This window comes from Agromyces cerinus subsp. cerinus (assembly GCF_900142065.1).
In the GTDB taxonomy this organism is placed as follows: domain Bacteria; phylum Actinomycetota; class Actinomycetes; order Actinomycetales; family Microbacteriaceae; genus Agromyces; species Agromyces cerinus.
On sequence record NZ_FSRJ01000003.1, the window covers coordinates 682,097 to 738,276 of the forward strand.

The 56,180-nt window shown below is 71.2% G+C and carries 55 protein-coding genes and 1 tRNA gene (2 of these 56 running past the window's edge); 32 read left to right on the plus strand and 24 right to left on the minus strand.

Translation table 11 applies throughout. From position 1 onward, the window contains the following. On the plus strand, positions 1-218 hold the end of the coding sequence (locus BUR99_RS13640; RefSeq protein ID WP_074260871.1) for a bile acid:sodium symporter family protein. It extends 709 nt beyond the left edge of the window; only the last 218 of its 927 coding nucleotides appear in the window; the start codon falls outside the window, past its left edge; it ends in the stop codon at positions 216-218. An 80-nt stretch (positions 219-298) separates the two neighbouring features. Then, the gene (locus BUR99_RS13645; RefSeq protein WP_074260872.1) at positions 299-796 is read left to right on the plus strand and encodes an FBP domain-containing protein; all 498 of its coding nucleotides are present in this window, start codon (positions 299-301) and stop codon (positions 794-796) included. Positions 797-819: 23 nt separating this feature from the next. Here BUR99_RS13645 and BUR99_RS13650 read toward each other — a convergent pair whose 3' ends face one another. The 3 genes from BUR99_RS13650 to BUR99_RS13660 form a co-directional block, all read right to left on the minus strand. Further along, positions 820-1,581 (minus strand): SGNH/GDSL hydrolase family protein, encoded by a 762-nt coding sequence (locus BUR99_RS13650; RefSeq protein WP_074260873.1) that lies wholly within the window; start codon positions 1,579-1,581, stop codon positions 820-822. An 81-nt stretch (positions 1,582-1,662) separates the two neighbouring features. Further along, a complete protein-coding gene (locus BUR99_RS13655; RefSeq protein ID WP_074260874.1) occupies positions 1,663-1,857 on the minus strand; it encodes a DUF1918 domain-containing protein in 195 nt (64 codons plus the stop codon). Between the two features lie 79 nt (positions 1,858-1,936). Continuing rightward, positions 1,937-2,419 (minus strand): SgcJ/EcaC family oxidoreductase, encoded by a 483-nt coding sequence (locus BUR99_RS13660; RefSeq protein ID WP_074260875.1) that lies wholly within the window; start codon positions 2,417-2,419, stop codon positions 1,937-1,939. A 76-nt stretch (positions 2,420-2,495) separates the two neighbouring features. On the opposite strand from BUR99_RS13660, the gene BUR99_RS13665 reads away from it, so the two are divergent. Both BUR99_RS13665 and BUR99_RS13670 read left to right on the plus strand, forming a co-directional pair. Further along, entirely contained in the window at positions 2,496-3,101 is a 606-nt protein-coding gene (locus BUR99_RS13665; protein WP_074260876.1) for a PadR family transcriptional regulator, read from the plus strand. A 132-nt stretch (positions 3,102-3,233) separates the two neighbouring features. Continuing rightward, the gene (locus BUR99_RS13670; RefSeq protein WP_074260877.1) at positions 3,234-4,637 is read left to right on the plus strand and encodes a GH1 family beta-glucosidase; all 1,404 of its coding nucleotides are present in this window, start codon (positions 3,234-3,236) and stop codon (positions 4,635-4,637) included. A 108-nt stretch (positions 4,638-4,745) separates the two neighbouring features. On the opposite strand, the gene BUR99_RS13675 is transcribed toward BUR99_RS13670, so the two are convergent. Next, on the minus strand, positions 4,746-6,290 hold the full coding sequence (locus tag BUR99_RS13675; RefSeq protein ID WP_074260878.1) for a PucR family transcriptional regulator: 1,545 nt from the start codon (positions 6,288-6,290) through the stop codon (positions 4,746-4,748). A 145-nt stretch (positions 6,291-6,435) separates the two neighbouring features. Here BUR99_RS13675 and gabT point away from each other — a divergent pair, with 145 nt between their 5' ends. The 6 genes from gabT (at position 6,436) to BUR99_RS13705 (ending at position 14,582) form a co-directional block, all read left to right on the plus strand. After that, entirely contained in the window at positions 6,436-7,794 is a 1,359-nt protein-coding gene (gene gabT, locus BUR99_RS13680; RefSeq protein WP_074260879.1) for a 4-aminobutyrate--2-oxoglutarate transaminase, read from the plus strand. Continuing rightward, positions 7,791-9,122 carry a Glu/Leu/Phe/Val family dehydrogenase gene (locus BUR99_RS13685; RefSeq protein WP_084183992.1) on the plus strand — a complete coding sequence of 444 codons (1,332 nt, stop codon included), beginning with the start codon at positions 7,791-7,793 and terminating at the stop codon, positions 9,120-9,122. Before gabT ends, BUR99_RS13685 begins: the two co-directional genes overlap by 4 nt. Positions 9,123-9,183: 61 nt before the next feature. Continuing rightward, a complete protein-coding gene (locus BUR99_RS13690; RefSeq protein WP_074260880.1) occupies positions 9,184-10,653 on the plus strand; it encodes an NAD-dependent succinate-semialdehyde dehydrogenase in 1,470 nt (489 codons plus the stop codon). 112 nt (positions 10,654-10,765) lie between these two features. After that, a complete protein-coding gene (locus BUR99_RS13695; RefSeq protein WP_074260881.1) occupies positions 10,766-12,130 on the plus strand; it encodes a flavin monoamine oxidase family protein in 1,365 nt (454 codons plus the stop codon). After that, positions 12,130-12,999 (plus strand): universal stress protein, encoded by an 870-nt coding sequence (locus BUR99_RS13700; protein WP_074260882.1) that lies wholly within the window; start codon positions 12,130-12,132, stop codon positions 12,997-12,999. The genes BUR99_RS13695 and BUR99_RS13700 overlap by 1 nt, the downstream gene beginning before the upstream one ends. A gap of 11 nt (positions 13,000-13,010) precedes the next feature. Then, positions 13,011-14,582: an APC family permease gene (locus BUR99_RS13705; RefSeq protein ID WP_084183993.1), complete on the plus strand. Its 1,572-nt coding sequence runs from the start codon at positions 13,011-13,013 to the stop codon at positions 14,580-14,582. 405 nt (positions 14,583-14,987) lie between these two features. On the opposite strand, the gene BUR99_RS20060 is transcribed toward BUR99_RS13705, so the two are convergent. Beyond that, positions 14,988-16,607 (minus strand): amidohydrolase, encoded by a 1,620-nt coding sequence (locus BUR99_RS20060; RefSeq protein WP_074260883.1) that lies wholly within the window; start codon positions 16,605-16,607, stop codon positions 14,988-14,990. Then, on the minus strand, positions 16,604-17,890 hold the full coding sequence (locus tag BUR99_RS20065) for a hypothetical protein (RefSeq protein WP_074260884.1): 1,287 nt from the start codon (positions 17,888-17,890) through the stop codon (positions 16,604-16,606). The genes BUR99_RS20060 and BUR99_RS20065 overlap by 4 nt, the downstream gene beginning before the upstream one ends. Positions 17,891-18,066: 176 nt before the next feature. On the opposite strand from BUR99_RS20065, the gene BUR99_RS13720 reads away from it, so the two are divergent. From BUR99_RS13720 to BUR99_RS13740, 5 genes are all read left to right on the plus strand, one after another. Next, positions 18,067-18,681: a TetR/AcrR family transcriptional regulator gene (locus BUR99_RS13720; RefSeq protein WP_074260885.1), complete on the plus strand. Its 615-nt coding sequence runs from the start codon at positions 18,067-18,069 to the stop codon at positions 18,679-18,681. 85 nt (positions 18,682-18,766) lie between these two features. Beyond that, a complete protein-coding gene (locus BUR99_RS13725) occupies positions 18,767-19,384 on the plus strand; it encodes a DUF937 domain-containing protein (RefSeq protein ID WP_074260886.1) in 618 nt (205 codons plus the stop codon). 121 nt (positions 19,385-19,505) lie between these two features. Further along, complete coding sequence (locus BUR99_RS13730) at positions 19,506-19,952, plus strand: MaoC family dehydratase N-terminal domain-containing protein (RefSeq protein ID WP_084183995.1); 447 nt, start codon at positions 19,506-19,508, stop codon at positions 19,950-19,952. Beyond that, a complete protein-coding gene (locus tag BUR99_RS13735) occupies positions 19,952-20,377 on the plus strand; it encodes a MaoC family dehydratase (RefSeq protein ID WP_074260888.1) in 426 nt (141 codons plus the stop codon). Before BUR99_RS13730 ends, BUR99_RS13735 begins: the two co-directional genes overlap by 1 nt. A gap of 1 nt (position 20,378) precedes the next feature. Beyond that, the gene (locus BUR99_RS13740; protein WP_074260889.1) at positions 20,379-21,605 is read left to right on the plus strand and encodes a UDP-N-acetylmuramate dehydrogenase; all 1,227 of its coding nucleotides are present in this window, start codon (positions 20,379-20,381) and stop codon (positions 21,603-21,605) included. Between the two features lie 170 nt (positions 21,606-21,775). Here BUR99_RS13740 and BUR99_RS19685 read toward each other — a convergent pair whose 3' ends face one another. Further along, complete coding sequence (locus BUR99_RS19685) at positions 21,776-22,144, minus strand: hypothetical protein (RefSeq protein WP_084183996.1); 369 nt, start codon at positions 22,142-22,144, stop codon at positions 21,776-21,778. Positions 22,145-22,146: 2 nt separating this feature from the next. Continuing rightward, entirely contained in the window at positions 22,147-23,817 is a 1,671-nt protein-coding gene (locus BUR99_RS13750) for a PspC domain-containing protein (protein ID WP_074260890.1), read from the minus strand. A gap of 115 nt (positions 23,818-23,932) precedes the next feature. On the opposite strand from BUR99_RS13750, the gene BUR99_RS13755 reads away from it, so the two are divergent. Together BUR99_RS13755 and BUR99_RS13760 are read left to right on the plus strand one after the other, a co-directional pair. Then, positions 23,933-25,174, plus strand: coding sequence for an ATP-binding protein (locus BUR99_RS13755; RefSeq protein ID WP_084183998.1), 1,242 nt, complete (start codon positions 23,933-23,935; stop codon positions 25,172-25,174). Then, on the plus strand, positions 25,167-25,859 hold the full coding sequence (locus BUR99_RS13760) for a LuxR C-terminal-related transcriptional regulator (protein WP_074260891.1): 693 nt from the start codon (positions 25,167-25,169) through the stop codon (positions 25,857-25,859). Before BUR99_RS13755 ends, BUR99_RS13760 begins: the two co-directional genes overlap by 8 nt. Here the strand turns inward: BUR99_RS13760 and BUR99_RS13765 are convergent. Beyond that, the gene (locus tag BUR99_RS13765) at positions 25,825-27,441 is read right to left on the minus strand and encodes a bifunctional phosphatase PAP2/diacylglycerol kinase family protein (protein WP_234980850.1); all 1,617 of its coding nucleotides are present in this window, start codon (positions 27,439-27,441) and stop codon (positions 25,825-25,827) included. The two genes, BUR99_RS13760 and BUR99_RS13765, sit on opposite strands and share 35 nt — an antisense overlap. A 166-nt stretch (positions 27,442-27,607) precedes the next feature. On the opposite strand from BUR99_RS13765, the gene BUR99_RS13770 reads away from it, so the two are divergent. The 4 genes from BUR99_RS13770 to BUR99_RS13785 are packed head-to-tail and all read left to right on the plus strand — an operon-like array spanning position 27,608 to position 29,917. Beyond that, positions 27,608-27,961 (plus strand): PadR family transcriptional regulator, encoded by a 354-nt coding sequence (locus BUR99_RS13770; RefSeq protein WP_074260892.1) that lies wholly within the window; start codon positions 27,608-27,610, stop codon positions 27,959-27,961. Positions 27,962-27,963: 2 nt separating this feature from the next. Beyond that, the gene (locus BUR99_RS13775; RefSeq protein WP_074260893.1) at positions 27,964-28,338 is read left to right on the plus strand and encodes a DUF1048 domain-containing protein; all 375 of its coding nucleotides are present in this window, start codon (positions 27,964-27,966) and stop codon (positions 28,336-28,338) included. Further along, the gene (locus BUR99_RS13780; protein ID WP_074260894.1) at positions 28,335-29,156 is read left to right on the plus strand and encodes an ABC transporter ATP-binding protein; all 822 of its coding nucleotides are present in this window, start codon (positions 28,335-28,337) and stop codon (positions 29,154-29,156) included. Before BUR99_RS13775 ends, BUR99_RS13780 begins: the two co-directional genes overlap by 4 nt. After that, a complete protein-coding gene (locus BUR99_RS13785; protein WP_074260895.1) occupies positions 29,153-29,917 on the plus strand; it encodes an ABC transporter permease in 765 nt (254 codons plus the stop codon). The genes BUR99_RS13780 and BUR99_RS13785 overlap by 4 nt, the downstream gene beginning before the upstream one ends. 90 nt (positions 29,918-30,007) lie before the next feature. On the opposite strand, the gene BUR99_RS13790 is transcribed toward BUR99_RS13785, so the two are convergent. The 8 genes from BUR99_RS13790 to BUR99_RS13825 form a co-directional block, all read right to left on the minus strand. Beyond that, on the minus strand, positions 30,008-31,702 hold the full coding sequence (locus BUR99_RS13790; RefSeq protein WP_074260896.1) for a long-chain-fatty-acid--CoA ligase: 1,695 nt from the start codon (positions 31,700-31,702) through the stop codon (positions 30,008-30,010). 112 nt (positions 31,703-31,814) lie between these two features. Next, on the minus strand, positions 31,815-32,447 hold the full coding sequence (locus BUR99_RS13795) for a response regulator (protein WP_074260897.1): 633 nt from the start codon (positions 32,445-32,447) through the stop codon (positions 31,815-31,817). Next, positions 32,444-33,649 carry a sensor histidine kinase gene (locus BUR99_RS13800; protein WP_074260898.1) on the minus strand — a complete coding sequence of 402 codons (1,206 nt, stop codon included), beginning with the start codon at positions 33,647-33,649 and terminating at the stop codon, positions 32,444-32,446. Before BUR99_RS13800 ends, BUR99_RS13795 begins: the two co-directional genes overlap by 4 nt. A 21-nt stretch (positions 33,650-33,670) precedes the next feature. After that, positions 33,671-34,480 (minus strand): ABC transporter permease, encoded by an 810-nt coding sequence (locus tag BUR99_RS13805; RefSeq protein WP_074260899.1) that lies wholly within the window; start codon positions 34,478-34,480, stop codon positions 33,671-33,673. Beyond that, positions 34,477-35,382: an ABC transporter ATP-binding protein gene (locus tag BUR99_RS13810; RefSeq protein ID WP_074260900.1), complete on the minus strand. Its 906-nt coding sequence runs from the start codon at positions 35,380-35,382 to the stop codon at positions 34,477-34,479. The genes BUR99_RS13805 and BUR99_RS13810 overlap by 4 nt, the downstream gene beginning before the upstream one ends. 84 nt (positions 35,383-35,466) lie before the next feature. Continuing rightward, a complete protein-coding gene (locus BUR99_RS13815) occupies positions 35,467-36,804 on the minus strand; it encodes an RNA polymerase sigma factor (RefSeq protein ID WP_074260901.1) in 1,338 nt (445 codons plus the stop codon). 11 nt (positions 36,805-36,815) lie between these two features. Continuing rightward, complete coding sequence (locus tag BUR99_RS20650; RefSeq protein WP_074260902.1) at positions 36,816-37,685, minus strand: YciI family protein; 870 nt, start codon at positions 37,683-37,685, stop codon at positions 36,816-36,818. A 102-nt stretch (positions 37,686-37,787) separates the two neighbouring features. Next, on the minus strand, positions 37,788-38,513 hold the full coding sequence (locus tag BUR99_RS13825) for a LysE/ArgO family amino acid transporter (RefSeq protein WP_143231636.1): 726 nt from the start codon (positions 38,511-38,513) through the stop codon (positions 37,788-37,790). 71 nt (positions 38,514-38,584) lie between these two features. Between BUR99_RS13825 and BUR99_RS13830 the strand changes: the two genes are divergently transcribed. Beyond that, entirely contained in the window at positions 38,585-39,523 is a 939-nt protein-coding gene (locus BUR99_RS13830; RefSeq protein WP_074260903.1) for a LysR family transcriptional regulator ArgP, read from the plus strand. Positions 39,524-39,703: 180 nt separating this feature from the next. Here BUR99_RS13830 and BUR99_RS13835 read toward each other — a convergent pair whose 3' ends face one another. After that, on the minus strand, positions 39,704-40,921 hold the full coding sequence (locus BUR99_RS13835) for a pyridoxal phosphate-dependent aminotransferase (RefSeq protein ID WP_074260904.1): 1,218 nt from the start codon (positions 40,919-40,921) through the stop codon (positions 39,704-39,706). A gap of 132 nt (positions 40,922-41,053) precedes the next feature. Between BUR99_RS13835 and BUR99_RS13840 the strand changes: the two genes are divergently transcribed. Continuing rightward, positions 41,054-44,116, plus strand: a complete 3,063-nt coding sequence (locus BUR99_RS13840; protein WP_074260905.1) for a hypothetical protein — start codon at positions 41,054-41,056, stop codon at positions 44,114-44,116. On the opposite strand, the gene BUR99_RS13845 is transcribed toward BUR99_RS13840, so the two are convergent. Further along, positions 44,044-45,561, minus strand: a complete 1,518-nt coding sequence (locus BUR99_RS13845; protein ID WP_074260906.1) for a deoxyguanosinetriphosphate triphosphohydrolase family protein — start codon at positions 45,559-45,561, stop codon at positions 44,044-44,046. The genes BUR99_RS13840 and BUR99_RS13845 overlap by 73 nt on opposite strands. Before the next feature lie 273 nt (positions 45,562-45,834). On the opposite strand from BUR99_RS13845, the gene BUR99_RS13850 reads away from it, so the two are divergent. The 5 genes from BUR99_RS13850 to rplA all read left to right on the plus strand — a co-directional run bounded on the left by BUR99_RS13850 (position 45,835) and on the right by rplA (position 48,633). After that, positions 45,835-45,907: transfer RNA gene (locus tag BUR99_RS13850), tRNA-Trp, on the plus strand. Positions 45,908-45,947: 40 nt separating this feature from the next. Next, entirely contained in the window at positions 45,948-46,223 is a 276-nt protein-coding gene (secE, locus tag BUR99_RS13855) for a preprotein translocase subunit SecE (protein ID WP_074261058.1), read from the plus strand. A 64-nt stretch (positions 46,224-46,287) separates the two neighbouring features. Then, complete coding sequence (gene nusG, locus BUR99_RS13860; RefSeq protein ID WP_074260907.1) at positions 46,288-47,214, plus strand: transcription termination/antitermination protein NusG; 927 nt, start codon at positions 46,288-46,290, stop codon at positions 47,212-47,214. Between the two features lie 163 nt (positions 47,215-47,377). Further along, positions 47,378-47,806 (plus strand): 50S ribosomal protein L11, encoded by a 429-nt coding sequence (gene rplK, locus BUR99_RS13865; protein ID WP_022891467.1) that lies wholly within the window; start codon positions 47,378-47,380, stop codon positions 47,804-47,806. 137 nt (positions 47,807-47,943) lie between these two features. Then, complete coding sequence (gene rplA, locus BUR99_RS13870; RefSeq protein WP_074260908.1) at positions 47,944-48,633, plus strand: 50S ribosomal protein L1; 690 nt, start codon at positions 47,944-47,946, stop codon at positions 48,631-48,633. Positions 48,634-48,704: 71 nt separating this feature from the next. On the opposite strand, the gene BUR99_RS13875 is transcribed toward rplA, so the two are convergent. After that, entirely contained in the window at positions 48,705-48,974 is a 270-nt protein-coding gene (locus BUR99_RS13875; protein WP_074260909.1) for an acylphosphatase, read from the minus strand. Positions 48,975-49,057: 83 nt separating this feature from the next. On the opposite strand from BUR99_RS13875, the gene BUR99_RS13880 reads away from it, so the two are divergent. Both BUR99_RS13880 and BUR99_RS13885 read left to right on the plus strand, forming a co-directional pair. Beyond that, positions 49,058-49,285, plus strand: coding sequence for a hypothetical protein (locus tag BUR99_RS13880; RefSeq protein WP_074260910.1), 228 nt, complete (start codon positions 49,058-49,060; stop codon positions 49,283-49,285). A 176-nt stretch (positions 49,286-49,461) separates the two neighbouring features. Beyond that, on the plus strand, positions 49,462-49,773 hold the full coding sequence (locus tag BUR99_RS13885; RefSeq protein WP_074260911.1) for a hypothetical protein: 312 nt from the start codon (positions 49,462-49,464) through the stop codon (positions 49,771-49,773). 63 nt (positions 49,774-49,836) lie between these two features. Here BUR99_RS13885 and BUR99_RS13890 read toward each other — a convergent pair whose 3' ends face one another. Further along, the gene (locus BUR99_RS13890) at positions 49,837-51,357 is read right to left on the minus strand and encodes an APC family permease (protein ID WP_084184000.1); all 1,521 of its coding nucleotides are present in this window, start codon (positions 51,355-51,357) and stop codon (positions 49,837-49,839) included. Positions 51,358-51,538: 181 nt separating this feature from the next. Between BUR99_RS13890 and BUR99_RS13895 the strand changes: the two genes are divergently transcribed. Continuing rightward, positions 51,539-51,895, plus strand: a complete 357-nt coding sequence (locus BUR99_RS13895; RefSeq protein ID WP_074260912.1) for an iron chaperone — start codon at positions 51,539-51,541, stop codon at positions 51,893-51,895. 53 nt (positions 51,896-51,948) lie between these two features. Further along, positions 51,949-53,532, plus strand: coding sequence for an amidohydrolase (locus BUR99_RS13900; protein ID WP_074260913.1), 1,584 nt, complete (start codon positions 51,949-51,951; stop codon positions 53,530-53,532). 80 nt (positions 53,533-53,612) lie between these two features. On the opposite strand, the gene BUR99_RS13905 is transcribed toward BUR99_RS13900, so the two are convergent. The 3 genes from BUR99_RS13905 to BUR99_RS13915 form a co-directional block, all read right to left on the minus strand. Continuing rightward, a complete protein-coding gene (locus BUR99_RS13905) occupies positions 53,613-54,977 on the minus strand; it encodes an NAD-dependent succinate-semialdehyde dehydrogenase (RefSeq protein WP_074260914.1) in 1,365 nt (454 codons plus the stop codon). 96 nt (positions 54,978-55,073) lie between these two features. Then, positions 55,074-55,799, minus strand: a complete 726-nt coding sequence (locus BUR99_RS13910; RefSeq protein ID WP_074261060.1) for a cache domain-containing protein — start codon at positions 55,797-55,799, stop codon at positions 55,074-55,076. Continuing rightward, positions 55,780-56,180: the 3' portion of a FadR/GntR family transcriptional regulator gene (locus BUR99_RS13915; protein ID WP_074260915.1), read on the minus strand. It continues 370 nt past the right edge of the window; only the last 401 of its 771 coding nucleotides appear in the window; its start codon lies beyond the right edge, outside the window; the stop codon is at positions 55,780-55,782. Before BUR99_RS13915 ends, BUR99_RS13910 begins: the two co-directional genes overlap by 20 nt.

The following is a 56,180-nucleotide window of genomic DNA, read 5'->3' on the forward strand; positions in this document are numbered from 1 at the left end:
GCATCCACAACGCGACCCTCGCGATCGTCATCGCGCAGACGGTCATCGGCAGCGTCGAGATGAGCCTGCCGGCCGCGGTCTACGGCGTGCTGATGTTCTTCGTGGCGCTCGGCTTCGGCTTCCTGATCCGTCGCCGCGGCCCGGCACCCGAGCGAGCGGATGCCGCGGCCGACGGCGTTCCCGCTGCCGCCGCCGGTGCGGGGGAGCCCGTGAGCTGACCTCCCGGCATGCCGGTGCGCAGGTGCCGGTGACCCGTGCCGATTCGTAGACTGGGCGGGTCACGCACGGAGGGGGAGGCATGCAGCCGCTCGACGAGAAGGACGTTCGCTCGCTCTTCGGCAATGCGAACGCCGCCGAACTCGAGCAGCTCGCGCTCCCCGTGCGATTCTTCGTCACCGAGTGGGCGCCGCTCGACGCCTTCGGCTGGCGCGACCCCCGCCTCCCGTCGCGCGGGTACCTCGTCACCGAGCTCGAGGGGCTGCCCGTCGGCATCGTGCTCCGGGCCGCCGACCGCACCGGCTCGCACCATCGCGCGGCCATCTGCAACCTCTGCCACACGCATCAGCCGGGCGACCAGGTCGAGCTGTTCTCAGCCCGGCGGGCGGGCGCGGCCGGCGAGCGCGGCGACACGATCGGCACCTACATCTGCGCCGACCTCGCCTGCCAGGAGACGGTGCGGCTCGGCCGGCCGCCCGCGCCGTCGGAGGTGCTGCCGGGCGCGCACGAGCTCGAGCGCATCGAGGGGCTCGCACGTCGCACGAGGGCCTTCGTCGCCGACGTGCTCGGCGTCGTCTGACCGGTTCGGGCTAAGGCCGTGCCTCAGCTCGGTGCGAGCGCCTCGAGGGTCGCACGCTTCGCGACCCGCCCGTCGCCCGACGAGCGGCCGGTGATGCGGCGGCCGATCCACGGCAGCACGAACTCGCGGTAGTAGGCGGCGGTGTTGCGGCTCTTGGGGCCGGCGGGCGCGGCAGCGACCTCTTCGACGCCCCACTCGACGGGAACGGCGATGCCCAGCCCCGTCAGCACGTTGCTCGCGACGCGTGCGTGGCCGAGGGCGTTGAGGTGCAGCTTGTCGGGCGACCAGTAGCGGATGTCGCGGAGCCCCTGGTCGTTGAAGTTGTCGACGAAGGTGACGCCGGGGCGGTCGGCGAGGTCGACGAGCGCCGCGGTGAGCCGAGCGCCGCGCGCGTCGAACACCTTGCCCATGGGGATGTGGTCGGTCGGGTTCGCGCCGCTCAGCATGAGCACGTGGATGCCGGCGCCCCGGATGCGCTCGATCGCGTCGCGGAAGTGCGAGGCGGTGACCTGTTCGTCCATGCGGGGACGCAGCATGTCGTTGCCGCCGCCGTTGAAGCTCAAAAGCTCGGGACGCAGGGCGATCGCGGGGGCGAGCTGCTCGTCGATGATCGGGCCGAGCTTGCGGCCGCGGATCGCGAGGTTCGCGTACCCGATGGGCTCGCGCGCCGCGGCGGCGAGACCGAGCGCCACGAAGTCGGCCCACCCGCGCACCGATCCGTCGGGCAACTCGTCACCGACGCCCTCGGTGAAGCTGTCGCCGATCGCCGCGTAGGAATGGAACATGCCTCCACGCTATCGCGGGCCGCCGGCAGCGGGGCGGGGGAACCCATCGGCCGGTGGCCGGTCGAGCGCTCCGTCGCGGGTTCAGCCCGCGGGCTGCTCGTGCTCGAACACGCAATCGGCGCCGGGGAAGAGCAGCGTCTCGTGGCCGTCGTCGAACCGCACGAGGTAGGGCGGGCCGCCGTCTTCGCCGCGCACCTCGAGGATCTCGCCGCGGCGCGGCGCCTGGCCGACCAGCTTGCCGTGGATGGTGAGGTGTTCTCCGACGGTTGCGTGCATCGCGTCCTCCTCCGAGTGCTTCCAGCGTACGCCGGGCGCACGCGCGGCGGAAGGCGGATCCGTCGTTCAGCGAGGTCGTTCAGCGCGGGTGCGGGTCTGCCATGCGGTCGACGGCTCGCCGGTTCACGGCCATGAAGAGACGGTTCTTCTTCGTGTTCTGGAACGCCGTGCATCGCCAGGTCGTGCCATCGCGCACCATGACGAACGTCTGCACCTTGTCGTGCCGGATGCGTGCCCGCTTGCCGATGCCGCCGTCGGTGAGCACGACGGCGACGTCGGGTGCCACGAAGCGCAGGTCGAGCACCTGCATGGACATTCGGGAGCCCCGCTGCCACTTGGCGAAGACGGGCACGTGTGCGCGGCGGATGGCATCGCGCCCGAGGTCGTGCAGCCCCGCGAAGATCACGTAGCTGGCGTCGTCGGCGAACTCTGCGGCATAGGCATCGGCATCGCCTGCGTCCCACGCGGCACGCAGGCGATCGAGGGCGACGAGGATGCCGGCGCGGTCGGATTCGGATTCGGATTCGGTCGGGGTCGGGGTCGGGGTCGTGTGCTCGTTCATGCCTTCATCGTCGCATGCAAAATGCAGTAATGCAATCTGCACTAATGAAGCTCGCCGCGATCGTTAGGCTGGGGTCGTGACGACTCGAGACCACCTCCAGCGCGCAGATCGCGACCTGCCGGCGCTCACCGTGCTGGCGTTGCTCAGCCTCGGGCCACGGCACACCTACGACATGCACCGCTTCATGGTCGCCACTCGAAAGGACTTCGTCGTCGGGCTGCCCCGCAGCCTCTATCACGCGGTCGCCAAGCTCGAGAAGGCCGGTCTCATCGCCGAGGCGGGTGCCGAACAGGTGGCGGGCCGGCCCGAGCGGATGCTGTACCGCCTCACCGAGGCAGGTCGCGCCGAGCTCAGGCGACGAGTCTCGCTGCTGCTCGCGACGCCGGAACCCGATGCCACCCTCGCCTACGCCGCGCTCTCGTTCATCGGCGCGCTCGGCCCCGACGAGACCCTGGCTGCACTGCGTGCGCGCGTCGCTGCGATCGAGTTGAAGCTCGCCCGTCTCGCAGGCGATCTCACCGAAGCGACCGGGGTGCCCCGGCTCCTGCTGCTCGAGGCCGAGTTCGAGCAGGCCCGACTCGTGGCTGAACGCGAGTGGATGCAGGGGCTCGTCGGCGACCTCGAGTCCGGCGAGCTGCCATGGCCCGACCTCTCGGAGGTGCCGCCGCCACCCGGCTGGTGATTCCCGTACGGCTCTTCCCGATCGCGCTCGCGGCGGCTAGGGTAAGCGAGTGGGTCAAACGTCCCACTTCGAGCAGGGCGGATGCCGCGGCATCCGCTCACCGCCGCCAGTCGACGAACAGCGAGGTTCCCCATGGCCGATGCCGCCACCCCCGACCGCACGGCCGAGACGCTGACGTTCCCGCAGGGATTCCGCTGGGGCGCCGCCACCGCGGCCTTCCAGATCGAAGGATCGACGAGCGCGGGCGGCCGCGGCGAGTCGATCTGGGACGTCTTCACCCGCACCCCGGGCCTCGTGATCGACGGGTCCAACGCCGAGCTCGCGGCCGACAGCTACCGGCGCTACCGCGACGACGTGGCCCTCCTCGCGGGCCTCGACGCCGACGACTACCGGTTCTCGATCTCGTGGCCGCGCGTGCAGCCCGGCGGCACCGGCCCCGCGAACGAGGCGGGCCTCGCCTACTATGACCGTCTCGTCGACGAACTGCTCACCGCCGGCATCGCTCCGGTGCCCACGCTCTACCACTGGGACCTGCCGCAGGAGCTCGAGGCCGCCGGCGGCTGGCTGAACCGTGACACCGCCTACCGGCTCGCCGAGTACGCGGGGCTCGTGGTCGACCGGCTCGGCGACCGGGTGCAGCGCTGGATCACCCTCAACGAGCCCGCGATGACGACCCTGCAGGGCTACGCGCTCGGCAGCCAGGCCCCGGGCCACGCGCTCATGATGGGCTCGCTGCCGACCGCGCACCACCAACTGCTGGCGCACGGGCTCACCGTCGCCGCGATCCGCGAGCGCGGCGACGCCGAGGTGGGCATCACCAACAACCACACGCTGATGGTGCCGGCATCGGATGCCCCGGCCGACCAGTTCGCCGCGGGCGCCTTCGACCTCATCTACAACCGCATCTTCGCCGACCCCGTGCTGACGGGCGCCTACCCCGACCTCTCGGGCTTCGGCCTCGAGGCGATGCCGGGCCTCGAAGACGGCGACCTCGAGCTGATCGGTGCGCCGATCGACTTCTACGGCATCAACTTCTACAACCCGACGCTGGTGGCGGCGCCGAGCGAGGGCTCGGAGTTCGCCGCGGCGGGCCTGCCGTTCGAGCCCGTCGAGTTCGAGAACGTGCCGACCACGGGCTTCGACTGGCCGATCATGCCCGAGACGTTCACCGAGCTGCTCGTCTCGTTCGCGCGCGACTACGGCGACCGCCTGCCGCCCGTCGTGATCACCGAGAACGGTGCATCGTTCCCCGACGAGGTCGTGGAGGAGACCGTCGACGGCGGAATGCGGCGTGCCGTGCACGACGAGCGGCGCATCGACTACGTCGACCGGCACATCACGGCGGTGCGACACGCGATCGACCAGGGCGTCGACGTGCGCGGGTACTACCTGTGGTCGCTCACCGACAACTTCGAGTGGGCCGAGGGCTACACGCAGCGCTTCGGGCTCGTGCACATCGACTTCGAGACCGGCGAGCGCACCCCCAAGGACTCGTACGCCTGGTACCGCGACCGAATCGCGGCGTCGCGAGGCTGAGCCCCGGTCTCCCGCCGCGGCGCGCCGCGGTTTCGGAGATCCGCGCAGAGCAGGGCCTGCTCGCCCGAACTGCTCCGAGATCGTGGCGATCGCCGAAGGTGCGGCGGGCTAGTCGACGGCGAGCAGCGCCGCCCAGAGGTCGGCGCGGGCGTGGAAGCCCGAGAGGTCGCGCCCGAGGAGCCGCTCGGCGAGCGCGATGCGGCTCCGCACCGTGTGCCGGTGCACGCCGAGCGCCTGCGCGGTGGCGTCGAACTGGCCGCCGTGCTCGAGCCAGGTGCGGGTCGTCGTGAGCAGGGCGGTGCCGCTCTCGGCATCGTGCTCGGTGAGCGGGGCGAGGGTCGCGAGGGCGACGGCGCGGGCGTCGGTGCGGGCGAGGAACGCGAGCACGCCCTGGCGACTGATCTCGTCGAAGTGCACGACTCCCGAGCCCGACTCGCGCGCCCGCTCGACCGCGCGCAGCGCCTGCTCGTGGGCGAGGGCGATGCCGCCCGTGCCGACCGGATCCGAGAGCCCGACGGGCAGCTCGAACTCCGCGGCGATCTCGTCGGCGAGGCCGGAGTCGGCCTCCTCCAGCACGAGCACGAACTGCTCGTCGTCGCGGCCGAAGAAGAGCCGGCCGCCGCGCTCCTCGACGCGCAGCTCGAGCAGCTCGGTCAGCCGGTCGACGGCCGTGAGCGGGGCATCCGTCACGGCGATGCGCATGGGCGCCGACGGCAGCGGCCCCCACATCTCGGTCGCGACGCGCTCGGCCAGCGTCAGGTCGCCGGCCAGGATGCCGCGGAGCAGCCCCGACCGCAGGTGACCGCGTGCCCGATCGAGGTCGCGGTTCTGCTCGAGCGCGAGCCCGGCGAGGGCGATCACCGAGGTGACGACCTCACGGCCGGCCTGGTCGAGCTCGGGGGAGTCGCCGATCGCGAGCACCCCGCGCAGCGCCCCGCCGCCGCCGAGCGTCTGCAGCGTCATCCGCTGCGGTGATGCGGTCGACTCGCCGGCGACCAGCGTGCGGCTGGCGCGCTGGCCGCGGCGGAGCATCGAGCGGGCCTCGCCGACGACCTCCCCGAGGAGCGGCTGGCCGAGTCCGTCGGCCGGCGCCTCGCGGTCGAGCGACCCGGTCGCGTCGATGAGCCCGACCCAGGCGCCGAGGCGGTGGGAGAGCTCGGCGAGGGTGGCCGAGAGTCCGTCGGGGCGAAGCGCCGCGAGCGAAATCGCGCGCTGCGCGTTCAGCGCCCAGGCCTGGCGTGCGAACGCGTCTTCGGCGATGAGGTCGGCGACCGTGCGGGCGATCGCGATGAACGGCACCCGGTAGGGCACCTCGAACAGGGGCAGGCCCTGCGCGGCGCACGCCTCGACGAGCGACTCGGGCGTGCCCTCGCGGATCACCTCGGTGCCGAAGCCGAGGGCGGCGACGCCGGTCTCGCGGAGCCGCCCGACGTACGCGGCGGCGAAGCCGGCCTCGGCGTCGTCGCCGAACTGCGTGCCGGTCGTCAGCAGCACGTGGCCGGCGTCGAGGAACGGGGTGGGGTCGGCGAGGTCGGAGCTGTGCGCCCAGGCCACCCGCGCCGCGAGCGCGCCCTCGGGGAGCTGCGCGGAGGGGGTGAGGAGGCCCAGCGCGAGCGCGGGGTGGTCGAGCAGGCTCTGCACGGTCGGTTGCACGGATGCTCCTGTCTGCTCGCGGGTCGAATGTACGTGGCGTCCAAATGGATGCCACCGAGTGTACAGGCGGGCGCTGAGGCATCCGTTCGGCCCGACCTAGCATTGGCGGCATCCGCCACCGTCGTCACCCCGCATCGGAGCACTCATGACTCTCGTCGACACCCCGGCCACCCTGACCGGAGGACCCGCGCTCGCCCAGGAGCGCCGTCTCGTCACCGCCATCCCCGGCCCGCGCTCGCAGGAGCTCATGGCCCGCAAGGCCGCAGCCGTCGCCTCGGGCGTCGGCCACACCCTGCCCATCTCGGTCGTCGCAGCGGGCGGAGGCGTCATCGTCGACGCCGACGGCAACTCGCTCATCGACCTCGGCTCGGGCATCGCCGTCACCGGCGTCGGCAACTCCGCGCCCCGCGTCGTCGAGGCCGTCACCGCGCAGCTGAACTCGTTCACGCACACGTGCTTCACCGTCTCGCCGTACGAGGGCTACGTCGCCGTCGCCGAGAAGCTCAACGAACTCACCCCCGGCGACCACGTCAAGCGCACCGCCCTGTTCAACTCCGGCGCCGAGGCCGTCGAGAACGCGGTCAAGATCGCCCGTCACTTCACGAAGAAGCAGGCCGTCGTCGCGTTCGACCACGCCTACCACGGCCGCACGAACCTCACCATGGGGCTCACCGCGAAGAACATCCCGTACAAGAGCGGCTTCGGGCCGTTCGCCTCCGAGGTGTACCGCGCACCGCTCAGCTACCCGTTCCGCGACGGCGGCCTCTCGGGCGCCGAAGCGGCGGCCAAGGCCATCTCCGTCATCGAGAAGCAGATCGGCGCCGAGAACCTCGCCGCGATCATCATCGAGCCCATCCAGGGCGAGGGCGGCTTCATCGTCCCGGCCCAGGGCTTCCTCGCCGCGCTCGTCGAGTGGGCGGCGAAGAACGACGTCGTCTTCATCGCCGACGAGGTGCAGACCGGCTTCGCCCGCACCGGCGCCTGGTTCGCGAGCGAGCACGAGGGCATCGTGCCCGACCTCGTCGTGGCGGCCAAGGGCATCGCCGGCGGCCTGCCGCTCTCGGCGGTCACCGGTCGCGCCGACATCATGGACTCCGCGATGGCCGGCGGCCTCGGCGGCACCTACGGCGGCAACCCGCTCGCGTGCGCCGCGGCACTCGCCACCATCGAGACCTACGAGGAGGACGGCCTTCTCGAGCGCGCCCGCGAGATCGGCGCCGTGCTCATCGGCCGCCTGAACGCGCTGCGCACCGCCGACCCCCGCATCGGGGACGTCCGCGGACGCGGCGCCATGGTCGCGATCGAGCTCGTCGACCCCGCCACCGGCGCCCCCGACGCCGCGCTCACCAACGCGGTCGCGAAGTACGCCCACGCCAACGGCGTCGTCGTGCTGACCTGCGGCACCTACGGCAACGTGATCCGATTCCTGCCCCCGCTCACCATCTCCGACGAACTGCTCATCGACGGCCTCTCGGTCGTCGCGGAAGGACTGAAGAACGCATGACCGACCTCCTGGCGGCGACGACGACGTCGACCGCAACGGATGCCCCGGCGAGCCCGCTGATCGCAGCGGGCTCCGCTGCGCAGCACATCGCGACGCCCCTCACCGACGCGCGCGCCCAGCTCGCCGAGGCAGTCGGCCTCCTCGGATACACCGACGGCCTGCACCAGATGCTCGCGACTCCGCGCCGCGAGCTCACCGTGTCGGTGCCGCTGCGCATGGACTCCGGTGAGAGCCGGCTCTACATCGGTCACCGCGTGCAGCACAACTTCTCGCGAGGCCCGGCCAAGGGCGGCCTGCGCTACGCGCCCAACGTGAACCTCGACGAGGTTCGGGCGCTCGCGATGTGGATGACCTGGAAGTGCGCCCTGCTCGACGTGCCGTACGGCGGCGCGAAGGGCGGAATCGCGATCGACCCCCGCGAGCACTCCAAGGCCGAGCTCGAGCGCGTGACCCGCCGCTACACGAGCGAGATCCTGCCGATCATCGGCCCGGAGCGCGACATCCCTGCGCCCGACGTCGGCACCGACGAGCAGACGATGGCCTGGATCATGGACACCTACTCCGTGACCAGCGGCTACACGGTGCCCGGCATCGTGACCGGCAAGCCCATCGCGCTCGGCGGTTCGCAGGGGCGGGCGAGCGCGACCTCGCGTGGGGTGACCCACATCGCGCTCGCCGCGCTCCGCCATCGCGGCATCGAACCGTCGCGGGCGACCGCGGCGGTGCAGGGCTTCGGCAAGGTCGGTGCGGATGCCGCGCGGTTCCTCTCCGAGGCCGGCGTGCGCGTCGCCGGAGTGAGCGACCAGTACGGCGCCGTGTACAACGCGACGGGCCTCGACGTCGAGGCGCTCACCGACCACGTGCGGGCGACCGGCTCGGTCGTCGGCTTCGCCGGTGCCGAGGCGATCGACGGCGCGCAGCTCCTCACGCTCGACGTCGACCTGCTCGTGCCGGCCGCCGTCGAGGGCGTGCTGCACGAGGGCAACGCGGCGGCCGTGCGGGCCACCGTCATCGTCGAGGGCGCCAACGGCCCGACGACCCCAGGGGCCGACAGCATCCTGCGCGAGAACGGCGTGCTCGTCGTGCCCGACATCCTCGCGAACGCGGGCGGCGTCATCGTCTCCTACTTCGAGTGGGTGCAGGCGAACCAGGCCTACTGGTGGCGCGCCGACGAGGTGGAGTCCAGACTGGAGGAGCGGATGCTCAGCGCCTGGCACCACGTGCTCGGCTACTCCCAGGCTCGGGGGCTCTCGCTTCGCACCGCCGCGACGGCGCTCGCCGTCGAACGCGTCGCCGAAGCGCACAAGCTGCGCGGGCTCTACCCCTGATCGGGGAATCCGCACCGCTCTCGACACCGTCACCCAGAACGACCGAACGGAAATCACACGCATGACGACTGCAACACAGGAAGCGACCGTGCTCGACCAGATCAATGGCGGGCTCTTCATCGGCGGCGAATGGGTCGACGCCGAGGGCGGCAAGACCCTCGCCGTCATCGACCCCGCGACCGGTGCGACGATCAAGGAGATCGCCGATGCATCCGTCGCCGACGGCATCAAGGCGCTCGACGCCGCGGTGGCGGCGCAGGACGCATGGGCCGCGACGGCTCCGCGCCAGCGCGGCGAACTGCTGCGCCGGGCGTTCGACCTGCTGCAGGAGCGCAAGGAGGAGTTCGCGCTCCTCATGACCATGGAGATGGGCAAGCCCCTCGCCGAGGCGCGTGGAGAGGTCGCCTACGGCGGCGAGTTCCTGCGCTGGTTCAGCGAAGAGGCCGTGCGCATCTCGGGCCGCTACGGGCTGAACCCCGAGGGCACCGGCAACATGATCGTCTCGCAGCGCCCCGTCGGGCCGTCGTTCTTCATCACGCCGTGGAACTTCCCGCTCGCGATGGCGACGCGCAAGATCGCACCCGCGCTCGCCGCAGGCTGCACCGTCGTCATCAAGCCCCCGGCCCTGACGCCGCTCACGACCCTCGCGTTCGTGCAGCTCCTCGAAGAGGTGGGCCTGCCTGCCGGCGTCGTCAACGTCATCGCGACGTCGACCTCGTCGAAGGTGTCCGGCCCGATCATCGCCGACCCGCGCCTGCGCAAGCTCAGCTTCACGGGCTCGACCGAGGTCGGCCGCAGCCTGATGAAGGAGGCCGCACAGGGCATCCTCCGCACGTCGATGGAGCTCGGCGGCAACGCGCCGTTCGTCATCTTCGAGGACGCCGACCTCGACAAGGCCGTCGACGGCGCGATGCTCGCCAAGTTCCGCAACATCGGACAGGCCTGCACCGCCGCCAACCGCTTCATCGTGCACGAGTCGGTGGCCCACGAGTTCGGCAAGCGGGTCGCCGAGCGCGTGCAGGCCATGCGCGTCGGCCGCGGCACCGAAGACGGCATCGCCATCGGCCCGCTGATCGACGCGAAGGCGGTCGCCTCGACCGACGAGCTCGTCGGCGACGCCGTCGCCAAGGGCGCCACGGTGCTCACCGGCGGCACCGTGATCGAGGGCGAGGGCACCTTCTACGCCCCGACCGTGCTCGGCTCCGTGCCGGCCGACGCCCGCCTCCTCCGCGAGGAGATCTTCGGTCCGGTGCTCGGCATCACGACGTTCTCGACCGAAGACGAGGCCGTGCGCCTCGCCAACGACACCGAGTACGGCCTCGTCTCCTACGTCTTCACGCAGGACCTGGCACGCGGCCACCGCATGATCGACCGCCTCGCCACGGGAATGATGGGCCTGAACACCGGCCTCGTCTCGAACGCGGCAGCGCCGTTCGGCGGCATCAAGCAGTCGGGCATCGGCCGCGAGGGCGGGCTCGAGGGCATCCACGAGTACCTCGACACGAAGTACACGCTCATCCCCGTGAGCTGAACCACCCGAGCGGATGCCGCAGCTCGCGCCGCGGCATCCGCTCGCCCAGGTCTCGAGACGGCCCGGTCGGGCCTCCTCGACCAGCACGAGAAACAAAGGAAGTACGCACACCATGGAACGCATCGACTGCGACGTCGTCATCGTCGGCGCCGGGGCCTCTGGCCTCACCGCCGCCACCAAGCTGAAGGCGGCCGGCAAGTCCGTCGTCGTGCTCGAGGCGCGCGACCGCATCGGCGGCCGCCTCTGGACCGACGACATCGACGGCGCCATGCTCGAGATCGGCGGCCAGTGGGTCTCGCCCGACCAGGACGCGCTCATCGAGACCCTCGACGAGCTCGGCCTCGAGACGTACGAGCGCTACCGCGCCGGTGAGAACGTCTACATCGCCGAGAACGGCGAGCGACGGCTCTTCGAGGGCGACATCTTCCCGGTTCCGGCCAAGACCGAGGGCGAGATCGTCGGCCTCATCGAGAAGCTCGACGAGCTCGTCGCCGAGATCGACCCCGACGCACCCTGGGCGCACCCTCGCGCGAAGGAACTCGACGAGGTCTCGTTCGCCGAGTGGCTCGGCACGCAGACCGACGATGAAGAGGCGAAGCTCAACATCGGCATGTTCATCGCCGGCGCCATGCTCACCAAGCCCGCGCACGCGTTCTCGGCGCTGCAGGCGCTGCTCATGGCGGCATCCGCCGGTTCGTTCTCGAACCTCGTCGACGCCGACTTCATCCTCGACAAGCGCGTCGTGGGCGGCCTCCAGCAGGTGCCGCTGCTCCTCGCCGAGCGTCTCGGCGACGCCGTGCGCACCGGTCAGGCCGTGCGTACGATCCGCTGGACGCCGGATGCCCCCGACGCCGGCGTCGTCGCGGTCACCGACTCGATCGAGGTGCACGCGAAGCACGTCGTGCTCGCGCTGCCGCCCATCCTCATCAGCCGCATCTCGTACGAGCCGCCGCTGCCCCGCCGCCAGCACCAGATGCACCAGCACCTCTCGATGGGATTCGTCATCAAGGTGCACGCGGTCTACGAGACGCCGTTCTGGCGCGAGCAGGGCCTCTCGGGCACCGCGTTCAGCCCGTACGAGCTCGTGCACGAGGCATATGACAACACCAACCACGAGGACCCGCGCGGCACGCTCGTCGGTTTCGTCTCCGACGAGGAGGCCGACGGCGTCTTCACGCTCTCGGCCGAGGAGCGCAAGGCGCGGATCCTCGAGTCGCTCTCGCACTACTACGGCCCCGAGGCGCTGAACCCGGTCGTCTACTACGAGAGCGACTGGGGCTCCGAGGAGTGGACCCGCGGCGCGTACGCGGCGAGCTTCGACATGGGCGGTCTCGCGCGCTACGGCGCCGACCTCCGCACGCCCGTCGGGCCGATCCACTTCTCGTGCTCCGACATGGCGGGCAAGGGGTACCAGCACGTCGACGGCGCGATCCGCGTCGGTCGCGAGGTCGCCGACGAGATCCTCGGCGCGAGCTGATGGTCACCCGCATCGTCGTCGGCTACACGGCGAACGAATCCGGCGCCGACGCGCTCGCCCTCGGCGGGCGACTCGCGGCGGCCAGTGAGGCGCTCCTCGAAGTCGTGATGGTGCTTCCCATCGAGGCGCGCGGCGCCGTCGTGCCACCCGACACCGGATACGAGCGCCACCTGAAGGAGCGCTCGCGGGGCTGGTTGGCCGAGGCATCCGCGCGCCTGGGCGACGGCGTCGAGCAGGCGCTGCACATCCGCTACGCCGAGTCGTTCGCCGAGGGCCTCGTGGCCGCGGCGCACGAGTTCGGCGCCTCGCTCATCGTCGTCGGCGCTGCGCGCGGCGGACTGCTCGGCCGATCGCGCATCGGCTCGGTGGCCAACGACCTGCTGCACGCGTCCGACGTGCCGGTGGCGCTCGCGCCGGCGGGCTCCCGCGAGACGCCCGTCTCGCTCGGGGTCACCCGCATCACCGGTGCGGTCGGCACCCGCTCGGGGGCCGGATCGGTGCTCGACATCTCGGTGCGCCTCGCCCGACTCACGCACGCGCCGCTGCGGCTGGTGTCGCTCGTCTCGATCGATCTGCCGGCCGGCATGGACGAGGAGCTCGCCTCGCTCGCGAGCACCGCCCACGCCGACGACGTGCTCGAGGCGGCGCGCCGTGCGCTGCCCGCCGGCACGACGGCCACGTCGGTCGTCGCCTCCGGCGACACGATCGAGCAGGCGGTCGCCGCACTCGAGTGGCACGCCGGCGAGGTCGTCATCGTCGGGTCCAGCCGCCTCGCGACCCCCAGCCGACTCTTCCTGGGCTCGACGGCATCGAAGATGCTGCGCGAGCTGCCGGTGCCGATGATCGTCGTGCCGCGCGCCACTTCCTGAAGGACCACGCAATGACGCACCAAGAACCGCACCAGCAGCACACCGAACCCCATGCGCCGCTGACCACCGCGAGCGCCGCCGTCGACGGCTCCGACACCGGGCTGTCGAAGAAGGGGCTGTCGGCGGGTTCGGTCGGCCTCATCGGCGCGATCGTCATCGGCATCTCGTGCATCGCACCCGCGTACACGCTGACCGGCGCCCTCGGGCCGACCGTCGCCGAGGTGGGCACGCAGCTGCCCGCGATCTTCCTGCTCGGATTCATCCCGATGCTGCTCGTCGCGTTCGGCTACCGCGAGCTCAACAACGCGATGCCCGACTCGGGAACCTCGTTCACCTGGGCGACGCGTGCGTTCGGCCCGTGGATCGGCTGGATGGCGGGGTGGGGCCTGATCGCGGCGACCATCGTCGTGCTCTCGAACCTCGCCGGCATCGCGGTGGAATTCTTCTACCTCGCGCTCGCGCAGGCGTTCAACAACCCCGACATCGCCTCGCTCGTCGGCAACCCGTTCGTGAACGTCGCGACCTGTCTCGTGTTCATCCTCGGCGCCACGCTCATCTCGTACCGCGACATGCAGACGACCCAGAAGGTGCAGTACTGGCTGGTCGGCTTCCAGCTCGTCGTCATGATCGGCTTCGGCGTCGCCGCGTTCTGGCACGTCGCCAACGGCACTGCGTTCGACCCGACGCAGGTCGAGCTCAGCTGGTTCAACCCGTTCGAGGTGGGTTCGTTCAGCGCCGTCGTCGCGGGCCTGTCGGTCTCGCTCTTCGTGTTCTGGGGCTGGGACGTCACCCTCACCATGAACGAGGAGACGAAGGGCTCGCGCACGACCCCCGGCCGTGCGGCGACCCTGACCGTCACGATCGTCGTGGCGATCTACCTCTTCGTCGCGATGGGCGCACTCGCGTTCGCCGGCATCGGCGAGACCGGCGTCGGCCTCGGCAACCCCGATATCCAGGAGAACGCGTTCTTCTACCTCTCGGGTCCGATCCTCGGCCCGCTCGCGATCCTCATGTCGCTCGCGGTGCTCTCGAGCTCGGCGGCGTCGCTGCAGTCGACCTTCGTGTCGCCGGCGCGCACCTTGCTCGCGATGGGCCACTACGGCGCGCTGCCCGAGAAGTTCGCGCGGGTGAGCCCGCGCTTCTTCACCCCGGGCTACGCCACGGTGGTCTCGGCCATCGTCGCCGCCGGCTTCTACACGGTCATGCGCTTCGTGAGCGAAGACGTGCTGTGGGACACGATCACCACGCTCGGCATGATGATCTGCTTCTACTACGGCCTCACCGCGTTCGCGTGCGTGTGGTACTTCCGCAAGCAGTGGTTCCGTCGCGCGCGGAACACGTTCTTCATGTTCATCGCCCCGCTCGTCGGCGGGCTGATCCTCACGGTGCTGTTCTTCACCACGCTCATCGACTCGATGGACCCCGACTACGGCAGCGGCTCGAACATCGGCGGCGTCGGCCTCGTGTTCATCCTCGGCGTCGTGATCATCCTCACCGGTGTCGTCATCATGTTCATCCAGGCGAAGCGCCGGCCCGGCTTCTTCCGCGGCGAGTCGCTCTCGCGCGCGGTCGCAGAGGACTGAGCCGAGGCTCAGCACCGACGAGGCCGCCCCCTGCGACACCAGGGGGCGGCCTCGTTCTGCGGCGCCGAGCGGCCGACTGCACCTGATCCGGAATCACTTCACGAGAAGTGTGCGGAATCGTGCGAGAGCGGACATGTCTTCTGTGAGGGCATCTGATGAAGGGACCACCCCATGAACACTCACCGAGTCGACCCCGCCGACCATGAGCTGCCTCCGACGCAGCCACTCGACATCACCGCCTACCTGCCCGACCCGCGCGACGAGGCCAGCTGCTAGACGGGCGTACGCCGAACCGACGCGTCGCGCTTGGAGGCGGCACCGACTCCAGACGCCTCGTGTGAGTTTCGCCTCACATGAGGCTCATGGACGCCCACTGAGTCAGCACGCCGGCCCCGCGGCAGGGCGTCAGGCCTCGTGGACCGTGCTGCCCGCGACGACGGTGCGCACGATCGTGGCGCTGAGCAGCGACTCCTCGCCGGCCGCGAACACGTCGGTGTCGAGCACCGCGAAGTCGGCGGCGAGTCCGGCGGCGAGACGGCCGCGCACCCCTTCGTCGCCGCACGACGCCGCGGCGTCGCGGGTCGCGTGCGCGATCGACTGAGCGAGCGGCAGTGCGAACTCGGGCTGGTTCGGCCCGAACGACGGGTCGAGTGCCGAGCGCCGGGTCGCGGCGACGTACATGTTCGGCAGGGCCTCGTGCGGGGCCGTGGGCGCATCGGTCGAGAAGGCGAGCAGTGCGCCCGCGTCGACGTACTCGGGCCAGGCGAAGCCGCGATCGGCCCGCTCGTCGCCGAGCATCGCCGCCCAGTTCGCCCAGATCGCGGGGTCGGCGTGCACGGGCTGCATCGACGCGGTGACGCCGAGCCGCGCCATCCGCTCGGCCGTGCCCGGTGCGGCGTACTCGAGGTGCTCGATGCGGTGACGCCGTGCCCGCTCGCCGTTGGCCTCGTGCGCGTGCTCGAGCGCGTCGAGCGCGTGATCGCTCGCGAGGTCGCCGATCGCGTGCATCGCGACCTGCAAGCCGGCGGCGTCGGCGGCCGCGACGACGGGCTTCAGCCGGTCGAGCGGCCAGATCGGGTCGGCGTTCGAGCCGTCGGCGTACGGATGCCGCATGGCCGCCGTGCACGCGTCGATGACGCCGTCGAGCACGAGCTTGATGCCGACGACGCGCAGCCACGGCGACTCGATCTCACCGGCCAGCTCCACGGCCCGCCGCACCTGCTCGAGGTTCGCGGCATCGTCGCCCGTGTTGGCGACGAACCAATGGCCGACCACTCGGATGGGCAGGCTCCCGTCGCGGCGGGCCGCCGCGCGCTGGAAGGCCTCGAGCCCGAGCTCGTCGAACGCCATGTCGACCACGCCGGTGACGCCCGTCGCGAGGTACGCGGCGATCGTGCGCTCGACGGCGGCGTCGCGGTCGGCATCGGTCGTGATCGAGGCGAGGTGGCTCCAGACGAACTGCTGGGCGGCGGTCTCGAAGAGCATGCCGTCGGGCTCGCCGTCGGCGTCGCGCCCGATCGCGCCGCCGATCGGGTCGGGGGTGTCGCGCGTGATGCCGAGCTCGGCGAGCGCTGCGGAGTTCACCCAGACCGAGTGGTAGTCGTTCGCGTCGAGGTAGACGGGCACGTCGGCGACGACGGCGTCGATCATCGCCGCGGTCGGAGCGCCGCCCGGCAGGGAGTCGAACAGCCAGCCACGGCCGAGGAGCCGCGGCGCATCGGGTGCGGCCTCGCGGGCGGCACGGAGTCGCGCCTGGATCTCGTCGAGCGAACGGGCATCGGTGAGTCCGACTCGGCCGAGCGCCTCGCCCATCATGACGAGGTGCGTGTGCGCGTCGGTGAAGCCGGGCAGCACGAGCCGGCCGTCGAGGTCGAGCGTCGCGGCATCCGCGCCTGCTGCTGCGTGTGCGCCGACCGCGTCGCCGACGTAGGCGAGCGACTCGCCGTCGATCACGAGGGCCTCGGCCCACTCGTTCGCGGTGTCGGCGGTGAAGATGCGGGCGTTGGTGACGAGCGTGCGGGTCACGCGGGAACCTCCTGGAGTTCGATGGCGGCGGCGGATGCCTCGGCGCGCTCGCGCCGGGTCGAGAATGCGGCGACCGCGGCGACGGGCACGGCGAGCACGAAGCTCGCGACGCCGAGCACCACGGTGAAGCCCTGGAATCCGAAGACCTCGACGAGGGCGGCGCCGATCACCGGCGTGAGGCTCGAGCCCACGAGGTACACGGCGAGCAGCGGCGCCGACCAGCGGCCGTCGGCGTCGAGGGCCGACGAGGTCGAGACGAAGTACATGAATGCGAGCGCGTAGAGCGTGTTCCACGCGATGAACACCACGATGAAGGTGGTCTGGTCGGTGACGAAGCCCTCGACGATCTTCAGGATGCCGCCGCCGACGAGCAGCACGGCGAGCGGCACTGCCCGGCCGAGGCGGTTGCCGACGATCATGAGCAGCACCGAGCCGATGAGTCCGCCGGCGGTCGCACCGCTGAGCGCGAGGCCGAGGCCCTCGGGCGTGAGCGACGCCTGCGCGCCGCCCATGACGCCGGCCATGGCCCAGAGCGAGTCCTCGCTGACGGCCCAGAGCGCGAACGAGACGAGCAGGGTGAAGCCCGCGATCCGCACGGCGCGCGGCGAGGGGAGCGCGCGCGAGGTCGCGGCGGCGGCCTCGAGGGCGGGCACCGCGGCGGTCGGCGGCACGTCGACGGGCACGGCCTCGGCGACGGCGACCGGCGACTTCGGTGCGATGACGGGTGCGGCGGGGAGCCAGCCGCTCACGAGCAGGGCGACGACCGAGAAGATCGCGAGCGCGCCGAACACGTCGATCGGCGCGAGGCCGATGAGCGGGATGATCGCGAGGATCACGGTCACGACCGCGCGGTTCGCGAGGCCGTTGAAGCCCGCCACGCGGTCGGGGTTCGTGAAGGCGGCGATCGCGGCGCCGCCCGAGGCGACCGCGCCGCCGGCGCCGATGCCGCCGACGATGAGGCCGCCGATGACGGCTGCGGGCGCCGGCACGAGTGCCGCCGTGGCGAAGCCGAGCACCGAGAGGGCGAGTCCGCCGCGGGCGACGGCGAGGCGGCGCGGGCCGGCGCAGAGCGGCGCGATGGCGAGGCCGGTGACGGCGGTGGCGAGGAGGGTCGCGGTGATGATCCAGCTCGCGGTGAGCACGTCGGCGCCGATCGCCTGCTGCAGCGCGCTGATCATGTAGGGCGAGAGGTTCACGCCGAGGTAGCCGGCGATGCCGATCGTGAAGGTCGCGGTGGCGCTCGGCAGGCGCAGCGGCACGCGAACGGTGAGGTCGTTGGACACAGGAGTCTCCGGAGGTGCTGGGGCACGTCGATGTGCCGGGTTCGGACGCGGCAGGGGGTGTCGTCGCGATAAGTGAATGGTGTTCGTTTATTATGCATACGAGTGGCCGAGATGGGAAGAGCGGATTTCGAACGGCCGCCCCTAGGCTGAACCAGGCGAACGAACGAGGAGGTCCCGTGGCCCGGCCCAGAGTGCCCCTGCTGTCGACCGAGCGCATCGCCGACGCGGCCATCGAGCTCGTCGACTCCGGCCAGGCGTTCGGCGTCAACGCCCTCGCGCGGAGGCTCGGCGTCACGCCCTCGTCGCTCTACAACCACGTCGACGGCCGAGACGGCATCATCGAGCTCATGCGCGGCCGGCTGGGGGAGTCCTACCTGGCGGAGGCGCCGAGCGGCGACTGGGTCGACGTCGTCACGCACACCATGCGCGCCTCCCGCCGCATGTACGCGGAGCACCCGTCGATCGTGCCGCTCCTCGTGGGCAAGACGATCACCCACCCCGCGGTGATCGCGAGCTACGACCGCCTCGCCACCGCGCTCCTCGGTGCCGGATTCCCCGACGACGAGGTGATCACGGTCATCGCGATCCTCGACTCGTTCGCGCTCGGCTTCGGCCTCGACCTCGCCTCGCCCGACGACATCTGGAGGCCCGAGACGCCCACGACCTCGCTCGGGCGCCTGCTCGAGGTCACCGCGAAGGGTCGTGAGCGCTCCGACCAGGTCTTCGAGATCGGCCTCGAGCTCCTGCTCGATGCGCTGCGGCTGCGCCTCGGTCGCCTCGACCTCGACTGAGCGGGGCCACTTTCCACCGAGGCATCCGTGTCGATACGGTGAACCGTGGACGCCCCGACCGCGGGCGCCGGAATGGGGAACCCGAATGGCTGCACTCGACGACATCGTCGCCAACCTCCCGATCGGCGACATCGCCGCGAAGCTCGGCGTCGACGAGGCGACCGCGAAGCAGGCAGTGAACGACGCGCTGCCCGCCCTGCTCGCCGGCCTGGGTGCGAACGCCGCCGACCCCGCGGGTGCAGCGTCGCTCGAGAAGGCCGTCGCGAAGCACGACCCGAAGCTCATCGAGGGCGGCGTGAACCTCGCCGACGTCGACGAGGAGGACGGCAAGAAGATCGTCAAGAACGTGTTCGGCGACAAGACCGACCAGGTCGTCACGGCGCTCGACAAGAAGGAGGGCGGAGCGGGCGACCTCATCGGCAAGCTCCTGCCGATCCTCGCGCCGATCGTGCTGAGCTTCCTCGCCGCGCAGTTCACGAAGAAGCCCGAAGCGGATGCCGCGGCGCCGGCGTCGTCGGGCGGCGGCATCGGCGATCTGCTCGGCGGTCTCCTCGGCGGCGGCGGCTCGGGCTCGTCGGGCGGCGCAGGCGGCGGCCTCGGCGACGTGCTCGGCGGTCTCCTCGGCGGCGGCTCGGGCGGCTCGAGCTCGGGCGGCGGACTGGGCGACCTGCTCGGTGGACTGCTGGGCGGCGGCAAGCGCTGATCCGACCCTCTGCGGGTTGAGCCTGTCGAAACCCCTGCCGAGCAGGCAGGTTTCGACGGGCTCAACCCGCACACCTCGGACGAGCTCAGCCCACGAGACACGCCCCGCATAGACTGGCGGGGTGCCAGTGAACCCCGAGCTCCAGGGGCGGACCTTCCCGCCCACCGAGCCCTACCTCGTCGGTCGTGAGAAGGTGCGCGAGTTCGCACGCGCCGTGTTCGCGACGAACCCGATCAACCTCGACCCCGAGGCCGCACGCGCGGCCGGCTACGCCGACGTCGTCGCACCGCCGACCTTCGCGGTGGTCGTGCAGGAGCAGACGCTCGCGCAGCTGCTGGCCGACCCCGAGTCGGGCATCGACTTCTCGCGCGTCGTGCACGGCGACCAGCGCTTCACGTCGACCCGGCCGATCGTCGCCGGCGACCTGCTCACCGCGACACTCACGGTCGCGAGCGTGAAGAGCCTCGGCGGCCACTCGATGGTCACGGCCGAGTCGGCCATCACCGACGCCGACGGCGCGCACGTCGTCACCGCCGTCTCCACCCTCGTCGTGCGAGGAGACGAATGATGCCCGCCCCCGACTTCGCGAGCCTCACCGTCGGCGACGTGGTCGCCGAGCGATCGTTCCCGCTGACCCGCGACTCGCTCGTGCGGTACGCCGGCGCCTCGGGCGACTTCAACCCGATCCACTACCGCGACGACATCGCCGCCGAAGTCGGCCTGCCGGGCGTGCTCGCCCACGGCATGCTCACCATGGGCCTCGCGGTGCAGCCCGTCGTCGACTGGGCCGGCGACCCCGGCCGCGTCGCCGACTACCAGGTGCGCTTCACCCGCCCGGTGATCGTCGACCCGAAGACGGGTGCGCTCGTCACGGTCACGGCGAAGGTCGGCCAGCTCGACGAGTCCGCGACCGTCGCCCGCATCGACCTCACGGTCAAGGTCGGCGACGACACGGTGCTCGGCAAGGCGCAAGTGCGCGTCGTGCTCGGCTGACATGAGCGGCGACATCCGTTTCGCGGACCTCACGACGCTGCAGGTCGGCGGGCCGATCGGCCGGCTGGTCACGGCGACGACGCAGCGCGACCTCGTCGACCTCGCGACCGAGACCTGGGCGACGGATGACGCGTGGCTCGCGCTCGGCGGCGGCTCGAATCTGCTCGTGGGCGACGAGGGCTTCGCGGGCACCGTGATCCGGGTGGCGACGCGCGGCATCGAGGTGCTGCCCCCGGTGACGGGCGAAGGGGCATCCCTTCGACCGGCTCAGGACGGCGCCGTTCGCCTGCGCGTGCAGGCCGGCGAGACGTGGGACGACCTCGTCGCATGGACCGTCGAGCACGGCTACTCGGGCATCGAGGCGCTCTCGGGCATCCCCGGCTCGGTCGGGGCCGCGCCCGTGCAGAACATCGGCGCCTACGGGCAGGAGCTCGCCGCCACGCTCGTCGCGATCGAGTTCCTCGACGAGGGCGCCGAGGCGCCGCGCCGCATGACGGCCGCCGAACTCGAGCTCGGCTACCGCACCTCGGTGCTGAAGCAGGGGCTCGCGGGCATCGTCGTGACCATCGAACTCGAACTGCACGACACCGCCGCGGAGCGGGCGGTGCTCGGCGAGGCGCTCGGCCAGCCGATCGCCTACGGGCAGCTCGCCGACGCGCTGCACGTGCAGCAGGGCGATCGCGTCGCGATCGCCGAGGTTCGCGCGAGCGTGCTCGCCCTGCGCGCTTCGAAGGGCATGGTGCTCGACCCGGCCGACGCCGACTCGGTGAGTGCCGGCTCGTTCTTCACGAACCCGATCGTGGGGGAACACGTCGCCCGTACGCTGCCGGCCACGGCGCCCCGCTGGTACATCGAACCCGAGGCGCCCGACGTGGTGACGCCGCTCGGTTCGCTCGGCTCGGCGACGCCGCTCGACGCGTTCCTCGCGCATCAGGCCGAGCTCGAGGAGTTCGACGACGACGTCAGCGTGGCTGAACACGTCGATTCCGAACCGCTCGTGAAGCTCTCGGCAGCCTGGCTGATCGAGCACTCGGGCATCCGTCGCGGCTTCGCGCTGCCCGGGTCGCGCGCGGCGATCTCGTCGAAGCACACGCTGTCGCTCACGAACCGCGGCGGCGCCACGGCTGAAGAGGTCGCGACGCTCGCACGGTTCGTGCAGGGGCGGGTGCAGGCCGAGTTCGGCATCGTGCTGCGACCCGAACCCGTGCTCGTCGGCGTCGAGCTCTAGCGGCAGTCCGCCACCCGCGGCAGTCGCAGTCCCGCGAGCCGCGCCGCGCATGCCACACGCATGCGCCCCGCAGCTCGTGCCGAGATGACAGAAGTCGTCGCCCGTCCGTACGAACAGGCGACGACTGCGGTCATCTCGGCGGCCGGGCAGCGCGCGACGACGCGCGCGACTCAGCGGCGGGCGCGCTCCCCGCGGCGGATGAGTCCGACGACGCCGAAGAGCGCCACGACGACGCCCACGACGATGACCACCGAGAACGTCGCGGTGAGCGGACTCAGGGTCAGCAGCCAGTCGCCGACATCGTCGCGGCGGGCGGGGTCGAGGAGGACCCAGAGGGTCGTCGCGGCCGTCGCGCCGAAGAGCAGCGCCCAGACGAGTGCGCCCCATCGCACGGTCGGGCGCGCCGTCGGCGCCGGGCTCGTGGCGGAAGTCGTCGCCGTCTCGTCCGCCGCAGGTGTGCCCCACTCGGTGAGGATCGCCGTGACGGCGGCATCCGCCTCGTTCTTCGGCTGAGCGGAGTCGTTGGAGTTCGTGGTCATGATCAGCTCCCTTCGCGGATCTCGATGTGCACCATGCCGGAGCCCTGCTCGAGCACGATCTTCGCGTCGATCGGGTCGTCGCTGGGGCGGTACTCGCGCACGATGCCCTCGCCGCCGAGGAGCAGCGCCCCGCGATCGAGACCGCCGATCTGCGGCGTGGTGCTCGAGGAGAAGTCGGGCGAGTACGACGTGATCTCGATCGCACCGGCATCGCTCGCGTCGAGCACGACCTCGGTGTCGGGTTCGATCGTGATCCAGGTGTCGCCGGTGCCCTGTCGGAGTTCGACGACGGGCGCCACGTCACGGAACCAGGGGGTGGCGTGGAGGTACGCGTCGCCGTAGGGCTGCACGAGTCGCTGGGACCGGTCGAGCGAGACGCTGTAGCTGGGCGGCACCAGCGTGCCCTGCGGCATGATCGAGGCCGCGATGACGGCCACCGCCATCGCGAATGCGGAGAGCGCCGTCGTGAAGGCGAGCGCTCCGCTGCGTCGACGTCGCAGCGCCGCGACGACCATGCCGAGCGAGAGCAGCACCGTCGCCGCGGCGAGGGCGATCGGGATCGCGAAGCCGGCGACGCTGGGCGTCGCGAGCGACCAGATCGCGGCGATCGAACCGCCGACGAGTGCCAGGCCGAGCACGGTGAACACGAACGCGGCGCTCGCCCTGGGGCGGCTGGCCCGGCGTGCCGCGCGGGCGGCGTCGGCCTGGGCCGTGAGCGCACGTGCCTTCGCCCGGTTCTCGGCTGCCGCCTGGGCTCGGGCGGCGCGTTCGGCGTTGTGATGGCTCGACTTCCACTCGGAGCGCGAGAGGCGCCAAGCCTCGTGCTGCGCGCGCCACTCGGCGATGGCCGCGGCGTCGGCGCCTTCGGCGGGCACCGGCGGCTCGGTGGTCGGCACGGTCGTCGTGGCGTCGTCCGCCGTTGCGACGGCGGGGTCGGCCGGCGCAGCTGCAGCGGCAGCGCCGGCAGCACCGGCCCCTGCGGCGAATGCCGCGGTCGGAGGATGCCCCGGAGCGGCGGCGGTCGTCGCGGAAGCCATTCGCGCGCCGACGCCGCTCGGGGAGTTCTGGGAGGCCCGCTGGGCGAGCCAGACGACGAGGGCGATGATGCCGCCGACGACGATGAGCACCCACAGCACCCGGAGCGGCCAGGCGAGGTCCAAGCCGAAGATCGGGTCGATGAACGTCGGCCAGTCGGGCCACCAGCGCCAGCCGAGCCACCCGCCCTGCACGAGGGGGATGAGGCCGATGACGCCCATCACGGCGATGCCGACGATCGCCGGGTCGACGATGCCACGGGTCAGGCGCTCGAAGTGGATCTCGCCGTCGGTGTCGGGCAGCAGCACCCACGCGATCGCGTAGAGCAGCACGAACGGCGCACCGAGCACCGCGACGACGACGACGATGCCGCGCACGATGATCGGGTCGATGCCGAGTCGGGCGGCGACGCCGGCGCAGACGCCGCCGAGCCACCCGGCCCGACGGGGCACGCCGAGGCGGCGGAGCCAGTCGTAGAGGCCGGTGCCGGTGCCCGGCGCGGGTGTCGCCGCGCCGGGGTCACCGGAGGATGGAGTCGTTCCCGCCGCCCCGCGGGCGTTCGGGCCGGGCGCCGCGGAGTCCCCCTTCACGTCGTCCTGCACTGGGTCCGCCTCTGGGGCGGTCGGGTTCGTCTCCATGCTTCGATGCTGGCAGGGGCGAAGGACGTCTCGCCATGGGGTGAATCCCTGATTCGACCCTGAGCGGGGAGCCGGGGCCGCGGCGATCGGGGCCGGGTCTGCTTGGATTGCAGGCATGGAGTCGCGGGCGCAACAGGTGACGGATGCCGCGGCATCCGTCGACGCCGACGCCGCGCCGTCCGCCCCTCGCCTGACGAGGCCGCGTGCGTGCGTCGCCACCGGCGTCGCGGCCGGCCTCGCCGCCCATCTCGGCTGGCCGGTCTGGATCGTGCGCACCGCGTTCGTCGTCACGAGCCTCGCGAGCGGCGCGGGCCTGCTGCTCTACGTCTGGCTCTGGGTGTTCACCCCGTGGGCACCGGGCGAGGAGCGTCCGACCCGGCGTGCTCCCGTCGCGTGGCTGCTCATGGTCGCCGCCGCCATCTCCCTGATCGCCGCATGGGCGACGAGCGGCCGGGTCGTCGAATCGGGCGGCAACGGGCTCGAGTGGTGGCTGCTCGCGGTGTTCGCGGGCGTCGGCCTCGCCGTGGCATCCGGAGCCTGGGCGACCTTCATCGACCGGCCCGATGCCGACCGAGGGCCGCGCCAGGAGCTCGCGATCCGCATCGTCGCGACGGCGCTGCTCGCGATCACGGCCCTCGCGCTCGTCTTCGGACCGAACGCGAACTGGTTCCCGGTTCCGACGTTCGTCGCCGCGCTCGCCGCGGTCATCGGCATCGCGCTCGTCTACGTGCCCACACTCATCGCCTCGTGGCGCGACCTCACCGCCGAGCGCACGAAGCGCATCCGCGAGGAGCAGCGCAGCGAGATCGCCGCGCACCTGCACGACTCGGTGCTGCAGACGCTCGCGCTGATCCAGAATCGGGCCGGAGCGACGAGCGAGGTCGCCCGTATCGCCCGCGCGCAGGAGCGGGAGCTGCGCGACTGGCTCTTCGCCGGCGACGCCCCCGCCGAGAGCGACCTCGGCACCGACCTCCGCGACTTCGGCGCGGCCCTCGAGATCGATCATGCCGTGACGGTCGACGTGGTCGTCGTGGGAGAGTCGCGGGAGCGCGCGAGCGGCGAGATGGCGGCGGCGGCTCGCGAGGCGATGCTGAACGCCGCGCGGCATGCCGGCGGCGAGGTGTCGGTGTACGTCGAGTCGACGCCCGAGGCCGTCGAGGTGTTCGTGCGCGACCGCGGTCCGGGCTTCGCGCTCGCCGACGTGCCCGGCGACCGGCTCGGGGTGCGCGAATCGATCATCGGCCGCATGCGCCGCGCCGGCGGATCGGGCGAGGTGCGCCAGGGCGTCGGCGGCGTGGGTACCGAGGTGCGTCTGAGATTCCCGGCCGCCGAACGCGTGGAGGTCGGTCGTGGTTGAGCACGTGAGGGTCGTGATCGTCGACGACCACTCCATCTTCCGGTCGGGTCTGAAGGCCGACCTCGACGAGACCATCGAGGTCGTCGGCGAGGCGCACGACGTCGAGTCCGCGGTCGCGGTGGTGACGGATGCCGCGCCCGACGTGGTGCTCCTCGACGTGCACCTGCCAGGGGTCGCGGTGCCGGCGGGCACGAGCGGCGGCGCCGAGGTGATCCGCCGCGCCGCGGCATCCCTTCGACAGGCTCAGGACGGCGCCGAGCCCTCGACGCGCTTTCTCGCGCTCTCGGTCTCGGACAAGGCCGAAGACGTCGTCGGCGTCATCCGCGCGGGAGCCCGCGGCTACATCACGAAGGGCTCTTCAGGCGCCGACGTGAGCCGTGCCGTGCACGCCGTCGCCGGGGGCGACGCCGTGTTCTCGCCGAAGCTCGCGGGGTTCGTGCTCGACGCGTTCGGTGCTCCCGTGGGGGAGACGGCGTCGGCGAGCGACGAGCTCGACCGGCTCTCGGCGCGCGAGCAGGAGGTCATGCGGCTGATCGCCCGCGGCTACGCCTACAAGGAGGTCGCCGCGGAGCTGTTCATCTCGACGAAGACGGTCGAGACGCACGTCTCGGCGGTGCTGCGCAAGCTCCAGCTGTCGAGTCGGCACGAGCTCACCGCCTGGGCGAATGCCCGTCGCCTGCTCTAGGCGCACGGTCGCTCGCCGGCCGATACACGTCGAGCGCCGCCGGCACGATCCGCACGCTCGTGCGGTAGCCCGGCGACGCGGTGCGGGCGGATGCCTCGGCGGGCGCGTCGAGCGACACCTCGCCGTCGTGGGCGAATCCGGGCGGCTGCCCGTGCCGGGGCCGCACGAGCACCTCGATCGACTCCGTCGTGAATGACTCCAGGCGCTCCGGCAGCAAACGGATGCGCCGGAGCACGGCACTCGTGCGACGGCCGAAGGCGAGCGCCCCCGCCGCGCGCAACCGCGAGTCCGCGTGCAGCAGTCGCACGTCGAGCACGCCCCCGTCGAGTCGTCGACGCTGCATGGGCGCGGCGATCCCGGGGTCGTTCGGCCCGACGCCCACGTACAGGGTCCAGAGCCGGGCGCGTCGCCCGTCGACGACCACGGTCACGGGAGCCGAGCGGCGCAGCACCCGCGCTGCGGCGGCGACGGCGGCGAGCCACTTGCCCCAGTGCTGCTCGCGCCGCTCCCGCTCGGCGACGAAATCGGGGTAGAGGCCGACCGAGGCGGTGTTCAGCACCGTGATCGGCGGGCCGTCGGCGAAGCGCAGCTCGGCGACATCCGCTCGCACGCCCTCGCCGCGTTGCAGGGCATCGACCGCGAGGTCGACGGATGCCGCGCCAACGGTGCGCGCGAAGTGGTTGAACGTGCCGCCGGGCACGACGACGAGCGGGACTCCGGCCGCCCGCGCCTCGTGCGCGACGGCGGCGACGGAGCCGTCGCCTCCGCACACCCCCACGATGCGCGGCGGGTCGTCGCGGGCAAGCGCCGCACGCACGGCGGTGCCAGGGTCGTCGCCGTCGAGCACGTGCAGCTCGGCTCGCGGCAGGCGTCGCTCGAGCACCTGCATCGGATCGGTGCGCAGCACGCTCGTGCCCGACGCCCGGTTGACGACGATGAAGACGCCGGCGCCGTCCGGCGACGACGGCAGGCGCCGGTCGGCACCGCTCCGCGTCGGAGTGTCGACCTCGCCGGCGCCGGGTCGGGCGACGGCGGCGCTCAGGCCCGCGACTCCGGCGCCGATCGCGAGCCCGCCGACGACGTCGGACACCCAGTGCGCGCCGGTGTGCAGTCGCGAGTAGGCGACGCCGAGCGCGACCGGCGCCAGCGCGGCGCCGAGGCGCGGCTCCTCGATCGCGATGCCGGTGACGAAGGCCGCAGCGCTCGCCGAGTGCCCGGACGGGAACGACGGAGTGCGGGGCGGCTTCGGCAGGCGTCGGCCGATCGGCACATCGGCGAGCAGGGGCCGGTCGCCCCCGAAGAGCTGTTTGGCGATCACGTTGGTGAGCGCGCTCGCGACGAGCAGCGAGCCGAGTCCGCGCCCCGCGGTACGTCGGTGTCCGAGCACGGCGAGCACGCCCGCGATGGTCCACCAGAGCACGCCGCGGTCGGCGAACCCCGAGACGCGCGACCAGAACCGGTCGGCGACGGGATGGGCGCGGCGGGCGTTGACTGCGCGCGCGGATGCGGCATCCGCTCGCCGGACCCAGGCGGGCAGGATTCTCGTCCGTTGCACGGCGATGCGCACGCTGCGGAAGACCACGCCGCCATCGTAGGCGCGGGGCGCCGTGCCGTCGACGGGTTGCGCCGACGGCCGCGGAACCGGACTCGCGAAAAAGAATTCTGCTATTCAGTGTTGCTATCTACCGGTACTCGTGCTTACTATGTACCGGTAATCAGTCACACCGAGTAGTGAAAGGAGGGGTTCCATGGGCAAGCAGACCACCGAGATGCTGAAGGGCACGCTCGAAGGCATCGTCCTCGCAATCCTGGCCGTGAGTCCGGCCTACGGGTACGAGATCACGGCCCGGCTTCGCGAAGAGGGCTTCTCCGACATCGCCGAGGGCACCGTCTACGCCCTGCTGGTCAGGATCGAGCAGCGCGGCCTCGTCGACGTCGAGAAGGTTCCGTCGGAGAAGGGCCCGCCGCGCAAGGTCTACACGATCAACGCGCAGGGCGGCGCATACCTCGAGGAGTTCTGGGGGACCTGGAGTTTCCTCGCAGAACGGATCGAACAGCTCCACCAGCGCATCGAACAACGAACGAACGAAGAGGGAGAGTAGTCATGGCTGCGAAGTGGTACGAGATGATCACCGGATCGCTCGACGACAAGAAGGCCTACCGCCAGTACAAGGCCCGCATCGCGGCCCTGCCCGAGCCCTACGGCACCGCCGCGAAGGCCTTCGAGCGCTACTTCATGTACAACGGCGGCATCACCGACGGCGACTCCGCCGTGATGATCACGATGTTGAACGACTTCGCCGATCTGTGGGAGCGGGCCGCCGTCGACCAGACGCCGGTCGAGGACATCGTCGGCGACGACCCGGTCGAGTTCGCCGAGGCATTCGCCGCGGCGTACGCCGGCAAGCGCTGGATCGACAAGGAGCGCAACCGCCTCACCGAAACCATCCAGAACCTCGAAGGAAAGGAAGAACGATGACCACCGAAGCAGCGATCCGGGTGCAGGGCATCCAGAAGTCGTTCAAGGACCTGCACGTGCTGAGAGGCGTCGACTTCGACGTCGCAGCGGGCACCATCTTCGCCCTGCTCGGCTCGAACGGCGCGGGCAAGACCACCCTCGTCCGCATCCTCTCGACGCTCGCGAAGGCCGACGCCGGCACCGCGACCGTCCACGGCCTCGACGTCGCCGCCAACCCCGGCGAGGTGCGCGAGGCGATCAGCCTGACCGGCCAGTTCGCCGCCGTCGACGAGGTGCTCACGGGCCGTGAGAACCTAATGCTCATCGCGAGGCTCCGGCACCTGAAGAACCCGGGTGCGATCGCCGACGAGCTGCTCGACCGCTTCTCGCTCACCGAGGCCGGCGGCCGCAAGGCGGCGACCTACTCGGGCGGCATGCGCCGCCGGCTCGACATCGCGATGAGCCTGATCGGCAACCCGCCGATCATCTTCCTCGACGAGCCGACGACCGGCCTCGACCCGCAGGCGCGCATCGAGGTGTGGCAGACCGTCAAGAAGCTCGCCGACGCCGGCACGACCGTGCTGCTCACGACGCAGTACCTCGACGAGGCCGAGCAGCTCGCCGATCGAATCGCGATCCTGCACAAGGGCACGATCATCCAGAACGGCACCCTCTCAGAACTCAAGCAGCTCCTCCCGGCCGCCACGGTCGAGTACGTCGAGAAGCAGCCGACGCTCGAAGAGGTCTTCCTCACCCTCGTCGGCGACACCGGCGAGACCGACACCGACGATGCCGACCGCGCCGACAGTGCGGCCAAGGCAGGAAAGGAATCACGATGACCACCCACGTCCTCAGCGACACCCGGGTCCTCACCGGCCGATCGCTGACCCACATCCTTCGCAGTCCCGACACGATCATCACCACCGCGGTCACGCCGATCGCGCTGATGCTGCTCTTCGTCTACGTGCTCGGCGGCGCGATCAACACCGGATCCGACGAGTCGTACATCAACTACATGCTCCCGGGCATCCTGCTCATCACGATCGCATCTGGCATCGCGTACACCGCGTACCGGCTGTTCCTCGATCTGCAGGGCGGCATCTTCGAGCGGTTCCAGTCGATGCCGATCGCGCGATCGAGCGTGCTCTGGGCCCATGTGCTCACGTCAGTCGTGGCGAACCTCGTGTCGGTCGCGATCGTCATCGGCGTCGCGCTCATCATGGGGTTCCGCACCGGGGCATCCGTCGGGGCATGGCTCGCCGTCGCCGGAATCCTGGCCATGTTCACCCTCGCGTTGACCTGGCTCGCCGTGGTCGCCGGCCTCTCGGCGAAGACGGTCGACGGCGCGAGCGCCTTCAGCTACCCGCTGATCTTCCTGCCGTTCATCAGCTCCGCGTTCGTGCCCACCGACACGATGCCGGCACCGGTCGCCTGGTTCGCCGAGAACCAGCCCGTGACCTCGATCGTGAACTCCACGCGGGCCCTGTTCGCCGGTGAGCCCGTCGGCAGCGAGATCTGGGTCGCGCTCGCCTGGCTCGTCGGCATCCTCGTGGTCGCCTACGTGTGGGCGATGTCGATCTACCGGCGCAAGATCTCCTAGCCCGAGGTCCGAGCGCTCACACACGAAGCTCCCCTCCACCCGTCTCCGACGCGGTGGAGGGGAGCTTCGTCGTGTCACCGCCGCGCGGGCTCAGCCCTGCTCGAGCAGCTCGTCGCGCACCGCGCGCCGCAGCACCTTGCCGATGAGCGAGCGCGGCAGCTCGTCGAAGAGGTCGATGCGGCGCGGCACCTTGTAGGGCGTCAGGCTCGTGCGGCAGAAGTCGCGGAGGGCGGCCTCGTCGAAGACGGCGCCCTCGCGGAGCTCCACGCCCGCGGCGACCGCCTCGCCGCCCGAGGCCCGGGGCAGCCCGACGACCGCGGCGCCGCGCACGTCGGGGTGGGCGAGCAGGGCAGCCTCGACCTCCGACGGGGAGACGTTGAAGCCGCCCGTGATGATGAGCTCCTTCACCCGGTCGACGATCGTGACGAACCCGTCGTCGGAGACGTGCACGATGTCGCCCGTGCGGAGCCACCCGCCGGGGAGCAGTGTCTCGGCGGTCTCGGCCGGTCGGCGCCAGTAGCCCTGGAAGACCTGCGGCCCCCGCACGAGCAGTTCGCCGGCCTCGCCCGCAGGACGGTCGGCTTCGGGGTCGTCGGGGTCGACCACGCGGATCTCGGTGCTCGGGAACGGCACGCCCACGGTGCCGGGGCGCCGCGTCGGGCCCATCGGGTTGCCGAGCGAGATCGGCGAGGACTCGGTCATGCCGTACCCCTCGACGAGGAGTCCGCCGGTCGCGCTCTCCCAGCGGTCGACGGTCGCGATCGGCAGGCTCATCGCCCCCGAGATCGCGAAGCGGATGCGCTCGAGCGCACGCGGGTGGCGGGCGGCAGCGTGCACGAGCTGGTCGTAGATCGGCGGCACCGCGGGCAGGAACGTCGGCGGCGAGTGGCGTGCGGCATCGAGTACGAGGGCCGAGTCGAACTTCGGGAACAGCACGAGCCGCGCGCCGATGCTCATCGCGAAGGTCAGGCAGAGCGTCATGCCGTAGGCGTGGAAGAGGGGCAGCACGCCGTAGAAGACCTCTTCGCCCTCGGTGAGGCCCGGCACCCAGGCGCGGCCCTGCATCGCGTTGGCGCGCAGGTTGCGGTGGCTGAGCACGGCGCCCTTCGGGGTTCCGGTGGTGCCGCTCGTGTACTGCAACACGGCGGTGTCGCCGAGCGACGGTCGCGGATGCCGCGTGGCGAGCGCCCGTCGCGAGGTGAGGCGCTCCCAGTCGACGAGTCCGCGTGCACGGGGCTTCGTCGTGAGCGCGGCGCGGGAGCGCCGGGCCTTCGGGATCGGCAGGCGCAGCGCCATCCGCTTGCCGAACGGCAGCGCCCGGGTCAGGTCGACCGAGACGATGTGGGCCGGGCGGATGTCGCTCGGGAACTCGGCGACCGTGTCGGCGACGCTGTTCCAGACGATCGCGACGCGCGCGCCGTGGTCTTCGAACTGGTGCCGCAGCTCGGGCGGCGTGTAGAGCGGGTTGTGCTCGACGACGATCGCCCCGAGGCGGAGCACCGCGTAGAACGCGGCCACGTGCTGCGGACAGTTCGGCAGCACGAGCGCGACCCGGTCGCCGGCGACGACCCCGAGCCGGCGCAGCCCCTCGGCGGCCGACGCGATCTGCTCGCCGAGCTCCTTGTAGCTCGTCTCGGCGCCGAAGAACTCGAGCGCCGTGCGTCGCTTGAACCGGCGCACCGAGTCGTCGATCATGTCGACGAGGGTCTGGCTCGGCTCCTCGATCGCCGGCGGCACGCCCTCGGCGTAGTGGGCGAGCCACGGGCGGTCTTCGTACGGGTTCATGCGTGCCTCTCACGGCCATCTGCACGCAAGACCACGGGCCGGCCCGTGGTTGCCGCAGTGCGTGCGGATGCCACCTCCAGCGTAGGGCGCGGGCGCTGTGCCCGACCTGAACCTAGATGATGCCGAGCTCCATCGCCCGGGTCACCGCGCGGGTGCGGTCGCTCACCTCGAGCTTCTCGAACACGTGCAGCAGGTGGGTCTTCACCGTCGCCTCGCCGATGAAGAGCGCCCTGGCGATCTCGGGGTTCGACCTGCCCTCGGCCACGAGCCGCAGCACTTCGAGTTCCCGCGGCGAGAGCGAGGGCGGGGCCGCGGATGCCGCGCCGGCGCGCACCCGCGAGACGAGCTTCGCCGCGATCGACGGGGCGAGCACCGTCTCACCTGCCGCCACGGCGCGGATGCCGGCGACGATCTCGGCCTGCGGCGCCGCCTTCAGCAGGTACCCGCTCGCCCCCGCCTCGATGGCGGCGAGGATGTGGTCGTCGGTCTCGTACGTCGTGAGCACGAGCACGCGGGTGCCGGGCACCTCGGCGACGATGCGCGCGGTCGCGGCGGCGCCGTCGATGTGCGGCATCCGCAGGTCCATGAGCACGAGGTCGGGGCGTTCGGATGCCGCGACCGACACCGCTTCTGCGCCGTCGGCGGCCACGCCGACGACCTCGAGCCCGGGCTCGGTCTCGAGCAGTCCGACGATGCCGGCGCGCACGATCGGGTGGTCGTCGGCCACGACGATGCGGATGCTCATACGTCGGTTTCCTCCGTGGTCGTGGTCGGGGAAGGATCGGTCGCGGCATCCGCTCGGGGGATGCCGACGCGCAGCACCGTGCCGCCGTGCGCTCCGGGTTCGATCGCGAACGAGCCGCCGACGAGCGCGGTGCGGTCGCGGATGCCCGAGAGCCCGAATCCGGATGCCCCGGGCGCCGCCGCCCCGGGCCCGACCCCGTCGTCGGCGACCGTGAGCACGACCTCGCCGCCGATGGACTCGATGGTCACAGCCGCGTGCCGGGCGCTGGCGTGCTTGCGCACGTTCGCGAGCCCCTCCTGCGCCGAGCGCAGCAGCACGACCTCGTGCTCGCGGCTGAGGCCGGTCGCGCTCGCCGACACCGTCACGACGACGCCCGTCTCGCGCTCGAAGGTCGCCGCGAGTCGGTCGAGCGCGTCAGCGAGGCCCGCTCCGGGCTCGACCGGCGCGAGCGAGGCGACGAGGCCGCGCGCCTCGGTGAGCGCCTCGCGCGCCATCTGCTCCATGAGTTCGACGTCGGCGCGAGCGGATGCCCCGGCCTCGCCGTCGACCCCGTCGAGGCGTGTGCCCGTGCGCTGCGCCACCATCACGAGACCGGTCAGGCTCTGCGCGATCGTGTCGTGGATCTCGCGGGCGAGCCGCGCGCGCTCCTCGACCACCCCGGCATCGCGGTGCATCGCGGCGAGCTGGCCCTGCGCGGCCTGCAGCTCCTCGAGCAGGCGGCCGCGCTCCTGGCCGTAGAGAGCGATGTTCGTGATCCAGAGCCCGAGCGCGATGCTGAAGCCGACCGAGACCGCCGCGCTGATGAGTCCGGCGACGATGCCGCTCGGGCCGAAGTGCACGATGTAGCCCGCTGCGAGCGCGACGCCGATGAGCACGTTCGACAGGAGCGCGCTGCGGATCGACGGCGCGGTCGTCCAGATGAACGGGTAGATGAACACCTGCAGGATCGCGAAGGAGGGTTCGAACGCAGCGCCGACGCCGAGGAGCACCGCGAACGCGATCGAGATCACGAGGTGCGGAGTGAGCCGGTCGGCTCCGAGATGCGCCCTGGCGTAGGCGAAGTAGAAGACGAGGAACGCACCCGTCGTCGCCCAGACGCCCCAGTCGTTCGGTCCGTACGGCGGCGGGTCGAACAGGGTGAAGAGCACGAGGATGGATGCCACGGCGATCGCCGCGACATCCCACCATCGTCGGTTCAGCATGTTGCGAGTGTGCCACGTGGGCTACGCATCGCGCCGGATCCACCGGAACGTGATTCGGGAGAGCACGAAGCCCACGACGAGCCAGATGCCGAGCGCGATCGCGACGCCCGGGAGGTTCCACGAGCCGTTCTGCTCGAGCGACTCCCACCCCTCCGGCAGGAACACCGAGCGCATGCCCTGGGCGATCCACTTGAGCGGGAACAGGCTCGCGACGTTCTGCAGCCAGTCGGGCAGCATGTTCCACTGCAGGTACACGCCCGAGATGAACTGGAGGATGAGCCCGATCGGGATCACGACCGCCGCGGCGCTCTTGCCCGAGCGCGGCAGCGCCGAGAGGGCGATGCCGAGCAGCGCGCAGGTCGTGAGGCCCAGCACGAAGACCCAGGCGAAGGTCACCCACTTCTCGGGCTCGGTCGGCAGGTCGATGCCGAGCACGAGCCCTCCGGCGAGGATCAGCAGGCCCGCCTGCAGCGTGCCGGTGACGAAGACCTGACCGATCTTGCCGGCGAAGTACCCGACGGGGGAGAGAGGGGTCCCGCCCAACCGCTTCAATGTGCCGTTCGACTTCTCCAAGGCGATGTCGATGGCGAGGTTCTGCACGCCCGACAGGAAGATGCCGGCGGCGAGCATCGCCGGCAGGTAGAGGGCCGCGATCGAGATCTCGGCCCCGGGGGGACCGACCTCGCCTGAAGCGCTGAACGCGGCAGAGAAGATGGCGAGCATCACGAACGGGAAGAGGAAGGTGAAGAACAGGGTGTCGGCGGCCCGGAAGTACGTCTTCGTCTCGACGCCGACGCGTGACGCGCCCTGGGTCATCAGGTTGGTAGTCATGCGAGGGCCTCCTCGGTGTCGTCGATCTCGTTCGCTGAGCCTGTCGAAGCGTCGCGCACGAGTCCCAGGTAGATGTCTTCGAGCGTCGGCCGGATCACTTCGAGGCCGTCGGGTTCGCGGCCGACTTCGGCGACGACGGATGCCACGTGCAGGCCAGGCTCGTCGGTGCGCACCTCATGCGTGGTGCCGGCCGCGTCGCGCCAGCGCACGATGGGCCGCCGTGCGTCGGCGCCGCCGATCTCATCGATTGCGCCGATATCGACGAGGCGACCTCCCGCGATGATGCCGGCGCGATCGGCCAGTTGCGCCGCCTCGTCGAGGTAGTGGGTCGTGAGCAGGATCGTCGTGCCTTCGGCCTTGAGCGAGCGGATGAGCCCCCAGAACTGACGCCGCGCCTCGGGGTCGAAGCCCGTGGTCGGCTCGTCGAGGAAGAGCAGTTCGGGCCGGCCGACGATGCCGAGCGCGACGTCGACGCGGCGCTGCTGGCCGCCCGAGAGCTTCGCGATGCGGGTCTTGGCCTTCGCCTCGAGGCCGACGGCGGCGATGACCTCGTCGACATCGCGGGGGTTCGGGTAGAGCGAGGCGAAGTGCCGCAGCATCTCGGTGACCGTGAGGAGCCCGGTCTCGCCGGTCGATTGCAGGACGATGCCGATGCGCTGCTTCCAGTCGAGACCGCCGCGGGCCGGGTCGACGCCGAGCACGCTCACCTCGCCCGAGGTGCGGAGCCGGTAGCCCTCGAGGATCTCGACGGTCGTCGACTTGCCGGCGCCGTTCGGTCCGAGCAGGGCGAATGTCTCGCCGTGCGCGATGTCGAGGTCGAGGTCTTCGACCGCGGTCACCTCGCCGTAGACCTTGCGGAGCCCGCGGATCCGCACCGCGGCATCCGTGCGTGTCGTGTTCATACCAAGAGCATCTCGCGGCGGCGGGGCGACCGGCAGCCCCCGTCGGTTCGATTCCGGCCTCCACCGATCGGTGGATGGTGGTGGTCAGCGATCGTGGCGCGGTTCTGCCGAGACCTCGAGCCCGGCCAGGCGGCGTTCGAGGAAGCGCCGCTCGGGTGCGGTCGGCGCGAGGGGGATCGCCTCGCGATATGGAGCGGCGGCAGCTTCGGCCCTCCCGGAGCGGCGCAGGAAGTCCGCCTGCGCCGCTGGCAGCAGGTGATATCCCGCGAGGCGTCCCGACGACTCGAGCGCGGCGAGCGCCGCGAGCCCGGCGTCGGCACCATCCGCCATACCGATCGCGATCGCGCGGGCGAGTTCGACGAACGGCGATGCGCCGTTCGTGAGCCCCGCGAGTTCGTCGTACCGGCGCACGATCGCGGCCCAGTCCGTCTCCGATGACGTGCGTGCACGGACATGCACGGCCTGTATCTCCGCCTGCACTCGGTACGGGCCGCGCTCGCCGGGAGGGATCGGGCCGAGCAGCGCGAGTCCTTCGGTGATGAGCGCTCGGTTCCATCGTTCGCGATCCTGCTCCTCGAGGGGCACGAGCTCCCCGTCGGCATCGACGCGCGTCGCCGCCCGCGCGTGCTGCAGCAGCATGAGCGCCAGCAGTGCGCGCGGTTCCGAGGCATCGGGGAGCAGGTCGACGACGAGTCGCGTGAGCCGGATCGCCTCGACGGAAAGATCGACGCGTTGCAGGCGGTCGCCCGACGACGCGACGTAGCCCTCGTTGGCGACGAGGTAGAGCACCGCGAGCACCCCGTCGAGCCGAGCGGGCAGGGCTTCGGGCGGCGGCACGCGGTAGGGGATGCCCGCATGCCGGATCTTCCGCTTCGCGCGCACGAGGCGTTGCGCCATCGTCGACTCCGGCACGAAGAACGCGCGTGCGATCTCGCCTGTCTCGAGACCGCCCACCGTGCGCAGGGTGAGCGCGACTCGGGACTCGATCGGCAGCGCAGGGTGCGCGCACGTGAAGATGAGGCGCAGGCGATCGTCCCACTCGGGTTCGTCGTGGGCGACCGCGACGTCGGCCGGGTCCGGCGGCCCTCCGGTGCGTCCCGCGAATGCCTCCATCGAGATCCACTCCCTGACCTTGCCCGACTCGACGCCGCGACGCCGGAGCCGGTCGAGTGCGAGATTGCGGGCGGCGGTCGTGAGCCACGCACCCGGATTCGACGGCACGCCGTCGCGGGGCCACGTGGCCGCCGCGCGTTCGAACGCCTCCGATGCCGCGTCTTCGGCGACATCCCAGTCGCCCGTCGTGCGGATGAGGGTCGCGACGACCCTCGTCCAGTCCGCGTCGAACGCGGACCGGAGGGCCGACGCGACCTCGGGCGCGAGCCCGTCGGCTCGCTCCCCGGGCGCCGGCCCCGCGGCCGCCATGCCTTCGGGGCTCAGCGGCCCGCCCCCACCGCGTCGAGCGCTTCGGCGGCAGACGGTTCGACCCGGATGCCGTGCTCGGCAGCCTCCCGTTCGTGGCGGGCGACGTGGTCGTCGTGCACGTCGAACGGCCAGAGCGGGCGCAGCTCGAGCGTGCCGCCCCGGGCCATCGGATGCTTCGACGCCACCTCGATCGCCTCGGCGAGGTCGCGCACCTCGAGCACGTCGAAGCCCGCGACCCACTCCTTCGACTCGGCGAACGGGCCGTCGCTGACGAGCACCTCGCCGGCGCGTCGACGCACGAAGGTCGCGTCCTCGGGGCCGTGCAGCACCTCGCCGAAGAGGCGGGTTCCGCGGGCGTCCATCTCGCCGACCCAGGCGTCGGGATCGTCGTCCGCTCCGTCTTCGGCCGGAGTCGCCTCGCCGTCGCCGATGTCGCCGATGACCGCGCGCCCGGCCTGCTGCTCGGCGACCACGAGCATGAGGTACCGACGGCCGCTCGCCGCCTGCTCGCGGAATCCGGCAGGAACGACGCGCGCCGCGGGGTCGGCATCCGGCCAGTGCATGAACGGGCGCACCTCCACCCTGCCGAACGCGGCGGCGGGATGCCGCGACGCGATCTCGATCGCCTCGTCGAGGTCGGCGACGTCGATGATGTCGAAGCCGCCGATCGACTCCTTCGACTCGGTGAACGGTCCGTCGGTGACGAGCAGCTGCCCGTCGCGGACCCGCACGGTCGTGGCATCCCGGTCGGGCCGCAGCCGCTCGCCGTACTCGGATGCGCCCCTGGCCTCGAGATCGTCGACCCAATCGCCGATGTCGTCGGCCGCCGGAACATAGGCGACGGGGTCGTCGCCCTCGGCGTAGAACAGTGCGTATTCCATGGTGGAATCCTCTCTCTCGGTCACGCTACGCAAGTACGACGAACGGCGATAGCCGTTCTCGACACCGGTGCGGTGATCGGCGGGATCCGGTGCGGAAGCCGTTCAGTGCGGCAGCACGAGCATGACGCCGAGCCCGACCATGACGACGGCGATCACGGCGTCGAGCACGCGCCACGCGCGGGGACTCGAGAGCACGCCGCCCAGGAGCCGTGCCCCGTAGGCGAGGCCGAAGAACCAGACGAGGCTCGCGATGCCGGCGCCGGCGGCGAAGGCCCAGCGGCCGTCGCCGTGGGTGTTCGCGACCGAGCCGAGCAGGAACACCGTGTCGAGGTACACGTGCGGGTTCAGCCAGGTGAGGGCGAGGCAGGTGAGCACGGCCGCGGCGAGGCCGGTGCTCCGGCGCGTGAGCGTCGTCGAGACGGATGCCGCGGGGTCCGCGGGTGCCGCAGGAGTCCCGGCCCCGGCGTCCACGAGCCCCGCGGCATCCGCCTCGGCCGACTCGACCTCGCGCTCGGCTGACGCGACCTCGAGCGTCTCGCCGCTCGGCCGGATCGCGCGACGCGCGGCGAGCAGCCCGTAGGCGACGAGGAACGCCGCGCCCGCCCAGCGGATGACGTCGACGAGCCACGGCACGGCCGCGAGCACGACGCCGATGCCCGAGACGCCGACCACGATGAGGGCGAGGTCGCTCAGCGCGCAGATCGCCGCCACCGCGAAGACGTGCTCACGGCGGATGCCCTGCCGCAGCACGAACACGTTCTGCGCGCCGATCGCGACGATGAGCGAGAGGCCGAGGCCGAAACCGGCGAGCAGGGAGGAGAGGGGCACGGAACGACCGTAGGCGGCGCGGCAGCTTTACTCCAGCTCAAGATTCTTCATCGGCATTAGCATGGCTTCAGATGGAGATACCGCTCGACCTCGCCCGCACGCTCGCCGTCGTCATCGACGAGGGCACCTTCGACGCGGCGGCCAGGCGGCTGCGCATCACGCCGTCGGCTGTCTCCCAGCGGGTGAAGGCGCTCGAGCAGCAGCTCGGGCGGGTGCTCGTCGTGCGCTCGAAGCCGGCCAGGGCGACCGAGGCCGGTGCACCGATCGTGCGGCTCGCGCGCCAGGTCGCGCTGCTCGAACACGATGCCCTCGCGGAGTTCGGGCTCGACGAGCCATCCGCTCGGCCGATCTCGCTCGCCCTGGCCGTCAATGCCGACTCGCTCGCGACCTGGTTCCTGCCGGCGCTCGCCCGCGTGGGGGAGCGGCACCCCGTCGTCTTCGACCTGCACCGCGACGATCAGGACTTCACGGCGGGGCTGCTCGAGTCGGGCACGGTGCTGGGCGCCGTGACCTCGCAGTCCGCGCCGGTGGCCGGATGCCTCGTGCGCCCCCTCGGTGTCATGCGCTACGAGGCCGTGGCGACGCCCGTCTTCGCCGAGCGCTGGGGGCTCGCGCTGGGGCGAGGCGCGCACGGCCGGGGTTCCGGCAGGAGCCCGGGACCGGCGCCGGCAGCCGCGCTCGCCGCGGCGCCGCTCGTCGACTTCGACCGGCGCGACGACCTGCAGCGTGAGCACCTGTCGGCGCAGGGGATCGACCCCGACGGGCCGCCGCGCCATTTCGTGCCGGCGTCGAGCGACTTCGCGAACGCGGTCAAGCTCGGGCTCGGCTGGGGCATGCTGCCGGCGTTCCAGTCGGCCGATGAGCTCGAGCGGGGCGCCCTCGTACATCTCGACGGGGTGCCGATCGACGTGCCGCTCTTCTGGCAGCAGTGGAACCTGCGGTCGAGCCTGCTCACCGCCGTCGCCGACGAACTCGCCGCCGAGGCGCGCACCGCGCTCGCGCGACCCTGAGGCGGGCGCGCTGCGAGTCCGCGGACAGCTGCGAGTCCGCGGACATCTGGGACGACGCGCCGACGGGCGCCCGCGTGTCATGCGGATCATCCGCAGACTCGCAGACTCGCAGACTCGCAGACTCGCAGACTCGCAGACTCGCAGACTCGCAGACTCGCGGGCGGAAGCCGTGGTGTCAGGTCAGGCGAAGAGGCGCTGCAGGCGCTGCACGCCCTCGAGCAGCGGTGCGTCGCCGAGCGCGTAGCTGAGGCGCAGGTACCCCGAGGGGCCGAACGCCTCGCCGGGGACCGCGGCGACCTCGGCCTGGTCGAGGATCAGGTCGGCGAGCTCGAGCGAGGTGGTCGGCGTGACGCCGCCCCACTCGCGGCCGAGCAGGCCCGTGACGTCGGGGTACACGTAGAACGCGCCCTGCGGCACCGGCACGGTCATGCCGTCGATCTTCGAGAGCTCGGCGACGATCGTGCGGCGACGGCGGTCGAACGCCCGACGCATCTCCTCCACGGCGTCCTGGGGGCCGTTGAGCGCGGCGATGGCGGCGCGTTGCGAGATGTTCGACACGTTCGAGGAGAGGTGCGACTGCAGGTTCGCGGCGCCCTTGATGATGTCGGCCGGGCCGACCATCCAGCCGAGGCGCCAACCCGTCATCGCGTACGTCTTCGCGACGCCGTTGACGAGGATCGTCTGATTCGCGAGCTCGGGCACGGCCTCGACGATCGAGACGGCGCGCGGCGGCACGCCGTCGGGCTCCTCGGCGTAGGTGAGGTTCTGGTAGATCTCGTCGGCGACGACCCAGATGCCGTGCTCGAGCGCCCACTCGCCGATCTCGCGCGTCTGCTCGGGGGAGTACACGGCGCCCGTCGGGTTCGACGGCGAGACGAAGAGCAGCACCTTGGTGCGGTCGGTGCGGGCCGCCTCGAGCTGGGCGACCGTCACGAGGTAGCCCTGGTCGGAGCCGGCGAAGACGTCGACCTGGCGACCGCCGGCGAGCTTGATCGCCTCGGGGTACGTGGTCCAGTACGGCGTCGGCACGAGCACCTCGTCGCCCGGGTCGAGCAGCGTCTGGAACGCCTGGTAGACCGCCTGCTTGCCGCCGTTCGTGACGACGACCTGGCCGGGGGAGACCTCGAGCCCCGAGTCGCGGAGCGTCTTCGCGGCGATGGCCTCGCGCAGCTCGGGAAGCCCCGCCGCGGGCGTGTACCGGTAGTTCTTGGGGTCGTGCGTCGCCGCGAGCGCCGCCTCGACGATGTACTCGGGCGTCGCGAAGTCGGGCTCGCCCGCCGCGTACGAGATGACCGGGCGGCCCTCGGCCTGGAGGGCCTTCGCCTTCGCGTCGACCTTGAGGGTCGCGGACTCGGCGATGGCGGCGATGCGTGCGGAGAGGCGGGGGTGTTCGGTCACGCGACCAGCCTACGACTCGCACGCGGCCGGTGACAGACGCCGATGACCCGAATCGACGCGGATCACGGGCAATCCGTCCGGTTCGAGATTTCTCTGGGACATGCGTCCCACTCTTGCTACGCTGCCCACGTGATGGCGCGAACCCGACGGGGTCTCCTCGCCGGTGTCGCGCTCACGGTGCTCGTGGCGCTCGGTGCCGGCGTCGCCGTCGTGCTCGCCGACGAGCTCGGCATCCGCAGCGAACCGTCCGACATCCCGGCCGAGGTGCTCGCGGCCGCACCCGAGACGCCGTCGATCGCCCCGCCCGAGTTCACGGCGATCACCGCACCGCCCTCGTTCCGCATGGATCTCGCCGTCGACGAGCTGCGCGCCGCCGCTGCCGACGCCCGGCGCGACGGGCTGCCCGCCGAGGGCACCGTCACGCTCGAGGTCGTCGTCGGCGAGGGGAGCGACGACGACGAGTCCTACCGCCTCGAGGGCGCTCCCGAGGCGCTCCGCGTGGTCGCGGCATCCGAGGCCGGCGCCGTGCTCGGCGTCTACGACCTCGCCGCCGCGGTGCGCGACCGCCGGAGCGTCGCCGAGCACCTCGGCGAGACGGTCGAGTCCCGCCTCGGCTTCCGCATGGTCGACCTCGGCGCTGTCGGCGTGACGGTCGACGAGTCCGAGTGGGTGGCCGGCGACGACTACTCGCACAACTCGAAGGCCTTCGCCGACGTGATCCTCGCCGAGGCGCCGTACATCGACGACACCGCCCTCGCGGTGGCCCGCACCGACTTCGAGGCCTATGTGCGGCACGCGCTCGCCGAGGGATACAACGCGATCGCGATCCCCGGGTTCATCGAGTACCTGACGTTCTCGGGCGTCGGCGACGGCACCGAGGTCTACGACGCCGACGACACGCACGTCGCCCGCGCGCACGCCATGCGCGAGGCGTTCGGACCGATGTGGGAGTACGCCCACGACGCCGGGCTCGACGTGTACTTCCGCACCGACATGCTCACCCTCACGACGCCGCTCGAGGAGTACCTCGTCGAACGCTTCGGCGGCCTCGCGACCGAGGACCCCGCGTTCTGGGACGTCTACTCGGCGGGCCTCGACGAGCTCTACGCCGAGATGCCCTACCTCGACGGCGTGCTCATCCGCATCGGCGAGGCGGGCCGGGTCTACGACCTGCCGGGCTGGGACTACTACTCGAAGCTCGCCGTCACCTCCGTCGACTCGGTGCGCGCCATGCTGACGGCGCTGACCCAGCAGGCCGAGCGCGTCGACCGCGAGGTGATCTTCCGCTCGTGGAGCGTCGGCGTCGGCGCCGTCGGCGACATGCACACGAATGACGCCTCCTACGAGGCGGTGCTCGGCGGCATCGACTCCGAGGCGCTCATCGTGTCGACGAAGTACACGCTCGGCGACTTCTACAGCCACCTGCCGTTGAACCACACGCTCGAGATCGGCGAGCAGCGGCGCATCGTCGAGTTCCAGAGCCGACGCGAGTTCGAGAACTTCGGCGCCTTCCCGAACGACCTCGGCGTGCTCTCGCAGGATGCGTTGCAGCGCTTCATCGCGGCGAATCCGAACGTCGAGGGCATCTGGACGTGGACGCAGGACGGCGGCCCCTGGCGCGCCGGCCCGCTCTCGCTCGAGCTGAAGGCCGGCTTCTGGCAGCTCTACGAACTCAACACCGAGCTCGCCGTCCGTCTCGCACGCGACCCCGAGGCCGACCCGGCGTCGATCACCGCCGACTGGGCGAGGCGATGGTTCTCCGACGACCCGGCGACCGTGCAGGCGATCGGCGAGGCGATGGCGCAGTCGCGCGCGGCCATCACCGACGGGCTCTACATCGGCCCGTTCGCCGACCGCAGGGTCTTCGCGATCGGCCTCGAGCCGCCGCCCATGATGTGGATCTTCGAGTGGGACATCCTCACCGGTGACAGTGCCGTGCTGAACGTGATCTACGAGATCAGCCGCGACGAGCTCGACGAGGCGATCGAGGGCGGCGACCGCGCGATCGCCGCGGTCGAGCGGATGCAGTCGGCGATCGAGGCGACGGATGCCGCGAGCTGGCGCGACCCCGCAGGGCGTACGGCGTTCCTCGACACCCTCGACTACCAGGCCAACACCTACGCCATGCTCGGCGACTACCGCGAGATGTTCCTCCGGCAGGCCGAATGGCACGACACGGGCGACCCCGTCGCCTACGAGCGGTGGGATGCCGCGCGGCGGGCGTTCGAGGCATCCGCCGTCGCCCACGAGGCCGCGTACGCCGGCGACCCGTACCTGCCCGCGTACAACCTCACGGCGGCCGAGCTCGGCGTCGAGCGGGCGGTGCGGGACCTGCCCATGGCGTGGGCGGCCAGGATCGTGCTCGGACTCCTCTTGCTCTGGCTCGTCTACGGCATCGTCGGCGGGCGCAGGCGCGCCGGATGGCCCGGGGCCCGGGCCGCGCGTGCGCTGTGGATCGCCGGCACCCGGCCGTGGCGCGCACGGGAGGTCGTCGAGGGGCTCGGCAGGCTCGACCGGGTGCTGCTCGCCGCCGTGCCCGCCGCTTTCCTCGTGGCGAGCCGCGGCATCCAGACCTGGTTCCTGGCGCCGTCGCACCTGCTCGTGACCCTCGGCGGCTGGGCGGTGTTCGTCGGCGTGCTCTGGCTCGCGCTCGGTCGGCGCTCGGCGTGGCCGATCGTCGCCGCCGTCGGTGGGTCCGCGCTGCTCCGCGTGGCGCTGCTGCTCGCCGTGCTCGCCCCCACCGGTCCGGGCGGCTACTGGTTCGAGTTCTGGACGAACCCCGTCGGCCGCTCGGTGTACATCGCGATCGCGTTCGCCGCGTTCGGATGGGTCGTGATCGCAGCGGCATGGGCGCTCGCCGTCGAGCGGGGCGCGCTCTGGGCGACCGGGGCGGCCGTCACGGGCGTCGGTGCCGTGCTGGCGGTGTTCGGGTCACTGATCGGGCAGATCGGCCTCGAGACGGCGCTCACGAGGTGGAACGACGAGATGGCCCTGCTGCCGTGGGGACTCTCGCGCATCCTCGGCATCAGCGTCTACCTCGACATCCCGGCCGACACCGCCTGGTGGGTCGCGATCGCCGGTGGCGTGCTCGTCGCCGTGGGCGCGGCCTGCATCGCGCTGGCTCAGAGGTTCTGGCCGATGTCCCAGAGCCGGTCGGGGCGGCCGTCGAGCGCCTCCGACACCGCGAGCGCCTGATCGTCGCTGAGCGAGGCGACGTAGTCGATCACGCCGCGCCCCACGCCGAGTCGGCGCACGTCGCCCGCCGCGGGGATCGGGACGTCGGCCGGGCGCTCATGGCGGACGGCCGCGTACCCGTCGGTCGCGATCTCGACGAGCTCCTTCAGCCGCTGCGGCACCCGGTCGCGGTCGTGCTCGTCGGTCGCCCATGCGGTGAGTCCCTTGACGGCGCGGGCGAGCACCCGGCTGAGGCCGCGCTGGTACATGACGATGTCGGCGCGGTCGAGGATGAAGTGCCGATGCACGAACTTCAGGATCTCGACCTCGTGCCACGCCTGTCGATCGAGGGTCACGAGACCCGAGCGCACGACATCGCGCGGCGCGGGCACCACCGATGACTGCAGGTGGCTGATCCAGCGGTTCGTGAACGACGACAGCGCGCGCTCCGAGGCGATCGAACCGTCGAACGGCGTCGCCAGCAGGCCGTCGACGAGGTCGTCGGCGACGACGTCGACCGCGTCGGCGAACGCGTCGTCGTCGGCCACCCACGGGTCGTCGCGCGCGAACTTGCGGCGGAGCGCCTCGAGCGCGCTGCCGGCCGGTGCGGTACGGGCTCCGAGCGCCGCGTCGTCGAGCTGTCGCAGCTGCGACCCGTCCTCGATCCAGCCGCGGAACTCCCGCGCCACGGCGCCCTGGCTGAGCACGCCCGCCCGGTAGAAGTCGTCGACGTCGTGGATCGAGTAGGCGACGTCGTCGGCGATGTCCATGATCGAGCACTCGAGCGACTGCTGCATCGGCGGCAGCCCGGCGCGGGCCTGCTCGAGGTCGAGGGCGTCGATGCCGTACGCCGAGTACTTGGGCACCTCGACGCCCTGCCCGGTGCGACGGAGGCCTCGTGGCAGCGGCCCGTCGCCGAAGGAGGATGCGTCGATGTACCGGGTCCACGGATACTTCGCCACGGCGGTGCGCACCGCCGCCGTGAGGTTCAGCCCGCGAGGCGCGGCCTCGCTGACGTCGAGGGCCGTCAGGATGCGGTAGCTCTGCGCGTTGCCCTCGAAGCCGTCGACGAGACCGAGCGTCTCGCGGGCGAGCCGGTCGAGCACGCGCTCGCCGAGGTGTCCGAACGGCGGGTGCCCGAGGTCGTGGGCGCTCGCCGCGGCCTGCACGACGACGGCGTCGCAGCCGTGCTCGAGCGCGAACTCGCGCGTCGGCGACGCGGCATCCGTCAACTTCACCGCGATCGCCCTCGCGACCGCGGTGACCTTGATGGAGTGGGTCAGCCGGTTGTGGATGAGCGGACCGGCACCCGGCTGCGCGATGACCTGGGTGACGGCGGAGAGTCGTGAGAAGTACGGCGAGAACCGGATGCGCTCGAGGTCGAGGCGGAACTGCGAGTGCTCTCCGGTGACCTCGGCGCTGCTGCGCGGCTCCGGCACGAGGCGCGATGCGCGGTCGATCGTCATGCGCCCAATCTAGGCCGAGCGGCCCGTCGATGCGGAGAACCCGCATGCCGAACCCCTCGTCGAGGCGGGTGACTCGGATGCCTCGGGGCGGCCGTCGAGGGCGGGGCATCCGCTCGGCTTTACTCTGCCTGCGGCGTCGCATACACTTGGTGAGGTTGTTGAAGTCAGCCAAGATTCATTGCGCCTATTTTCGGGCATTCACCTGGTGAGAAACGCAGTGAATCGTGGCGCTCGACAACCGGTGGAACAGCCCCGGTCACCCGGTCGTTCCATAGGGCGGTGGCTCAATTGGTAGAGCAGCGGTCTCCAAAACCGCAGGTTGCAGGTTCGAGTCCTGTCCGCCCTGCGAGCCGGCAGTGATTGCCGGCCCACGAAAGGTGTACGAGGTGGCACGAAAAGTAATCGACGAACCGAGTGAAGACGTCGTCGCCAACGCGAAGCGCGATCGCGCCGCGCGTCGGAACCCCTTTTCGCGCGTCGCCCTGTTCATCCGGCAGGTCATCGCCGAGCTGAAGAAGGTCGTCACGCCGACTCGCAAGGAGCTCGTCAGTTTCACGACTGTCGTGCTCGTGTTCGTCATCATCATGATGGCGATCGTGTGGGCGTTCGATCAGGTGTTCGGCTGGCTGGTGCTGTACGTCTTCGGAACACCGGGGGTCTGATCGGGCCTTCGGGTTCGACGGATCCGGTTCGCCGCTGGCGCACCGGAGAAAAGGATTGAGAGAAGTGTCAAGGACTGAGCGCGACGACGTCGACTGGGCCACGGCTGCCGAGCAGTCGGCCGAAGACGACGAGGCGCAGACGGGCAACACCCTCGAGCACGAAGAGGAATCGGTCGAGCCGGCCGAGCAGCGTGCCGTGCACGTCGTCGACGACGAGGGCAACGAGGTCGACCTCGACGCCGTGCTCGACGCGATCGCCGAGTCGAGCGACCCCGAGGCTGACGCCGTGGTCGACGACGCTCTCGACATCGACTCGGTCGAAGAGGCCGAAGCCGCCGTCGAAGCCGTCATCGAAGAAGACGAGGAGCAGGCCGACCCATACGCGGAGTTCCGCGCCGAGCTCCGCTTCCTCCCCGGCAAGTGGTACGTCATCCACTCCTACGCGGGCTTCGAGCGCCGCGTGAAGGCGAACATCGAGCAGCGCCGCGAGTCGATGGCCATGGCCGACTACATCTACCAGGTCGAAGTGCCCATGGAAGACGTCGTCGAGATCAAGAACGGCCAGCGCAAGATGGTCACGCGCGTCCGCATCCCCGGCTACGTGCTCGTGCGCATGGACCTCAACGAGGACTCGTGGTCGGTCATCCGCCACACGCCCGGTGTCACCGGCTTCGTCGGCAACGCGCACAACCCGACCCCCCTCCGCTTCGAAGAGGCCTTCGGCATGCTGAAGAGCCTCGTCGAGATCAAGGACGTCGCTCCCGTCAAGGGTGCGAAGGCCGGCGCCGCCACCGGTGCCGCCCGTGCGATCCCCGCCGAGGTCGACTTCGAGGTCGGCGAGACCATCACGATCAAGGACGGCTCGTTCGCGGGCCTGCCCGGCACGATCAGCGAGATCAAGCCCGAGAGCGGCAAGCTCATCGTGCTCGTCTCGCTCTTCGAGCGCGAGACCCCGGTCGAGCTCAGCTTCGACCAGGTCACCAAGCTCTAACCACCTCCCAGACAGTACGCAGCGGCCCTCCGGTACAATCGGAGGGTTGTGCTGCGTCAGGCACGCGCTGGTAACAGCACATCAGATCACCGCATCCCGGAACGGCCGGGTGTGCGGGAGAGTGCCCCGGCCACCGGGGCGTTCGAACAGAAAGAGAGAAATCATGGCACCGAAGAAGAAGGTCACCGGTCTGATCAAGCTTCAGATCAAGGCCGGCGCCGCGAACCCGGCCCCGCCCATCGGCCCGGCCCTGGGTCAGCACGGCGTGAACATCATGGAGTTCTGCAAGGCCTACAACGCGGCGACCGAAGCCCAGCGCGGCAACGTCATCCCCGTTGAGATCACGGTCTACGAAGACCGCTCGTTCACCTTCATCCTGAAGACCCCGCCCGCCGCAGAGCTCATCAAGAAGGCTGCCGGCGTCGCAAAGGGCTCCGGCGTTCCCCACACCACCAAGGTCGGCAAGCTGACCCAGGCACAGGTGCGCGAGATCGCCGAGTCGAAGATGGTCGACCTCAACGCCAACGACCTCGACGCAGCGTCGAAGATCATCGCGGGCACCGCTCGCTCGATGGGCATCACGGTCGAATAGCGTCGGGTCGAGGAGGCGCGCCAGCGCCGTCTCGAGACCGCTTGCGGATGCCACGCGGCATCCGCTCACCAGAACTCAGCATTCAGTGGCAGCGCCCGCCAGGCGCAGATGACCACACTCTCTCAAGGAGAAGCAACATGGCAAAGAAGTCCAAGGCCTACCGCGCCGCGGCCGACAAGATCGAAGACGGCAAGTTCTACACCCCGACCGAGGCCGTGGCCCTCGCGAAGGAGACCGGCTCCGCGAAGTTCGACTCGACCGTCGAGGTCGCGCTGAAGCTCGGCGTCGACCCCCGCAAGGCCGACCAGATGGTGCGCGGCACCGTCATCCTCCCGCACGGCACCGGCAAGACCGCTCGCGTCATCGTGTTCGCGACCGGCCCCGCTGCCGAGGCTGCAATCGCAGCCGGCGCTGACGAGGTCGGCGGCGCCGAGCTCATCGAGAAGGTCGCCGCAGGCTACACCGCGTTCGACTCGGCGGTCTCGACCCCCGAGCTCATGGGCCAGGTCGGCCGTCTCGGCAAGGTGCTCGGCCCGCGCGGCCTCATGCCCAACCCGAAGACCGGCACCGTGACCCCGAACGTGGGCCAGGCCGTCTCCGACATCAAGGGCGGCAAGATCGAGTTCCGCGTCGACAAGCACGCCAACGTGCACTTCGTCGTCGGCAAGGCCTCGTTCTCGCAGGAGCAGCTCGAAGAGAACGCCAAGGCGGCTCTCGAAGAGGTCCTGCGTCTGAAGCCGTCGAGCTCGAAGGGCCGCTACATCCAGAAGGGCGCTGTGTCGACCACGTTCGGCCCCGGCATCCCGCTGGACGTCAACGCCATCTAGTCTCACCGCAGACTGCACGAAGGGCTCGCCGGCTTGCCGGCGGGCCCTTCGTCGTCGGTGGTGCGATCCGCTCACGCGGTGACGCCGAACCCGCTCTCGCCGGTCGGCTCGCGCGCCGAGACATCCGTGCGCTCGACGACCGCGTCCGGCGGCCCGGTCGTGAGCCAGTCGAGCATCGCGCCGACGGATGCCTCAGCGCCCTCGACCTCGATCTCGACCGTGCCGTCGTGGCGGTTGCGCGCCCAGCCGGCGACGCCGAGGCGCCGAGCTTCGATGGCGGCCGAGTAGCGGAACCCGACGCCCTGCACGTACCCGTGCACGATGACGTGTCGTCGGATCATCCGACCAGCGTAGGCCGCCGGCGCGCACAGCGGGAAGGTGTTCGAGCCGGCCGCCGCATCGCCGACGGCGGTAGCATCCAGTCATGAGCGAGCGGATGACGGCCATCATCGCCGGAGGCGGGGTCGTCGTCGTCGCGATCGGTGTCGGCATCTGGCTGGCGCGACTCGGCGCATGGGGGCTCGTCGCCTTCACGGTGGTGCTGGCCGGCATCGTCGTCTGGCTGCTCGTGCGCCACGAACGGCATCGGCCGGAGGTGCACGACGAGGAGGACGACGGGGATCGGCACCACGGCTTCGAGTGGTCGCCGTGAGCGTCGTGTCCCGGTCGGGGGAACGCCCGTGAGGCGAGACCTGCGCAGATGACCTCGGCGAGGGCGCGTACGAATCCTGCGGCGACTCTGACAGGATCGAGGCATGACAGGTCGCACCCGGACTGAACACGAGGTCTCGTCGCGCGCCACGCGTTCCGAGACTCTCGGCGTGGCACGTGGCTGAGGGCACCCTCGCTCGAATCCTCACGGCGCTCGAGGGCGCCGAGTTCGAGCACGGGATCATCCCCTCGGCGGCGCACGGCCGCCTCGCCCCCGTGTGCACCGAGATCGATGCGGAGCTCGCAGAGGGTGCGCGGTCACCGGCCGACGGCACGCCGCGCGACGCGGAGCTCGTCGGTGCGGCACGCGAATGGGCCACCCGGGTCGAGCGTGGAGAGGGCCTGGCGGGATCCGACACCCGGGCGCTGGCCGCCGTGCTCCGCGAACTCGCCGACGCGCTCCAACCGGTCGACGTGCGCCGGCCCTGAACCGTCGGAGCGGCGGGCAGGGGAGCGTCCGCCCGCCTGCCCGCCGCCGGATGCGCGACGCCGTCAGCGTACGTCGACCGCGCTCGTCGCGCCGGTGCGCAGGCGGATCTCGTCGGCGACGGTGATCGCGTCACCCGACGGGGCATCCGACTTGCGATCGGGGCGTGCGATGAACAGGTAGGCGAGGCCCGTCACGACGACGACGCCGAGGCCGATGAGCACGACGTAGTCGGTGAAGAAGTCGCCCGTGGAACCGGGCAGCGAGAGCAGCACCATCGCGAAGATCCCGTAGGCGAGCGCGAGGACGTTCACGAGGAAGCCCCACGAGCCGAGCGAGAACGGACCGGCCGGCCGCCAGCCCTTCATCCGCTGTCGGAGGGAGGCCAGCACGACCATCTGGAACGCGACGTAGATGCCGAGCACCGCGAACGCCGTGATCGGAACCAGCAGGTCGTTGTTCGCCCAGATGAGCACCGCGATGAGGGCGGGCACGGTGCACGCCACGATGAGCGCATTCGTCGGCACCTTGCTCTTCGGCGAGACGCGTGCAAGCCAGCGGTGGCCGGGGATCATGCCGTCGCGGGCGAAGGAGAACAGCAGACGGCTCGCCGCGGCCTGCAGGCTCAGCACGCAGGAGAGGAACGCCGTGATCGCGATCACGAGGAAGATCTTCGCGCCGGCGGCACCGAGTGTCGCCTCGAGGATGCCGGGGATGGGATCGGCGTCTTCGCCGTTGACGATTGACGCGAGGTCGGGCGCCGCAAGCACGTAGCCGCCGAACGAGAAGAGGGCTGAGACGCCGCCGACGAGGATCGTCAGCATCATCGCCTTCGGGATGCGTCGCGCCGGGTTCTCGACCTCTTCGGCGACGTCGCCGCAGGCCTCGAAGCCGTAGAAGAGGAAGAGGCCGGCGAGGGCGGCGCCCATGAAGGCCGCCGCGTAGCTGCCGTCGCCCTCGACGCCCATGGTGTCGAAGAAGACGCTGAACTCCTGCTTGCGCTGGAAGATCAGCAGGTAGAGGCCGAGGCCGATCACGCCGATGAGCTCGGCGGCGAGGCCGATGCGGGCGACTCGGGCGAGCCACTTCGTGCCGGTGAAGTTGATGGCGAGGGCGATGACGAGGAAGCCGAGGGTGAGCCACAACGTGGAGTCGTTCGTGTGATCGATGCCGAACAGGCTCGCCGCGAATCCGGATCCGAACTCCGCGACGGAGGTGATCGTCACGATCATCGCCCAGATGTAGACCCACGCCGCCATCCAGGCGTAGCGCCGGCCCCAGAGTCGGCGGGCCCAGGGGTAGATGCCGCCGTGGATCGGGTACTGCGAGACGACCTCGCCGAACACGAACGAGACGAGGAGCTGCCCGGCGCCGACGATCACGATCCACCAGATCGAGGGCGGACCGCCGATCGAGAGCGCCACTGCGAAGAGCGAGTAGACGCCGACGAGGGGCGAGAGGTACGTGAAGCCGAGGGCGAAGTTCGCCCAGAGGCTCATGGATCGGTTGAACGTGTCCTCGTAGCCGAGCACGCTCAGGTGTTCGCCGTCGGAGAGGCCCGCAGCGGGCCCGCGATCTTCAGACATTGCTGCCTTCCACTGTCATCGCTGCGCCGGCCGCCCCCAACCGGCGACACCACATCGTCGTGGTGTCGCGCCAGCATAGCCAGACATCCGGTCGTAAAGCTATAGTTCCGGATGATTCATTTCGGCGCGGATTCCCGAGTGAGCGGATGCCGCGGCATCCGCTCGGCGTAGCATGGCCGCCATGGGGGAAGTCAGCGACTACATCGCCGGTCTCGAGGAGCCCGAGCGCGACGTCATGGAACGCATCAGGGCGAGGGCGGTCTCGCTCGTGCCCGAGGCGGTCGAGGGGGTGAGCTACGGCATGCCCGCCCTCCGGTACCGGGACTCGCCGCTGCTCAGCATCATGAAGGCGAAGGCCCACATCGGCCTCTACCCGTACAGTCCTCCCGTGATCGAGGCCATCTCGTCGGAGCTCGACGGGTACTCATGGGCGAAGGGGACGATCCGGTTCACCCCGGAGCATCCGCTGCCCGACTCGCTCGTCGACCGCATCATCCTGCTGCGCCGCGACGAGATCGACGAGAAGAAGAAGCGCTAGCCGTCTCGTTCTCCGCGCACAATGCGCGATCCGCCCTGACCCGAGGAACGTCGTTGCCGTCGAAGCTCTTCCGCAATGCCCGCATCCACACGCTGACCGGCGAGGAGAAGCCCGCCGAGGCGCTGCTCGCCGTCGATGGCGAGATCGTCGCGATCGGCGACGACGCCGAGATCGGCGCACTCGCCGGCCCGGGCACGATCGAGGTCGATCTCGGCGGTCTCGCGGTCGTGCCGGGGTTCATCGATGCGCACATCCACACCGCACTGCTCGCCGGCGAGCGCGGGCAGCTCGATCTGCGAGGCGTCCGAAGCCTCGACGAGGCGTTGGCGGCGATCCGGTCCCATGCGGCGGGCCTGCCGGCGGGTCGCGGCATCTTCTGGGGCAGCTGGGACTCCAACACGTGGGCCGTGCCCGTGCAACCCGATCGCCACAGCCTCGATCGCATCTGCCCCGACCGACCGGTCGTGCTTCCGAGCATCGACGGGCACACCGTCTGGGCCAACAGCTTCGCCCTCGCCGCAGCCGGGATCACGGCGGCGACGCCCGATCCGGTCGGCGGCGCGATCGTCCGGGATGCGCGGGGCGAGCCCACCGGCATCCTCCGAGAGGAGGCGCAGCGCCCGCTCGATGCCGTGATCGGCGCGCCGTCGGTCGCCGACCTCGTCGAACAGCTCGCGGTCGAGCAGGCGCACCTGCTCGCCGTCGGTCTCACGGGCGTGCACGACATCGACGGCGAAGACGCCCGCGCCGCCTACCTCGGGCTGCATCGAAGCGGTCGCCTGAGGCTCCGCGTCCACAAGGCCATCCCCGCCGTCCACCTCGATGCGGCGATCGCCGAGGGCCGGTACACGGGCCAGGGCGACGACTGGTTCCAGACCGGCCCGGTCAAGCTCTTCTCCGATGGCGCGCTCGGCTCGCACACCTCGCACATGGGCGAGGCGTTCGTCGGGGAGTCCGGCAATCGCGGCATCGAGGTGATCCCGTACGTCCGTCTGCGCGAGCTCGTGCGCACGGCGGCCCTCGCGGGCATCGCGGTCGCCACGCACGCGATCGGCGACGAGGCGAACCATCTCGTGCTGAACGCCTACGCCGAGAGCGCCGAGCTCAGTCGCGCCGCAGGCCTCCGGCATCGCATCGAGCACGCCCAGCACATCCGCTGGGAAGACCTTCCCCGATTCGCGGAGCTCGGCGTGATCCCGTCCCTGCAGCCGACGCACTGCACCTCGGACATCGCGCTCGCGTCGACCCTTCTCGCCGGACGCGACCTCGCGAACTACGCGTGGCGTGCCCTCGCCGATTCCGGTGCGCACGTGGCCTTCGGCTCGGATGCCCCGGTGGAGAGCCCGAATCCGATGCACGCGGTGCACGCCGCCGTCACGCGGGAGAACGCAGCAGGGGAGCCGGCCGGAGGCTGGGAACCCGAGCAGCGAGTGACCGTCGCCGAGGCTCTCGCGGCCCATTCGGCGGGCAGCGCCTACGCCGCCAACCGCGACCACCGGCAGGGAACGCTCGCCGTCGGCAGGCTCGCGGACTTCGTCGCGCTCGAGCGGGACCCGTTCGAGGTGGAACCGACCGAGCTCCGCGACCTGCGGGTCGCCACCACGGTGGTCGGCGGCGAGGTGCGCTTCCAGCGCTGAGCACGACCCTGCGGCAGGCTCAGACGACGGATGCCCCGGGGCAGGCCCCGGGGCATCCGATCAGTGCGCGTTCGCGGTGATCAGCCGATGCGGATCATCTTCTTGTTGACGAACTCGTCGGCGCCGAAGCGGCCGAGTTCGCGGCCCGAGCCCGAGCGCTTGACGCCGCCGAAGGGCAGTTCTGCGCCGTCGGCGCCGACCAGGTTCACGAAGACCATGCCGGCCTCGATCTTGTCGGCGACGCGGAGGGCCTGCTCCGAGTCCGTCGTGAAGACGTAGGAGCCGAGGCCGAACGGGGTGTTGTTCGCGAGCTCGACCGCTGCGGCTTCGTCGGCGACCTTGAAGACCTGCGCGACCGGGCCGAAGAACTCCTCGTGGAAGGCGTCGGAGCCGGGCTGCACGTCGGTGAGGATCGTCGCCGAGTAGTAGTTGCCGTCGCGCGCGCCGCCGTGGTGGAGCGTGGCGCCCTGTGCGACGGCCCGCTCGACCTGCTCGGCGAGGCTCTCGGCGGCCTTGGCCGACGAGAGCGGGCCGAGTGCGGTGCCGGCCTGGGCGGGGTCGCCCTGCTCGACCTCGCTCATCGCGGCGGTGAACTTCTCGAGGAACGGCTCGTAGAGGTCTTCGACCACGATGAACCGCTTGGCCGCGTTGCAGGCCTGGCCGTTGTTGTCGACGCGGGCGAAGACGGCGGCGCCGACCGTGGCGTCGAGGTCGTCGGTCGAGAGCAGGATGAAGGGGTCGGAGCCGCCGAGCTCGAGCACGACCTTCTTCAGGTGGCGACCGGCGATCTCGGCGACGATCGCGCCGGCCCGCTCGGAACCGGTGAGCGAGATGCCCTGCACGCGCGGGTCGGCGATGACGGTCTCGATCTGCTCGTGCGAGGCGTAGATGTTGACGTAGGCGCCGACCGGGAAACCGGCGTCGAGGAAGATCTGCTCGATCGCGGCGGCGGACTCGGGGCACTGCTCGGCGTGCTTGAGCAGGATCGTGTTGCCGATGATGAGGTTCGGGCCGGCGAAGCGGGCGACCTGGTAGTACGGGAAGTTCCACGGCATGATGCCGAGGAGCGGGCCGAGCGACGAGCGGCGGATGAGTGCCGAGCCCTCGCCGGCCAGCAGGTCGATCTTCTCGTCGGCGAGCAGCGACTCGGCGTTGTCGGCGTAGTACTCGTAGATCGCGGCCGAGAACTCGACCTCGCCGACGGCCTGCTCGATGGGCTTGCCCATCTCGCGCACGATGATCTCGCCGAGCTCCTGGGCGCGCTCGTTGTGCAGTTCGGCGACGCGGCGCACGAGGGCGGCGCGCTCGGCGACCGTGGTGTCCTTCGACCAGGTGCGGTGCGCCTCGGTGGCCGCGGCGATGGCCGCCTGCAGGCCCTCGTCGGTGATGGTGTCGTAGGACTCGACCGTCTCGCCGGTGGCGGGGTTGGTCACGGCATAGGGCATGGGTTTCTCCTTCTCGGGGTGCACACACTGCACACACGCCAGAGCTCGTCTGCCGCCGTGCATACGCTCGACTTCAAAGATATATCAGCGGATGATTCAGATCGACCCGGATGACGCGGGGTCGACGAGCACTCGCAGCGGCGTGCCGGGGCACGGCTCTCCGGGGCCGGCGGGGTCGGCAAGCTGCCCCACCTGCAGGGTCGGCTCGGTCGAGAGCACGACGCGGCCCTCGTCGTTCACGAGGGCGAGCGGTGCGGGCACGTCGAGGAACGCGGCGAGGAGCTCGCGCTCGAGTCGGCGCACCGAGACGTCGGCGCCGACGACGCCGACCATGCGGGAGTCGTCCGCGTGCACCGGCATCGTCATCGTCAGGATGTAGTCGCACGTGCAGAGGTGGTCGACGTAGGGCCCCGTGACGTGCGCGTGCCGGGTCGTCGCGGGGATGCGGTACCACTCGAGGGCGCGGAAGTCGCGCAGGTACTCGGTGTACCCGCGGGTCGTGAGGTCGAGGCGCGTCGGCTCGGTCGTCGAGCCGAGCACGGGGTTCGCGTCGAGCGGCCCGAGCCACCATGCGAAGTGCACGTCGCGCCCGCGCACGATCTCGCCGTCGGCGATGAACCCGGCCCCGACGAGCAGTGGCTCGGGCTCGGTCAGGCGGGGGAGCACGAGGTCGGCGACGACCGAGTCGAGCGCCGCCGGGCGCACTTCGGCCGCACCGTCGATGAGCTGCTCGACCGGGATGCGCCACGCGGCGAGCTGGTCGAAGACGCTCGCGAACACCGTGCCGACCGAAGCGGCGACGTCACGCGCTGACCGGCTCATCGAGCGCACCTCCCCGCTCGATCCTGGCCTTCGCCGCGAGGAGCGGCACCGAGAGTCCGCGCACGAGGTCGCCTGCGGACTCGCGGGCCTCGACCGGGCGGTGCGCCGCGACGGCGCGGACGATGCGGCGGTCGTGCGCCGAGGCATCCGCTCGCTGCCCGTCGTCGTCGAGGCCGAGCAGCAGGAGGGGGCCGAACTCGGCCTGCAGCCGGATCTGCTCGCGCACGAGCCGGGCCGACTGGCTGAGCACGGCGACCTCGAGGAAGAACCCGCCCTGATTGGTGCGAGCGGATGCCGCGGTGTCGAAGTCGGCTGCGTCGAGCCACGCCGCGAGCCGCTCGGCGTCACCTGCCGACGCCCGCTCGGCTGCGCGCTCGGCGA

Bases quoted from the DNA above. Each gene is read 5' to 3' on its own strand.
- BUR99_RS13755 (WP_084183998.1), top strand. From the start codon at position 23,933: ATGGAGTCGCGGGCGCAACAGGTGACGGATGCCGCGGCATCCGTCGAC.
- BUR99_RS13890 (WP_084184000.1), bottom strand. From the start codon at position 51,357: ATGTCTGAAGATCGCGGGCCCGCTGCGGGCCTCTCCGACGGCGAACAC.
- BUR99_RS13780 (WP_074260894.1), top strand. From the start codon at position 28,335: ATGACCACCGAAGCAGCGATCCGGGTGCAGGGCATCCAGAAGTCGTTC.
- gabT (WP_074260879.1), top strand. From the start codon at position 6,436: ATGACTCTCGTCGACACCCCGGCCACCCTGACCGGAGGACCCGCGCTC.
- BUR99_RS13685 (WP_084183992.1), top strand. From the start codon at position 7,791: ATGACCGACCTCCTGGCGGCGACGACGACGTCGACCGCAACGGATGCC.
- BUR99_RS13785 (WP_074260895.1), top strand. From the start codon at position 29,153: ATGACCACCCACGTCCTCAGCGACACCCGGGTCCTCACCGGCCGATCG.
- BUR99_RS13875 (WP_074260909.1), bottom strand. From the start codon at position 48,974: ATGATCCGACGACACGTCATCGTGCACGGGTACGTGCAGGGCGTCGGG.
- BUR99_RS13705 (WP_084183993.1), top strand. From the start codon at position 13,011: ATGACGCACCAAGAACCGCACCAGCAGCACACCGAACCCCATGCGCCG.
- BUR99_RS13790 (WP_074260896.1), bottom strand. From the start codon at position 31,702: ATGAACCCGTACGAAGACCGCCCGTGGCTCGCCCACTACGCCGAGGGC.
- BUR99_RS13795 (WP_074260897.1), bottom strand. From the start codon at position 32,447: ATGAGCATCCGCATCGTCGTGGCCGACGACCACCCGATCGTGCGCGCC.
- BUR99_RS13880 (WP_074260910.1), top strand. From the start codon at position 49,058: ATGAGCGAGCGGATGACGGCCATCATCGCCGGAGGCGGGGTCGTCGTC.
- BUR99_RS13690 (WP_074260880.1), top strand. From the start codon at position 9,184: ATGACGACTGCAACACAGGAAGCGACCGTGCTCGACCAGATCAATGGC.
- BUR99_RS13645 (WP_074260872.1), top strand. From the start codon at position 299: ATGCAGCCGCTCGACGAGAAGGACGTTCGCTCGCTCTTCGGCAATGCG.
- BUR99_RS13895 (WP_074260912.1), top strand. From the start codon at position 51,539: ATGGGGGAAGTCAGCGACTACATCGCCGGTCTCGAGGAGCCCGAGCGC.
- BUR99_RS13695 (WP_074260881.1), top strand. From the start codon at position 10,766: ATGGAACGCATCGACTGCGACGTCGTCATCGTCGGCGCCGGGGCCTCT.
- BUR99_RS13700 (WP_074260882.1), top strand. From the start codon at position 12,130: ATGGTCACCCGCATCGTCGTCGGCTACACGGCGAACGAATCCGGCGCC.
- BUR99_RS13735 (WP_074260888.1), top strand. From the start codon at position 19,952: ATGCCCGCCCCCGACTTCGCGAGCCTCACCGTCGGCGACGTGGTCGCC.
- BUR99_RS13750 (WP_074260890.1), bottom strand. From the start codon at position 23,817: ATGGAGACGAACCCGACCGCCCCAGAGGCGGACCCAGTGCAGGACGAC.
- BUR99_RS13830 (WP_074260903.1), top strand. From the start codon at position 38,585: ATGGAGATACCGCTCGACCTCGCCCGCACGCTCGCCGTCGTCATCGAC.
- rplA (WP_074260908.1), top strand. From the start codon at position 47,944: ATGGCAAAGAAGTCCAAGGCCTACCGCGCCGCGGCCGACAAGATCGAA.
- BUR99_RS13660 (WP_074260875.1), bottom strand. From the start codon at position 2,419: ATGAACGAGCACACGACCCCGACCCCGACCCCGACCGAATCCGAATCC.
- BUR99_RS13775 (WP_074260893.1), top strand. From the start codon at position 27,964: ATGGCTGCGAAGTGGTACGAGATGATCACCGGATCGCTCGACGACAAG.
- BUR99_RS13740 (WP_074260889.1), top strand. From the start codon at position 20,379: ATGAGCGGCGACATCCGTTTCGCGGACCTCACGACGCTGCAGGTCGGC.
- BUR99_RS13845 (WP_074260906.1), bottom strand. From the start codon at position 45,561: ATGACGATCGACCGCGCATCGCGCCTCGTGCCGGAGCCGCGCAGCAGC.
- BUR99_RS13815 (WP_074260901.1), bottom strand. From the start codon at position 36,804: ATGGCGGCCGCGGGGCCGGCGCCCGGGGAGCGAGCCGACGGGCTCGCG.
- BUR99_RS13650 (WP_074260873.1), bottom strand. From the start codon at position 1,581: ATGTTCCATTCCTACGCGGCGATCGGCGACAGCTTCACCGAGGGCGTC.
- BUR99_RS13770 (WP_074260892.1), top strand. From the start codon at position 27,608: ATGGGCAAGCAGACCACCGAGATGCTGAAGGGCACGCTCGAAGGCATC.
- BUR99_RS13725 (WP_074260886.1), top strand. From the start codon at position 18,767: ATGGCTGCACTCGACGACATCGTCGCCAACCTCCCGATCGGCGACATC.
- BUR99_RS20650 (WP_074260902.1), bottom strand. From the start codon at position 37,685: ATGGAATACGCACTGTTCTACGCCGAGGGCGACGACCCCGTCGCCTAT.
- BUR99_RS13905 (WP_074260914.1), bottom strand. From the start codon at position 54,977: ATGCCCTATGCCGTGACCAACCCCGCCACCGGCGAGACGGTCGAGTCC.
- BUR99_RS13800 (WP_074260898.1), bottom strand. From the start codon at position 33,649: ATGCTGAACCGACGATGGTGGGATGTCGCGGCGATCGCCGTGGCATCC.
- BUR99_RS13840 (WP_074260905.1), top strand. From the start codon at position 41,054: ATGGCGCGAACCCGACGGGGTCTCCTCGCCGGTGTCGCGCTCACGGTG.
- BUR99_RS13805 (WP_074260899.1), bottom strand. From the start codon at position 34,480: ATGACTACCAACCTGATGACCCAGGGCGCGTCACGCGTCGGCGTCGAG.
- rplK (WP_022891467.1), top strand. From the start codon at position 47,378: ATGGCACCGAAGAAGAAGGTCACCGGTCTGATCAAGCTTCAGATCAAG.
- BUR99_RS13810 (WP_074260900.1), bottom strand. From the start codon at position 35,382: ATGAACACGACACGCACGGATGCCGCGGTGCGGATCCGCGGGCTCCGC.
- BUR99_RS19685 (WP_084183996.1), bottom strand. From the start codon at position 22,144: ATGACCACGAACTCCAACGACTCCGCTCAGCCGAAGAACGAGGCGGAT.
- BUR99_RS13910 (WP_074261060.1), bottom strand. From the start codon at position 55,799: ATGAGCCGGTCAGCGCGTGACGTCGCCGCTTCGGTCGGCACGGTGTTC.
- BUR99_RS13670 (WP_074260877.1), top strand. From the start codon at position 3,234: ATGGCCGATGCCGCCACCCCCGACCGCACGGCCGAGACGCTGACGTTC.
- BUR99_RS13655 (WP_074260874.1), bottom strand. From the start codon at position 1,857: ATGCACGCAACCGTCGGAGAACACCTCACCATCCACGGCAAGCTGGTC.